The organism is uncultured Brachyspira sp., from assembly GCF_949287625.1.
Classification (GTDB): domain Bacteria; phylum Spirochaetota; class Brachyspiria; order Brachyspirales; family Brachyspiraceae; genus Brachyspira.
Window position 1 is genome coordinate 1 of the sequence record NZ_CASEGO010000007.1, and the last position, 49433, is coordinate 49433.

The 49433-nt window shown below is 28.2% G+C and carries 69 protein-coding genes and 1 pseudogene; 7 read left to right on the forward strand and 63 right to left on the reverse strand.

The window, feature by feature from the left end; genetic code table 11:
- The 30 genes and pseudogenes from Q1X91_RS02565 to Q1X91_RS02710 all read right to left on the reverse strand — a co-directional run.
- Positions 1 to 723 (reverse strand): annotated as a pseudogene (locus Q1X91_RS02565) (hypothetical protein); the annotation flags it as partial.
- A 21-nt stretch (positions 724 to 744) separates the two neighbouring features.
- Positions 745 to 1386, reverse strand: a complete 642-nt coding sequence (locus tag Q1X91_RS02570; protein WP_300753104.1) for a hypothetical protein — start codon at positions 1384 to 1386, stop codon at positions 745 to 747.
- Positions 1379 to 2488 (reverse strand): baseplate J/gp47 family protein, encoded by a 1110-nt coding sequence (locus tag Q1X91_RS02575; RefSeq protein ID WP_300753105.1) that lies wholly within the window; start codon positions 2486 to 2488, stop codon positions 1379 to 1381. Before Q1X91_RS02575 ends, Q1X91_RS02570 begins: the two co-directional genes overlap by 8 nt.
- On the reverse strand, positions 2485 to 2889 hold the full coding sequence (locus Q1X91_RS02580) for a hypothetical protein (RefSeq protein WP_300753107.1): 405 nt from the start codon (positions 2887 to 2889) through the stop codon (positions 2485 to 2487). The genes Q1X91_RS02575 and Q1X91_RS02580 overlap by 4 nt, the downstream gene beginning before the upstream one ends.
- Before the next feature lie 91 nt (positions 2890 to 2980).
- Positions 2981 to 3529, reverse strand: a complete 549-nt coding sequence (locus Q1X91_RS02585; protein WP_300753110.1) for a hypothetical protein — start codon at positions 3527 to 3529, stop codon at positions 2981 to 2983.
- A 20-nt stretch (positions 3530 to 3549) separates the two neighbouring features.
- Positions 3550 to 4572: a hypothetical protein gene (locus Q1X91_RS02590; protein ID WP_300753113.1), complete on the reverse strand. Its 1023-nt coding sequence runs from the start codon at positions 4570 to 4572 to the stop codon at positions 3550 to 3552.
- Between the two features lie 9 nt (positions 4573 to 4581).
- Entirely contained in the window at positions 4582 to 5388 is an 807-nt protein-coding gene (locus Q1X91_RS02595) for a hypothetical protein (RefSeq protein ID WP_300753115.1), read from the reverse strand.
- Positions 5389 to 5401: 13 nt separating this feature from the next.
- The gene (locus Q1X91_RS02600; protein ID WP_300753118.1) at positions 5402 to 6034 is read right to left on the reverse strand and encodes a hypothetical protein; all 633 of its coding nucleotides are present in this window, start codon (positions 6032 to 6034) and stop codon (positions 5402 to 5404) included.
- A gap of 11 nt (positions 6035 to 6045) precedes the next feature.
- Positions 6046 to 8085, reverse strand: a complete 2040-nt coding sequence (locus tag Q1X91_RS02605) for a tape measure protein (RefSeq protein ID WP_300753121.1) — start codon at positions 8083 to 8085, stop codon at positions 6046 to 6048.
- A 201-nt stretch (positions 8086 to 8286) separates the two neighbouring features.
- Positions 8287 to 8754: a hypothetical protein gene (locus Q1X91_RS02610; protein WP_300753124.1), complete on the reverse strand. Its 468-nt coding sequence runs from the start codon at positions 8752 to 8754 to the stop codon at positions 8287 to 8289.
- Positions 8755 to 8947: 193 nt separating this feature from the next.
- Entirely contained in the window at positions 8948 to 9400 is a 453-nt protein-coding gene (locus tag Q1X91_RS02615; protein WP_300753127.1) for a hypothetical protein, read from the reverse strand.
- Between the two features lie 17 nt (positions 9401 to 9417).
- Positions 9418 to 9813, reverse strand: a complete 396-nt coding sequence (locus tag Q1X91_RS02620) for a hypothetical protein (protein WP_300753130.1) — start codon at positions 9811 to 9813, stop codon at positions 9418 to 9420.
- A 16-nt stretch (positions 9814 to 9829) separates the two neighbouring features.
- Positions 9830 to 11299: a hypothetical protein gene (locus Q1X91_RS02625; protein ID WP_300753132.1), complete on the reverse strand. Its 1470-nt coding sequence runs from the start codon at positions 11297 to 11299 to the stop codon at positions 9830 to 9832.
- A 12-nt stretch (positions 11300 to 11311) separates the two neighbouring features.
- Positions 11312 to 11905: a hypothetical protein gene (locus Q1X91_RS02630; RefSeq protein WP_300753135.1), complete on the reverse strand. Its 594-nt coding sequence runs from the start codon at positions 11903 to 11905 to the stop codon at positions 11312 to 11314.
- Positions 11906 to 11908: 3 nt separating this feature from the next.
- Entirely contained in the window at positions 11909 to 12307 is a 399-nt protein-coding gene (locus tag Q1X91_RS02635; RefSeq protein WP_300753138.1) for a hypothetical protein, read from the reverse strand.
- An 11-nt stretch (positions 12308 to 12318) separates the two neighbouring features.
- Positions 12319 to 12681: a hypothetical protein gene (locus Q1X91_RS02640; protein WP_300753140.1), complete on the reverse strand. Its 363-nt coding sequence runs from the start codon at positions 12679 to 12681 to the stop codon at positions 12319 to 12321.
- 27 nt (positions 12682 to 12708) lie between these two features.
- Positions 12709 to 13800 (reverse strand): major capsid protein, encoded by a 1092-nt coding sequence (locus tag Q1X91_RS02645; protein ID WP_300753142.1) that lies wholly within the window; start codon positions 13798 to 13800, stop codon positions 12709 to 12711.
- 3 nt (positions 13801 to 13803) lie between these two features.
- On the reverse strand, positions 13804 to 14208 hold the full coding sequence (locus tag Q1X91_RS02650; protein WP_300753144.1) for a hypothetical protein: 405 nt from the start codon (positions 14206 to 14208) through the stop codon (positions 13804 to 13806).
- The gene (locus Q1X91_RS02655; RefSeq protein WP_300753147.1) at positions 14195 to 14605 is read right to left on the reverse strand and encodes a hypothetical protein; all 411 of its coding nucleotides are present in this window, start codon (positions 14603 to 14605) and stop codon (positions 14195 to 14197) included. Before Q1X91_RS02655 ends, Q1X91_RS02650 begins: the two co-directional genes overlap by 14 nt.
- A gap of 198 nt (positions 14606 to 14803) precedes the next feature.
- On the reverse strand, positions 14804 to 15541 hold the full coding sequence (locus tag Q1X91_RS02660) for a S49 family peptidase (protein ID WP_300753149.1): 738 nt from the start codon (positions 15539 to 15541) through the stop codon (positions 14804 to 14806).
- The gene (locus tag Q1X91_RS02665) at positions 15534 to 17147 is read right to left on the reverse strand and encodes a phage portal protein (protein WP_300753152.1); all 1614 of its coding nucleotides are present in this window, start codon (positions 17145 to 17147) and stop codon (positions 15534 to 15536) included. The genes Q1X91_RS02660 and Q1X91_RS02665 overlap by 8 nt, the downstream gene beginning before the upstream one ends.
- Positions 17147 to 17401 (reverse strand): hypothetical protein, encoded by a 255-nt coding sequence (locus Q1X91_RS02670; protein ID WP_300753155.1) that lies wholly within the window; start codon positions 17399 to 17401, stop codon positions 17147 to 17149. Before Q1X91_RS02670 ends, Q1X91_RS02665 begins: the two co-directional genes overlap by 1 nt.
- On the reverse strand, positions 17398 to 17664 hold the full coding sequence (locus Q1X91_RS02675; protein ID WP_300753157.1) for a hypothetical protein: 267 nt from the start codon (positions 17662 to 17664) through the stop codon (positions 17398 to 17400). The genes Q1X91_RS02670 and Q1X91_RS02675 overlap by 4 nt, the downstream gene beginning before the upstream one ends.
- Before the next feature lie 158 nt (positions 17665 to 17822).
- Complete coding sequence (locus Q1X91_RS02680) at positions 17823 to 20165, reverse strand: N-6 DNA methylase (RefSeq protein WP_300753159.1); 2343 nt, start codon at positions 20163 to 20165, stop codon at positions 17823 to 17825.
- A 78-nt stretch (positions 20166 to 20243) separates the two neighbouring features.
- The gene (locus Q1X91_RS02685; RefSeq protein WP_300753161.1) at positions 20244 to 20414 is read right to left on the reverse strand and encodes a hypothetical protein; all 171 of its coding nucleotides are present in this window, start codon (positions 20412 to 20414) and stop codon (positions 20244 to 20246) included.
- A 65-nt stretch (positions 20415 to 20479) separates the two neighbouring features.
- The gene (locus Q1X91_RS02690) at positions 20480 to 23077 is read right to left on the reverse strand and encodes an N-6 DNA methylase (RefSeq protein ID WP_300753163.1); all 2598 of its coding nucleotides are present in this window, start codon (positions 23075 to 23077) and stop codon (positions 20480 to 20482) included.
- Positions 23078 to 23180: 103 nt separating this feature from the next.
- Positions 23181 to 23324, reverse strand: a complete 144-nt coding sequence (locus tag Q1X91_RS02695) for an AAA family ATPase (protein WP_300753166.1) — start codon at positions 23322 to 23324, stop codon at positions 23181 to 23183.
- Positions 23325 to 23341: 17 nt separating this feature from the next.
- Positions 23342 to 25381 carry a terminase gpA endonuclease subunit gene (locus Q1X91_RS02700; protein ID WP_300753168.1) on the reverse strand — a complete coding sequence of 680 codons (2040 nt, stop codon included), beginning with the start codon at positions 25379 to 25381 and terminating at the stop codon, positions 23342 to 23344.
- A gap of 2 nt (positions 25382 to 25383) precedes the next feature.
- Positions 25384 to 26040, reverse strand: coding sequence for a hypothetical protein (locus Q1X91_RS02705; RefSeq protein ID WP_300753170.1), 657 nt, complete (start codon positions 26038 to 26040; stop codon positions 25384 to 25386).
- A gap of 418 nt (positions 26041 to 26458) precedes the next feature.
- Complete coding sequence (locus Q1X91_RS02710; RefSeq protein ID WP_300753172.1) at positions 26459 to 26797, reverse strand: hypothetical protein; 339 nt, start codon at positions 26795 to 26797, stop codon at positions 26459 to 26461.
- A gap of 259 nt (positions 26798 to 27056) precedes the next feature.
- On the opposite strand from Q1X91_RS02710, the gene Q1X91_RS02715 reads away from it, so the two are divergent.
- Complete coding sequence (locus tag Q1X91_RS02715; RefSeq protein WP_300753174.1) at positions 27057 to 27323, forward strand: hypothetical protein; 267 nt, start codon at positions 27057 to 27059, stop codon at positions 27321 to 27323.
- Positions 27324 to 27582: 259 nt separating this feature from the next.
- Here Q1X91_RS02715 and Q1X91_RS02720 read toward each other — a convergent pair whose 3' ends face one another.
- Entirely contained in the window at positions 27583 to 27885 is a 303-nt protein-coding gene (locus tag Q1X91_RS02720; RefSeq protein ID WP_300753176.1) for a hypothetical protein, read from the reverse strand.
- Between the two features lie 234 nt (positions 27886 to 28119).
- Between Q1X91_RS02720 and Q1X91_RS02725 the strand changes: the two genes are divergently transcribed.
- The 6 genes from Q1X91_RS02725 (at position 28120) to Q1X91_RS02750 (ending at position 33555) form a co-directional block, all read left to right on the forward strand.
- Positions 28120 to 28422, forward strand: a complete 303-nt coding sequence (locus Q1X91_RS02725) for a hypothetical protein (RefSeq protein WP_300753178.1) — start codon at positions 28120 to 28122, stop codon at positions 28420 to 28422.
- 471 nt (positions 28423 to 28893) lie between these two features.
- Positions 28894 to 29154 carry a hypothetical protein gene (locus Q1X91_RS02730; RefSeq protein WP_300753180.1) on the forward strand — a complete coding sequence of 87 codons (261 nt, stop codon included), beginning with the start codon at positions 28894 to 28896 and terminating at the stop codon, positions 29152 to 29154.
- Positions 29155 to 29195: 41 nt separating this feature from the next.
- Positions 29196 to 30782 (forward strand): DNA polymerase III subunit beta, encoded by a 1587-nt coding sequence (locus Q1X91_RS02735; protein WP_300753181.1) that lies wholly within the window; start codon positions 29196 to 29198, stop codon positions 30780 to 30782.
- A gap of 202 nt (positions 30783 to 30984) precedes the next feature.
- Complete coding sequence (locus Q1X91_RS02740) at positions 30985 to 32349, forward strand: FtsK/SpoIIIE domain-containing protein (protein ID WP_300753183.1); 1365 nt, start codon at positions 30985 to 30987, stop codon at positions 32347 to 32349.
- A 60-nt stretch (positions 32350 to 32409) separates the two neighbouring features.
- A complete protein-coding gene (locus Q1X91_RS02745) occupies positions 32410 to 32760 on the forward strand; it encodes a hypothetical protein (RefSeq protein ID WP_300753185.1) in 351 nt (116 codons plus the stop codon).
- Between the two features lie 144 nt (positions 32761 to 32904).
- Positions 32905 to 33555: an HK97 gp10 family phage protein gene (locus tag Q1X91_RS02750; RefSeq protein WP_300753187.1), complete on the forward strand. Its 651-nt coding sequence runs from the start codon at positions 32905 to 32907 to the stop codon at positions 33553 to 33555.
- On the opposite strand, the gene Q1X91_RS02755 is transcribed toward Q1X91_RS02750, so the two are convergent.
- From Q1X91_RS02755 to Q1X91_RS02910, 32 genes are all read right to left on the reverse strand, one after another.
- Positions 33552 to 33758: a hypothetical protein gene (locus tag Q1X91_RS02755; protein ID WP_300753189.1), complete on the reverse strand. Its 207-nt coding sequence runs from the start codon at positions 33756 to 33758 to the stop codon at positions 33552 to 33554. The genes Q1X91_RS02750 and Q1X91_RS02755 overlap by 4 nt on opposite strands.
- Positions 33759 to 33771: 13 nt before the next feature.
- A complete protein-coding gene (locus Q1X91_RS02760; RefSeq protein WP_300753191.1) occupies positions 33772 to 33996 on the reverse strand; it encodes a hypothetical protein in 225 nt (74 codons plus the stop codon).
- Positions 33997 to 34015: 19 nt separating this feature from the next.
- The gene (locus tag Q1X91_RS02765) at positions 34016 to 34645 is read right to left on the reverse strand and encodes a hypothetical protein (protein ID WP_300753193.1); all 630 of its coding nucleotides are present in this window, start codon (positions 34643 to 34645) and stop codon (positions 34016 to 34018) included.
- Complete coding sequence (locus Q1X91_RS02770) at positions 34635 to 34757, reverse strand: hypothetical protein (RefSeq protein ID WP_300753195.1); 123 nt, start codon at positions 34755 to 34757, stop codon at positions 34635 to 34637. The genes Q1X91_RS02765 and Q1X91_RS02770 overlap by 11 nt, the downstream gene beginning before the upstream one ends.
- 3 nt (positions 34758 to 34760) lie before the next feature.
- Entirely contained in the window at positions 34761 to 35669 is a 909-nt protein-coding gene (locus tag Q1X91_RS02775) for a DNA cytosine methyltransferase (protein ID WP_300753197.1), read from the reverse strand.
- Between the two features lie 12 nt (positions 35670 to 35681).
- Positions 35682 to 36047 (reverse strand): HNH endonuclease signature motif containing protein, encoded by a 366-nt coding sequence (locus Q1X91_RS02780; protein ID WP_300753199.1) that lies wholly within the window; start codon positions 36045 to 36047, stop codon positions 35682 to 35684.
- 11 nt (positions 36048 to 36058) lie between these two features.
- Entirely contained in the window at positions 36059 to 36532 is a 474-nt protein-coding gene (locus Q1X91_RS02785; protein WP_300753200.1) for a hypothetical protein, read from the reverse strand.
- A complete protein-coding gene (locus Q1X91_RS02790; protein ID WP_300753202.1) occupies positions 36529 to 36795 on the reverse strand; it encodes a hypothetical protein in 267 nt (88 codons plus the stop codon). Before Q1X91_RS02790 ends, Q1X91_RS02785 begins: the two co-directional genes overlap by 4 nt.
- Positions 36795 to 37322: a VRR-NUC domain-containing protein gene (locus tag Q1X91_RS02795; RefSeq protein WP_300753204.1), complete on the reverse strand. Its 528-nt coding sequence runs from the start codon at positions 37320 to 37322 to the stop codon at positions 36795 to 36797. Before Q1X91_RS02795 ends, Q1X91_RS02790 begins: the two co-directional genes overlap by 1 nt.
- 17 nt (positions 37323 to 37339) lie before the next feature.
- Entirely contained in the window at positions 37340 to 37762 is a 423-nt protein-coding gene (locus tag Q1X91_RS02800; RefSeq protein WP_300753206.1) for a hypothetical protein, read from the reverse strand.
- Positions 37759 to 37923, reverse strand: a complete 165-nt coding sequence (locus Q1X91_RS02805; protein ID WP_300753208.1) for a hypothetical protein — start codon at positions 37921 to 37923, stop codon at positions 37759 to 37761. The genes Q1X91_RS02800 and Q1X91_RS02805 overlap by 4 nt, the downstream gene beginning before the upstream one ends.
- Before the next feature lie 17 nt (positions 37924 to 37940).
- On the reverse strand, positions 37941 to 38459 hold the full coding sequence (locus tag Q1X91_RS02810; protein ID WP_300753210.1) for a hypothetical protein: 519 nt from the start codon (positions 38457 to 38459) through the stop codon (positions 37941 to 37943).
- On the reverse strand, positions 38452 to 38739 hold the full coding sequence (locus Q1X91_RS02815) for a nucleotide modification associated domain-containing protein (protein ID WP_300753212.1): 288 nt from the start codon (positions 38737 to 38739) through the stop codon (positions 38452 to 38454). The genes Q1X91_RS02810 and Q1X91_RS02815 overlap by 8 nt, the downstream gene beginning before the upstream one ends.
- Positions 38732 to 39097, reverse strand: coding sequence for a DUF4406 domain-containing protein (locus Q1X91_RS02820; RefSeq protein ID WP_300753214.1), 366 nt, complete (start codon positions 39095 to 39097; stop codon positions 38732 to 38734). The genes Q1X91_RS02815 and Q1X91_RS02820 overlap by 8 nt, the downstream gene beginning before the upstream one ends.
- Entirely contained in the window at positions 39097 to 39591 is a 495-nt protein-coding gene (locus Q1X91_RS02825; protein WP_300753216.1) for a hypothetical protein, read from the reverse strand. The genes Q1X91_RS02820 and Q1X91_RS02825 overlap by 1 nt, the downstream gene beginning before the upstream one ends.
- A gap of 19 nt (positions 39592 to 39610) precedes the next feature.
- Positions 39611 to 39847, reverse strand: a complete 237-nt coding sequence (locus tag Q1X91_RS02830; protein ID WP_300753218.1) for a hypothetical protein — start codon at positions 39845 to 39847, stop codon at positions 39611 to 39613.
- A gap of 20 nt (positions 39848 to 39867) precedes the next feature.
- A complete protein-coding gene (locus Q1X91_RS02835; protein WP_300753220.1) occupies positions 39868 to 40263 on the reverse strand; it encodes a hypothetical protein in 396 nt (131 codons plus the stop codon).
- A gap of 9 nt (positions 40264 to 40272) precedes the next feature.
- The gene (locus tag Q1X91_RS02840; protein ID WP_300753222.1) at positions 40273 to 40740 is read right to left on the reverse strand and encodes a hypothetical protein; all 468 of its coding nucleotides are present in this window, start codon (positions 40738 to 40740) and stop codon (positions 40273 to 40275) included.
- Positions 40741 to 40752: 12 nt separating this feature from the next.
- Positions 40753 to 41580, reverse strand: coding sequence for a site-specific DNA-methyltransferase (locus Q1X91_RS02845; protein WP_300753224.1), 828 nt, complete (start codon positions 41578 to 41580; stop codon positions 40753 to 40755).
- Positions 41577 to 42269, reverse strand: a complete 693-nt coding sequence (locus Q1X91_RS02850; protein WP_300753226.1) for a site-specific DNA-methyltransferase — start codon at positions 42267 to 42269, stop codon at positions 41577 to 41579. The genes Q1X91_RS02845 and Q1X91_RS02850 overlap by 4 nt, the downstream gene beginning before the upstream one ends.
- On the reverse strand, positions 42269 to 42499 hold the full coding sequence (locus tag Q1X91_RS02855) for a helix-turn-helix domain-containing protein (protein WP_300753228.1): 231 nt from the start codon (positions 42497 to 42499) through the stop codon (positions 42269 to 42271). Before Q1X91_RS02855 ends, Q1X91_RS02850 begins: the two co-directional genes overlap by 1 nt.
- Positions 42500 to 42549: 50 nt before the next feature.
- A complete protein-coding gene (locus Q1X91_RS02860; protein WP_300753230.1) occupies positions 42550 to 43194 on the reverse strand; it encodes a hypothetical protein in 645 nt (214 codons plus the stop codon).
- Positions 43195 to 43213: 19 nt separating this feature from the next.
- Positions 43214 to 44053, reverse strand: a complete 840-nt coding sequence (locus Q1X91_RS02865) for a helix-turn-helix domain-containing protein (protein WP_300753232.1) — start codon at positions 44051 to 44053, stop codon at positions 43214 to 43216.
- A 2-nt stretch (positions 44054 to 44055) separates the two neighbouring features.
- Positions 44056 to 44490: a hypothetical protein gene (locus tag Q1X91_RS02870; protein WP_300753237.1), complete on the reverse strand. Its 435-nt coding sequence runs from the start codon at positions 44488 to 44490 to the stop codon at positions 44056 to 44058.
- Between the two features lie 24 nt (positions 44491 to 44514).
- A complete protein-coding gene (locus Q1X91_RS02875; RefSeq protein WP_300753239.1) occupies positions 44515 to 44769 on the reverse strand; it encodes a hypothetical protein in 255 nt (84 codons plus the stop codon).
- Positions 44770 to 44859: 90 nt separating this feature from the next.
- Positions 44860 to 46125 (reverse strand): hypothetical protein, encoded by a 1266-nt coding sequence (locus tag Q1X91_RS02880; protein WP_300753241.1) that lies wholly within the window; start codon positions 46123 to 46125, stop codon positions 44860 to 44862.
- Entirely contained in the window at positions 46125 to 46289 is a 165-nt protein-coding gene (locus tag Q1X91_RS02885) for a hypothetical protein (RefSeq protein WP_300753243.1), read from the reverse strand. The genes Q1X91_RS02880 and Q1X91_RS02885 overlap by 1 nt, the downstream gene beginning before the upstream one ends.
- The gene (locus tag Q1X91_RS02890) at positions 46286 to 46462 is read right to left on the reverse strand and encodes a hypothetical protein (protein ID WP_300753245.1); all 177 of its coding nucleotides are present in this window, start codon (positions 46460 to 46462) and stop codon (positions 46286 to 46288) included. Before Q1X91_RS02890 ends, Q1X91_RS02885 begins: the two co-directional genes overlap by 4 nt.
- 123 nt (positions 46463 to 46585) lie before the next feature.
- Complete coding sequence (locus tag Q1X91_RS02895; protein ID WP_300753247.1) at positions 46586 to 47749, reverse strand: hypothetical protein; 1164 nt, start codon at positions 47747 to 47749, stop codon at positions 46586 to 46588.
- Between the two features lie 22 nt (positions 47750 to 47771).
- A complete protein-coding gene (locus Q1X91_RS02900; RefSeq protein WP_300753249.1) occupies positions 47772 to 47942 on the reverse strand; it encodes a hypothetical protein in 171 nt (56 codons plus the stop codon).
- The gene (locus Q1X91_RS02905) at positions 47935 to 48123 is read right to left on the reverse strand and encodes a hypothetical protein (RefSeq protein WP_300753251.1); all 189 of its coding nucleotides are present in this window, start codon (positions 48121 to 48123) and stop codon (positions 47935 to 47937) included. The genes Q1X91_RS02900 and Q1X91_RS02905 overlap by 8 nt, the downstream gene beginning before the upstream one ends.
- Positions 48116 to 48733 (reverse strand): siphovirus Gp157 family protein, encoded by a 618-nt coding sequence (locus Q1X91_RS02910; protein ID WP_300753253.1) that lies wholly within the window; start codon positions 48731 to 48733, stop codon positions 48116 to 48118. Before Q1X91_RS02910 ends, Q1X91_RS02905 begins: the two co-directional genes overlap by 8 nt.
- Positions 48734 to 49433: the final 700 nt, after the last annotated feature.

Genomic DNA, 49433 nt, shown 5'->3' on the forward strand with positions numbered 1-49433 from the left:
AAACGTACCTCCATAATAATTTTTTGATAACCAGCCTATAAATGGTGCTTTATCATTACTAAAATTATTATAAAGTCCGAACTCACCTGTATAATTACTGCCGCCTACATAACCTGATACCTGCAAATATTCTAAATCGCTTCTCCAATTCAATGCCCACGATTGTGTTCCTGAACCTGACTTTATAATTGTTTCTTTTATTATAAAAGATGATGTTTCTTCTATAGTCATATTAATATCCCTTATTTTACTTTCTATATTTGTTACAGCATTTTTTCTATCAGTTATTTCCTGAGTAATTTTGGAATTAGCTGTATTTATAAGACTTTGCAAATTACTGTCTGCATTTTTTCTGTCAGTTATTTCCTGAGTAATTTTTGAGTTAGCTGTATTTATTTGATTTTGTAAATTGCTGTCTGCTTCTTTTCTTTCTTTTATCTCTTCAATAATTTTACTGCTTTCTATACTTATTTTGTTATCAAAATAATTTTTTAATTCATTATCTGCATTAGTATATAAGTTTCTTATAGCAGTATAAATCTGTGTTAAATCTTTATCTGATGGTATTAATCTGCCTTCTTTAATCAAAGTATTAGTTTCATAAATAAGCTGATTGAAAAACTTAGCTTTTAATAAAGTACCTGCTATTCCGTTTCTTTCATCTTTATCTATACAAGTTCCGTCTGCTGCCGAACCAGATACTGTAGGATCATTTAATTTCATATAAATAAAACTCCTTTATACTTAATTATTATCTGCTTCTTCTTTTTTGATGTTTCCAGTTCTTCCTTTGCCGCATACCATAAGACCAACAATAGATGTCTTTTTATTATCAAAAACAGCAATCTCTTTTTGAGGATTATTACATATACTAACTCCGCATATAGCATTATTACATTCAGAATACTGCCCGTAATCCTCTTTAACATCTATAAAATAAACTATCACTATATAAGCAGGAAATATTTTTTCTACAAAGTCTATCAAATCGTCCTGCTCTATTTTAGTATAGAGCTCTCCATCAAGAGTTACTTTAGTTTTTATATCATTAAAGCTAATAATTATATCAGGGTACATTTTATCAAGTATATTCTCTAAATAATAAATACTGCTTCCGCCAACTGCATTAGCATAAATACATATTAGGTTTTTATTAGCTTTTTGATCTCCGGTATTTTTAAGTCCGTATTGTTTTAGCCATTCTTCTACTGTATCATCAGCAGTGTAAGGTATACTCTCATTAGAAATCTCATTAATATATTCTTTTAATTTTGACAATTCATTAGCTAATATATTTATAACTTTTTGTATATTAATACCAAACTGCCATAATCTTCCAATAGGCAGCAAAGACATAAATAGTTTGTAGAAAAAATCTTTATACATAAGTTACAGTTCCTAATTTGGCAAGCTCTCCGATTTTTAATACATAAGGTACAGATATGCTTGGCTCATCTACTATACTTATACTATCTATATCCAAAGTTTTAATATCATTAAGCAAAGCTGTAGATATTAAAGTTGCTTTATCTATTAAATTATCCACATCATTATCATTAGTGTACTGTTTAGGCTTTTTAGTTTTCAAAAAATTATCCCAAGCACTTTCAAGTCTAGTTTTTGAAGCCTCATTTAAAGGCGATAAGTTTCTCACTGTTACATCAATAATTAATTCTCTAGGTGCTTCTACTCTTACTAAACAAGGCGGACATCTTACATCATCAGAAACATAATCTAAAACCTCTTTTAATTTTTCTTCATCTGGTATTCTGCTTCCTGTACTTTCATCAGCAATAGGATATACAGTAACCACTCTGTCATCTTGAGTAGCTCTTAAAATCATAGCCCCTGATATTTCAGGTACTTCAGTTGTCCAAAGTATAAAGTCTGGTACAGCACCGCCCTGAGGTCTTGTTCTTTCAAATACTTGTATTCTGTTTCTTAATGTTTCTATAGCTTCTTCATCTTCTCCTTCTTTTATTATTTCCTCTACAAAAGCATTAGAATCAATATTAGATATAGGGCTTATAAAAGTAAGAGTTTCACCTACTGGAAGTATGGTATCATTTCCTATTATAGTAGAAATGATTTCTGCTTTTCCTTCGCCTGCTATATCCAATTTAGTTTTGCTTCTAGTAAGATATATATAATCATCATGTATAAGCTGTGAGTTCTCTGCTATTTCAGCAAAAGCATCGCCTGTAACTTTTACAGAAAGTACTGTGTTTTCTCCTTTTTTTCTATATATACCATATTGCTGACCTCTAAGCTCAAGGCTTTCTTCATCGGCTGTAGAAGTAAATATTTGTCTTTTTATGTATCTAGCAAATTCATAACAGCTTCTTAATACAGCAGCAAAAGCAGTAGCTAAAACATACCATACGCTTCTTTCAAGCATAATACTTTCAGCTTTATCTGAATAAATTTCAGTTTTAATAGCAGATAAGACATTATCTCTTATCTCTTTAATAGTAGGTATTTGCTTCATACTGCATATTTCCAATAAATATTTTTTTCTGTACCGTCAGGCTCTGTAATTTTTATATTTGTGTCATATCTTTTATTTTCTTTTTTACCATCACCAATTATCTGTACATTAACATTTACATCTTTTGCTTTATTTTCATTTACAAGATATTGAAGTGATGACTGTATTTCATCTTCTAATTTTTTTCTTCCTATTATAGATACTTCTTTTATTGCCTCTATATCGCTTCCTATTTTATCATCTTCATCGGCTAAACAATTTCCGAACCACTCTTTATTAGAAAATAAAGTTACCATTAATGACATATTAAGAGTAGGATCTAATTCTATTGAGGAATTTCCGCTTAATACTATATCCGAGCCGTCTTCGGTAATTTTAAGAACAATATCTCCAAAATCCATATAGTCATTATACAGTCTTCTTATTTTTTAATAAGTGAATCATTTTTGATTTATGAGAATTAATATTATAAAAATATTTTGTTATATTTGATTATCCATGTAAAACTTTGTCATTTTCTATATTATTAAAATTGCCTATAGTTTTACCTTGTAATGCCGCATTCAATGTCTGCTGAAATACTGAAGGACTGTTGTTTCCTGCTTCATTTACTGGAATAGAGCATACTTGTAATATTATCTGTAATATTTGATTATTTTTTTCTAACTCTTTTTTTAATTCTTCTATCTTTATAAGTCCGCCTTCAGCATCACCGTTTAATTTTATTTTTTCTCCTTCAAGCTCTATAGTTCCGTCTTTTAATAATTTTATTTTTGCTTTTATATTTCCGCTGTCATCGGAAGAATAAATACAAGCCTCTCCCTCTTTAAGTCCTTCATCAATTAAATCTTCAAAAGCTAATATTACTTTATAATTTGTATTAATATTTGTAATAAATGCTCTTTTATCTTTAATAGGAACAGAAGTAAAGCCCGAAGGCTGTAAAACCTGTGCCTCAATAACTTCTTTGCCTATAGTTTCAGTTTTTACAAAAGGTCTTTTTTTTATTCTATCTAATATTGACTTTATTGAAGCAAACATATTATTATCCTATTATTTCCTTAACCTACATTAAAAGTGTTATAAGGAGTAAGTTTAAACATAGAATAAAAACCTATTTCATTAGAATAATAGAGTTTTAATGTTTCTATTATAAACTTCGTACTCTCTTCTATTAATTTTTTTGATATTCTTAAAGAAACAATATCCCCTGTATCTATTAATGAATTATTTTTATCAAGCCAGCTTTTATAATGTATATATATCTGATTAGAAGCCATAATATCATAAGCTCTGTCTCTGCTTGCTATATTTCTAAGCTCATCAATAGTTTTTCCTATAGAGTATCTTGAATCTATAATATTAAGTCTGCTCATTTCACTGTCGCTTATAGTAAACTCAATATTTGTACTCTCTTCATTTTGTCCGTATCTTGTATATTTAGCTTTTCTTAAATCGCCTCTGTAATTTATTTTAGCATCATAAATATTATTATAATCATAATCTAAATTGAGTACCTCATTTGCCTCTGCGAGTTTTTCAATATTTTTTCCAAAAACTAAATTACCTTCAAAATCACAGCTTAAAAGAGGAACATATCCTTTTATAGAAGTTCTTGATATTTGATTTTGTATTTGACAGGCAAAACTTTCATTATGATTAAAATAAATAGTATTAAGTTTATCAGTATCTCCTAAAGGAAGTTTTACTTTTATATTATATTCGCCTGATATAGTATTTAAAATATTTCCTATAGCGGTATCTTTATAAATATAATTTTTAATATTAGTAAACTTATGACAAAATACCGAAGTTAAAGCTCTTCCTTGAAGAATATAAGTATTTTCATTAATGACAGTCTGCCAATTTTCTATAATACCTAAAAATACAGTATTATTGTTATATTCAAGCGATACACTTTGAAACTCAAAAGGCTTATAAATATCTTCATAGCTTTCTCCGTAAGGAAGCTCTATAATAATATTTGATGTAATTGCTTTTATATCAAAGTTTACTTCAATAGATTTGAAATACTCTATGGTTTTATTTGCTATGATTAATACTAATTTATTTTGTAATGCCATATTATTTTTTTAATCAATATAATAATTTATGCTTCTTCCTTTTCTAAGCATAAAAATCTCTTCGCCTTTTATATTATTATCGCTTATAAACATATCAAGTGTTTCTTCTTCTATATTTCCGTATACTTCAGAGCATACATCAATATAGTTTCTGTCTTTATTTAGTATCAATGTTCTTTTTGTAGGAAGTTCATTAATATTTTCTATTAAATAAGTCCTAGTCATATCAAACATTTTTACTAATTCTTTTTTAGCTTCTATATTAATAGTATACTCTTCGCCCTGAAGATATTTCTCTTCATAAGCTCCAGCTATTGTACCTTCTATTGTTTCAAAACTTTCTAATACTTTTTTCTCTGTTTCTAATAATAATTTTTCTGTATAAAGAGATTCGCTTTTATCTCTAAAATCTCCGCTTGTTACAGACACGCACATATACATAGCAGCGAAACTAATCATCATCTCTTTTAATGCTTTTTGAGAATATGTATATGCATTATTATTTATCATAGTTTCTATTAAAGAAGAATAGCCTTGTACTTTATTTACTATATTTACAGCTAATTCAGCAGGTCTTTTTAATACTCTGTTTATAGACATCATTGCTAAAAGAGGGTTTGTTACATAATCATTCAAAGTCTGACTAATTTCTGTCTGTATCTCAAGAAAAATATCATCAGCTACTCTTGCCGCATTCATAACACTTTCCAGTGCCGAAGTAAAAGCATTCATATCTTTTTTTAATATATTAGCCTGCATATTAGTATTAGCAGAACAAAGCCCTCCTCCTTTACCTCCGCAATAAGGACATGACATAAAAACACTCCTTTTATTTTTTTTCTTCAATAATAATAGCTTCAGGAGAAGCATTAACAATACTATATTCTTCTGCCCCTTTTTTACAAATAGCATCAAGCATAGGACGAAGTACATTAAAAAACTGACCTCCTATACTGCTTTTATTAACAGAACCAGATGGAGGTATTCCATACTTGTCTACAAGTATAAAAGTTACGCTTACCTTAGACATTCCAACATCTTTTATTAAAGAAGTATTATCTTTAACGCTAACTGTACATACTTTTAATTTATTAGGATATAATGGGTGCTGTAAATATGCAGGCTTATCATCTGAAGCCTTTTGAGATACAAGCCCCATAAAGTATGATGCTTGTTCATAGCAGTTAGAATAATCTGTTTTTATATCAGCATTATAATTTTCCATTTTCTTTTTTAATATTTCAAGTGCTTCAGAACCTTTAGCCTGATAATCAAAAAACACAACATCTAATGTTATTTGTGTTGTATCTTTTCCTTCATCTTGAGCATAAGTAACATTATTAACCGTACCGCTTTGTACTTTTCTTTTAAAAGTATTTGAAGTATTTTCTAATATTAAAGTCATTTCATTTTTGTCAGGAGCTATAAATTTACATTCTTTATAATCATTTAATATTGACATATTCACCGCCTTTAATAAGCACCATTAGGCAAAGGATTTATTTCTGTATAAAAAAATGTTTCAGTTTCAACTGTTGTATCAGGGTCTTTTGTTGTGATATTATTATTATTTTCTCCATTTACTCTGGCATTTTCTTTTATGTTCTCGCCTCTAGCTTTGGCATTATCATCAAGCATTTTCTGCATATTATCAGAAACGCCTCTAAGTCCGTTAAGAATAGCATCAGTTTTTTGAACTGCTGCCTCAAGCCAATTAATACCCATTTTACCTAAAAAATCATTTAATTTATTAAATACAAATGAAGCTCCAGCCAATATTAATATAAATATTCCTAAAATACTGTCGGCTGCCATCTTAAACATAGATAATAATAAGCTAAATAAATCTCCCTGAAAAAATGCCCTAAATACATTAGAAATGTTTTCTATCTTTTTTCCAAAAAACTCAAATATTCCGCCCATACTTTTTAATTTATCAGCTATTTTATATAAAAATCCAGTAAGGCCGTCTGCAATTTTTCTAAACCATTCAAATCTTTTATATAACTGCCCAAATATTAAAGAAAGCCCTATAACAGCAGCAATGACAATTCCTATAATAGCTACAGTACCTAAAGCCGTTCCAGCTAATCCAGCAATAGCTCCTTTAATAGCAGTAAAAGCACCTATTAAACCTCCTTTAATAAAAGTAAATAGCCCAGTAAAAAGTACCTTGAATTTAGTTATTATTACTGAAAATGGAGATGTCAACATCTTTATTATTTGCGGGAAAAAAGATATATTCTTTTTTAATGCTATCAAAGTTCCTATTCCGCTTTTTAGTATGGAAAACCAAAATAAAGTTAATGAAGCTAATTTTGTTAATACAAATAAAAACGGAGCAGCAAATACAAAAGCACCTGCCAAAAAACCTATTATATTTCTAAATGGTCTTAATACATTAAGTATTACAGTAAACACCTTAAAAGCTGCTTTCAAACCGTTTATAAAAGAAACTAATATATCTGCAAATACATAAAATAATGATGTGCCGTTTTTTAAGTTTTCCATTACCTGTTCAAGAAACTTCAAATCAGGCTTTAATGCGTCCAATACTTTTTTTAAAGCTGTCCATATATTGACAGTAGTATCAGTATTATAAATTATTTTTGCAGCAGTATTTGTTTCTTTATCATATTGATACTTTATCCGAGATGCATCAGGTACTAAATACCCTTCAATAATTTTTTTGGTATCTGTAAGCATAGGATTAATTACAGTCTTTAATGCTTCTTTAAAGAAAGGAGCAAATACTCCGCCGAATGCTCCGAAAACTCTGTCTAATTTCTCTAAAAACTGCTGAGTTTGTCCTTCCAAAGTATCATTAAGTTTATTCATAGCATCATAAAACTGTCCGCCTTGATCCGTAAGTAAATGTACAGCATCTATAAGATTATCTGCTTTTACATTTCCTGCCTCCATCTCTTTTGCTAACTGTTCTTTAGTTAGGTTCATAGATTTTGCTAAAGGTCCGTACATATCTATTCCGCCTTTAAAAATAAATCTGTCCAAATGCTCTCTTGTTACTCTGTCTTCAGCAATTATCCTCCCGTATCCCATAACCAAACTTTCAAGTACATCGTCTTTACCTTTAGCTAAATCTCCAAGTCTTTTTAATGTGTCCATAATATCATCTTTCTGAACACCATAGCTTAAAAGTATATTGGCTGAGTTTACCAAAGGCTCGGCTGTAAGAGGTGAGTTTTCTGCCATATTTCTTATTTTCTCTATAAGTTCATCAGCTGCTTCTATATCGCCTTTAAGTGCCGTAGTCATATTTACACTAGCTGTTTCAAGCCATTTGTACGCATCTACCATTTTATTAATGGCTGCCGTCATACCAACAGCTGCTATAGTACCCTTTACAAAAGCGTCCTGCATATACCTATCTGCATAATATAACTGCTGCTGAAGTTTACCCATACTAGAAGTCATACGGGTCATAGGTCTTGTAAATTTGTCTATAAAAGACAATACTACTGCTACATTAAATACATTGCTTGAAACTGCCATATTTGATTAAACCTCTTTTAATACACTATTTATTTTTTAGCCTTTTCCAATGCCTTCTTTTCTTCCTCTGCTACTATATTTGACATCTTAATATATCTTCTTAAATCGCTTAATGTAAGTTTATCAAGTTCATATAATTTAAGATGAAAAGTTTTAGCTATTAATGCTTTTGCTCTTTCTATATTATCCTTTATATTTATTTTATTCTTTACTGGGATTTTTTGTTTTATCCTTATCCAAAAAAGCAGCTAAAAGCATAGCAACAGGAAAAGCAGCTCTTAAATCCCCTGCTTTCATTTGTCTTATTAAAAGATGATCTGCTTGAGAAGAACAGGCTTTAAGTACATCTATACTAGTTTCAAATACATTTACTCCTTCTTCTTTTAAAGATTTCATTTTACTTAAATCATCAGCTTTAGGCTCAACAAGTTTTAATTCCTCTTTTATATTAGCTCCTATTTTACAAGGACTTTTTAATTTAAATGTAAGTACATAATCATTAGTCTCATCTTGTTCTATAATAAGCCTTTCTTTCCTAATAAGTTCTATAATATTTTCTATAATTTCAGAAGAAGCATTATTCTCTTCCTCATATTCATAATCGTATATATGCTCGTATAAAGGATTAAATATCTCCAAAGCATAATTTCTATCCATTTTATATTCCATAATTAACTCCTATTGTTGTTACGCCGAAAAAAATTGCTGTCAGGCTATAGCTAATAAATTAGCTATAGGCAATTTTTTTACGGCTATTGTTGTTATACTCGCCCACCCGTAGGGTACCTACTCGATCGGCTCGCTTATTTGTTTTTACGCCGAAAAAAGTTGCTGTCATTTATTAATTTTCTTATTGCTTTTATTATCTTTTTTTATTTAATGAAGATATTAGCTTTCCTATTTTACTTGTATCTTCAGTAGTTCCGCAGAAATATTCGCCGTATAATGATATAGATGTTGTTTTTTCTGTACCATTAATATTAAGTCCGCCTGATAAAGCTAAATCTCCGCTGTATATTCTTCCGCCTTGTAAAGTAAGTATTACAGGCAGAAATAATTTCTCAGTAAGCATTATCATTAAAAGTCTCTCTATAGTATCAGTTAATACTATTTCTATATCTTTTATACCAGCAGAAACTATATTAGATACTGAATATACTTTTTGCCCGTTGTTAATAGGATATACATAAGTTTTATTTTCCAATGTATATGCCCCCAAAGATGGTATAATTTCGCAGGAAGTACCTGTCTTTATTGGTATCTCATAATTACCAATAGAAAAACTAACTATATCTCCTGCGTAAACTATATTCATAAAACCCTCTTAAAAAATTACATCTTAGTAAAATAGTTTCCTTTCATAGAAAGCTCTATGCTTCTATCCTCTGTACTTATAGAGAAACCGCCTTCTACCATAAGCTCACCGCTGTAAGTATCACCGTTGGCAACAGTAAGAAGTACAGGAACACTCAAGCCATGATCTCTTATATTTATTAAATGACTTTCTAAATCACTTCTTAAAATTACTTTTAATTTTTCAAAACCAGCAGATACATTTTTCCCTCTAAGCACTGAAGTATCAGCAGTACATGCAGTTATTTCATTTTCTTTTATAGGAGAAGTTCCTATATTTGATAAAATACTGCATGTTGCCTCTTCAGGTACAGGATAAGATATATGATCTATAGTTAACTCTTTGACATCACCTGCTATAACTGTATAACCCATTTTTACCTCCTAATTATTATGAATTAACCTGTAAAGTCCAATCAACTTTAATATCAACCTGACCAAGCGGAGTAGAAAAATAAGCCATAAAGCCTATTTCTAATCTTCCAGCTACGCTTCCTATTTGTGCCGTGATATTCTCTATTGATGAAGTAGCATTATTTAAAAGCCCTCTGCCTTCCCAATCTCTTATTAAAGTAGTAAGGGTTGCTTTTGCTGTTTTAGGTTTTACAGCATTTACATCGCTTCTTACACTAGATTCATCACTTACCAAAACCGCTTTATAATAAGGGGCTTTTGAAAATACATCATTCATTTCATACTGAAGAACCTGAAGTTTTCCTATAGTCTGTAAGAAAGAATAAGCATTGCTTTCTGAACCGTCATCTGCTGTTTTATAAGTGGTGAAAGTATCTTTAAAAAGCACCTCTCCATAAGAATTATAAATACTGCATGAACCGCCTTTTTTTACTATATTGTCTATCTCTTCAAACTTTCTGTAAGGACTTTTTCCAGCTATAATACCGTCTATAGCTCCGCCGAAGGCAACAGATACACTTTCAGCAAGTGAGTTTTCTATACTTCTGCAGGCTAAAGCTCCTATCATATATTTAGGTGTTATGCTCTGCTCAGCCCAAAAAGCACAGTAATATTTATCATTTCTATTTTCTACCAAACTCACATAATCGCTTTCTTTTTCATTATATCCGCCTACTACATAAAAACCTCTTTTTTCTGTTGCTGAAAACAATTCCTCTGATCTATCCATAAGAAGATTTAAGTTTTCAGTATCAGTAAAGGCTGTTGCTATAGAAGTATAATAAGTAGAATCAAATTCGCTTAAAACTTTCTCTAATGATACATCTCCAAGTCCGCCTTCTAATGTTTCGCTGCTGAATGTCAAAGATATACCTTCAGGCATAGCATTAGTTTCTTCTTCATTAATACCCTGACTTAAAGTAATCTCATTAGCAGTTTTACCTTTCCATTTAGAAGTTAGTGTAACTTTATCTGTACCGTCTGCTGCTTTAACAGGAACATCTAAAACAGAAGATATTGCTGTTATCATATTAGTATGTATTTGACTGGCATCTTCTCCAGTCTTTACATTTACAGACACTCTAACGCCTCCTATATAAATATATATAGTTCCGTTTTTTGCGGCTGTTCCTGTTACTGTTATATCGGCAGCAGCTTCGCCTGCATCTTCAGCTTCGCTTATAGCAGAAGCATATACATCAAAATTAAGCGAAGTGTCAAATATACCTGTAAGCATTTGATGAAGCTGTGAACCTACTCCAAATCTCTCCGCCTGCTTTGCTTTGCTTATAAGAATAATTTTATCCTTTGCTCCCAAATAAGATGTATCCGCACTTCCCAAAACAAGCATTTTTCTAGGTATGCTTGATATTGAAGTATTTGGATCTTTATTTTCTGTTTCTATAGCTACTATACTTGCTTTTGAACTTTCTGTTAATGATCCCATATTTCCCCCTAATTAATTTATATTTATTTGACTTATTATCTCTTTTAATTCTGTATAATTCTGACTATCGCTAGGATAGAAAGGACACTCTACTGTATATTTAATTCTAGCAGCAGATACTGCAAACTCTAAATTACTATTTTCTATATTTAATTGCTCTATTCCTACAAAATAAAAATTAGAAGTTATATATATTTTTTTGCCGTCTGCCTCTGCTGTAGGCTCTGCAACATTTAAATCCGAAAGACAAGTCCTTACAAAATTAGTATAAATCTGTGAAGTTTTATAAGCTAATTCTCCCTGATTTTCTATATTAATTTTATGAGTATTTTTTACAGGTGCTGTTAATACATCTATACAAAAAGATAATTTATCCTGCTTATATGTTTTTGTATTTAATTTACCTTTTTCTATTTCTGTCATATACAAATTGATTACCGCAGGATATTTTTTTAAAAGTTCAGCAAAATAATTACTTCTTCCAGCATTTAATACGATAGGTCTCTCTTCTTCTTCTAAATAATTTTCAGAAAAAGTTTTTAATACACGAACATAATACTCTTCTATAATATTCCACATAGGAAGTTCTAAATTAGGGTTGGACATAAATTAATCTCCTTCATCTTCCATAACAAGCTCTATTAAAAATGTAGTAACAGACAAAGTATCAGTTTTTTTCTCTGATAATATTTTTCCTTTAATAGTCTCTCCATTAGCATTATTCCACTCTACATATACATCAGTTATATCCTTAGGCTTTAATGTGAAATCTGCAGTTTTTACTATTATTTTATGTTCAGGCAGATCTATACTTACATTTTCCAAAGGGTTATAATTAATATCTTTTCTTACTGCTATGCCTTTAATGATAAGATTCTCTTCATTATTAGTGCTTCTGTCTGTAAACTTAATGTCTGTATTATTATTAAATATATCAGTCAAGTCATTATTAGCCATCTCGCTTAAAGATAATGGTCTTTTCTTTTCTTCTTTATCATTAAAAGGCATAGTATAAGCTCCTACTCATTACTTTCTTTTGCTTCTTCTTTATTTTCTGAAACAGCTTCTTTTGTTTCTTCAGTTTTTTGAGAAGTTTTATCAGCTATTTCATTCATCATCTCCGAAGCATTAGAAGGAGGATTTACATACTCTTTCTTTGTCTCTTCTAAATCAGCACCGCATAAAACAATAGTTCCTTTCTCAAGCAGTTTTTCTAATACATTCTGCCTTTTATAATTTTCTATTATTTCATCTGGTATTACTTCGCCTACAGTTATTATTTTAGATAATGAATAGCCGTTAGGCTTATATGTAATACTTCCTTTGCCTACTTGATATTTTTCAGTATTATTTTCTGATTCTGTTTTAGTTTGTTTAGCCATACTTAATTCTCCTTAAATAAAATATTATTATGCTGCAGCTCTTATAGTTCCCAACCTGTCCATATATGGTAAAAGCGGTATAGAACAATGCCACATTATTAACTCTATATGAGTTTTTTTGCTTTCTATAGTAACTATATTATCTCCGTATCTCATATATCTATAAGCAGCATTACCATAAGGCTCTAATACTTCAGGAGTACCTATACCTAAAGTTAAAGGACAGCCATTAGCCATTATAAGTACATCTTTTGGAGAGAAAAACTCTTCGCTTCCGTTTCTGTTTCCGCTTTCATCAAATGTATCATATAACTGATTATACTGTTTTATTGATACTCTATGAGCTCTAGGTGTAATAAATGAACTCCAAGTATACACGCCTTCTTTATCTGCTTCATCTACTGTAAATAAAGGCTGTATTTCTCCTTTTGATAATACTTTTACTGTATCTCTTACTTTAGTATTATTCATAAAATATTCCCAAGCCTCGCTTCCCATATATACAGAAAAACTTGAAGTGCCGCCGTCTTTATGAAGAATAGTAAATAAATCATCTAAATCAGATATAGGGTTTGAATTATCTAAATCGCTCCATAAATTATTAGGTGTAACATCATGAGTTGCTATTTTAGGAAAACTGACTTGACTTTTTCCGTCTGCTGATGTTACCTCTCCGTCTGTTAATGCTTGTATAGCAGAAAGCTCATTTCTTCTTGCTATAGCTTCCTCCATTTCAGACATCAAATCAACTATTACCATTCCAGCCGCAAGAGCCTGATTATTGTACAAGTTTTCACTTGCCATTCTATCTCTGACCATTTTTTCTGTGATAATTCTCACTTCTTTTATACTAGGAATAGAATATGATGTTATCTGTTCAGAAGGAGACAATTTAGGTGCTGGTATATGCCCTCTAGGAGAATAATCGCCCATAGCACGAACCATTAATTTAGTAGGCAAGTCTATAGTGTTGCCGTTTCTATTTCTTATAATATTGCCTCTTTTAAATAGATTATAAAAGTAAGCTGAAAATTTCTGTACTGCTTTTATTTGATCATATTTTTTACCTAAAGCTGAAAAACCTTCAAATGTAGAACCTACAAATTTGTTATTTGGCATTATTTACTCCTTTATAATATTATCTCTGTTTTCAAAATGTATTAACTCAAACTTATTTCTAAGCCAGCCTTCTATTTGACAGCCGTTTACTGCACTTGTAAGTGTATCCCCGCTTTTATTTAATACTAAAGCCCCCGCATTAATTGCGCCTCTAGTTATTACAGATACTTTTTTATCCTTATCTGCAGTAACTTCATCTTCTAAAAGTATATATAAGTCATAATTAGCTTTTGCTGCTGTATCGCTTGAAAACACTTTTAATTTTCCTGTTGTTTCGTCCATTACTAAAACAGTACCTTGAGGATATACTGCACTGCTTGCCTCTGCTAAAGTATGAAAAACTGTAGAATATTCGCCTGCTATTATATTAGGCTTTCTTTGTGTTGTGAAAAATTTACTGTCTGCCATTTTTATCCTCCCTCATTATGTATTTTTTATTTTCTAAAGCATAATCAACTAAAGCATTGCCTAAAGCATTTTCTTTAGTATTAACAGCTGCTGGAGATGAAGGAGTTGTATTTCTTTCAGCAAGTTCATTTAACTCTGATTGACTTAAAGGCTTCTCTTCATCATCTTTACTATTTTCAGAATTATCAGCTTTATCATCTTCCAGCTTTTTTGCCTTCATATCTTCAACATCTTTTTTCAAAGCCTCATAATCTGACTTTAAAGCAGATATTTGATTATTAAAGTCTGTAAGTTTAGCTGATACTTCCTCACTGCTTTTCTGTATATCTTCTCTAATATTTTTCATATTAGCAGATATACTTTCTTGTATAGCCTGTAATATTTCTTCTTTATCCATTTTATACTCCTTATTATTGTTACGCCGAAAAAAATTGCTGTCAGGCTATAGCTAATAAATTAGCTATAGGCAATTTTTTTACGGCTAATTATTGTTACGCCGAAAAAAATTGCTGTCAGGCTATAGCTAATAAATTAGCTATAGGCAATTTTTTTACGGCTAGTTATTATTACGCCGAAAAAAATTACTGTTTATTCCTTATATAAACATTGCTTTTTCTACAGCTTTATTAATATCATCAATAGTTATTGCCTCATTAAAATAACTTTCTATATCACAGTTCAAATTAATTTCATCTATAAGCCCTAATTCTTTAGCTTTACCAGATAAAAAATAAGAACCGTCCATAGCTTCTTTTTTTACACTCCTATTTGAAAGTATATCTCTTTTAAACATTGAATATATTTCATCAAGTCTGTTTTGAGTGTATTCTTTTGCTCTATCATCTCTTAAATCCTGATACTTGTTAGGGCTTTCTCTGTTTGTAATATATACTTCCGAATCTGAATAATATCTGCCTGATATAACACCTATGCTTCCAAAATATGCAGTTTCAGAAGTAGCTACAATTTTATCGCAGGCACTTGCTAGCCAATAGGCAAGCGAACAGCAGGAACTATCAACAAAAGCAATTTTTTTTATTTCCATCTCTTTAATAGCATTAAATAATTCTGCTGCTCTGTAAACTGCTCCGCCAGGCGAATCTATTATAAAAGCAGCTCCTTTTATATTTTTATCACTTTTAATACTGTTTACTATCTCAAATAATAAGTTTACTGAAGCAGAAGAAAACCAGCTAGGATAAGGATCAATAGCTCCGTATATTCTTATTAAAGCTATATTATTTTTTATCTCAAAACTCTTTCCTATACTGTAAATATTCTGATTATTCATATATTGAGATAAAAGTCTTTCTTCTATAGCTAAATCACTCATTATTTAATTCCTCTTCATTATTATTTTCATTATTATTATTTTCTCCAAGTTTTACATTCAAACTTCTGCTATGCTCTTCTTCATCTGCTATACCTTGAACATTATCTCTAAAATTAGTACCATAGAGTGTACGGCTTGCATATTCTCTAGTAACAAATCCGTTTTCTACAGACATTTTCATAGCTTCTACTTCTTTTGTAGGGTCTAGTGTAGGTATTGCTCTTCCTGTTACTGTATGCTGAAGCCAAGCTAATCTCTTTTCACTGCTTTCTAAAAAGCCTTTTAATTTCAAATCTCTGCTGTAAACAAGCTCTGTTATTACACTTTCATAAAAAGGACTTACAACATTCAAAGCAAAATCTGTCCTTTCCTGTACTACAGTCTCCCACATCTGATTTATAGCCGCCCTTGCTGCCGAATAATTACTATTAAAACTTCCCTTTAATACTTCCGCAGGTATCCCCATAGAAGAGCAGGCTGGAATTAATATACTATCAATAAAAGCAGGTATATTTAAATTAGGGCGGTTTGAATTAGCCTGTACTAATTTCTCTCCTGCCTTTAAATGATTTAATACTACATTAGTCATATTCATTACAGTTGAATCAGTGCTTGGTACTTCTTTAGTTGACTCTATAAAGTTTTTTCTAGCAGGCAAATCTTTTAATTCGCTTTTATCCTCCGTACCTAATTCTCTTTCTATAATTCCGAATATCTGCGAATTAAGAAGCTGAGCATCTAATTCCGCAACATTTGACTGATATATTTTTTCAAGTTCATGAAATATATGACTGCCTCTAGGTATTCCTCTTAAATCTAATGGTCTGTTTCTATTTGCTAAATGTATTATTTGTATCTGACCCATACTTGTATATCTGGGATAATAAACAGCTTTATTTTTTAATTTTTTATTATAAATACTTGAAGTATCTTCATAATTATTCTCTGTTATGTAATATCCTATCTCTCTGCCGTATTTATCTAACTTTATTCCTTCTGCACTGTCTTTTACATAGCTTATGCATTCTGTAGGTATAATTCTTAATTTCACTGGACTTAATACAAAATCATTCGCAGTTCTTTTATGTTCATAAATAAACTGAACAAATACATCGCCGTCTACTACATAGCTTCTATATAGTTCTCTGAAAAACTGACCTGTATTATAATTACCCAAAAAATCTGCTTCTTTGCTTCTTAAAATAGATTTTATTCTATGCTCTATTTTTGACTGATATTTTCTTTTTGTATCTGCATCATCTATACCCAATATTTCCCAATTAGGAAGTACATTGATATTTAATCCCGTACCAACTACATAAGTCATAAGCCAATAAATCATAGCTTTATAATGTACAGAATCAAATTCAGACTGTCTGCTTCTTCCTACTAAAACGACCCTGTCAAAGAACTCATCAACTACAGGCTGTACTCCGTATTCTATTTTAGCTCCGACACTTCTATATCCTATGCCGTAGCCTGTAGTATTTAAATAACTATTTATATTTTCTTTTTCTTCTATTTTAATTTCTTTAATATTATTTCCTGCTTTAATACTGAAAGCACAATTTAAAGCCTCAGATATATCTTTTACAAACTTAAACATTACCAGCTAATACCCTTTAAATTATGAGAACCAAAAACTCTATAGCCTTTATCTTTTACAATTTCATCAATTTTCTCTTCCTGCCATTTCATAAAAAATATTCTCATCAAAAAATATTCATTATATAAGAGCGTGTTCTTTCCCTTTTTAGCATTTAATTTTATATATCTATTTAAAAGCAGAATATACAAAGCAAATACAAGTCTATACCATAAAGTTATATTTATTTTTCCAGCTTCATCTGCTTTAATCATCTATGTCCCATCCTATTTCCTAAATTGCTTCTAATAGAATAAGCCTGAACAGCATCATAATCAGGGTTTATTTTTTTAAGTTCGTCCATATACTGCTTTCTTAACTTTATTAAATCATCTAAATCTTTATAAGTTACAGACTGATTGACTTGACCATCTCCGAATGTATATCCTTTTTTATTGCCTGTTGCTTCTATTTGCTCATCAAGTTTTTTGATTTTTTTTATTAATTCTTCTTCAGTATAAATGCTTTTTAAAGGCATAATAACCTCATATCATTTTTATAAGCTAATTATACAATTTTGTTATTTTTTAATAAGTGAATCATTTTCGATTTATGAGAGTTTTTTTAAATTTATAATATTGATTAAATATATAGAAAATATTTATTATGGTATATTAATAAAAAATTAATTATATTTTAAATAGAAGAACTATAAGGTAAAGATTTTATATAATTTTCCATATATTCCCAATCAGGTTCATATTTATTATTTTCATTTAATATAGAAGGTAATTTTATATGTGATTTTTTTAACCTTTTTTGACTTGCTTTTCTTCCATAGCCATATCTATATTGCTCTTTATTTAAAATAGTTACTAAAAACATAGCAATATATGGATTTAACAAAAATTTAGGTATTAATTTTTCTACATGATCACTTGCTAAAAATGGAAATTCTTGATAAGCAGCATATCCAAGAACTGCCGAGTCTATTGTTATAACATTTCCTTCTTCTGTGTAAAAATCATAAAATCCTGAAACCCCGTTATTGCTAGCTTGTGTTGTAACATAAGGATATATTCCGTTATTTAAATTAGGAATATCATCAGGAGGAGTAGTTTTAGAGCCTTTTATTTTAAATAATTCAGTTAAATTAAAATAATTCCAATTGTTAATATTCAACTTTATAGAATTATTACTTACAGATATAGAACTAATATCATCTTTTTTATTAGAAGCCAATTTATAAATGCAATAATCTTTTATAGTCTTTTTAAAATCATTATCATTTATATTTGTATATGATGTTTCTAAATATTCCTCGGCACACCATTCATCTTTATAGGATAATTTTTTTGTAATAGATAAACCAGAAATAGATTTATTATTTATAAATAAATCTATCCAATTATTTTTTATACTATCCCACTTTTTGTTATAATCATACCTTCCTTTATCTTTCTTTTTACTAAATCCATCATCTTTAAAATAACCTAAAAATGTTGTTTTTATAGATGAATGCGGTACTTTAGCTTCTATTACTATAATACAAGTATTAGTATTTACTTTTGAATTAAAAAATAACTCATTAGGCATTGATAAAACAGCTTTTAATGTATGATTTTTTAAAATTATTTCTTTTAATTTCAATCTTTTACCTTTTTGAGCTAAAACACAGCTCATAGGAACAATAGCGATACATATACCATGAGGAATTAAACAATCTAAAGCATTTAAAATGAACTCCAATTCTTCTTTATCTTGTTTTTTATTTGACTTGTATGGAGGATTAAGAAAAGCTATATTAGGTTTTATTTCTTTTATTTTTTCTATAATATCTTCATCAAAACAACTTCCTAAAAAAATATTACTTTTACCATCTCCATGTAAAAACATATTAGAAACAGCTAGTGGATATATTTCAGGTTGATATTCTGTACCATATAATTGATTTTCTTTTATATTTTTTTCTTTTTTCAAATCTCCATGAGATTTTTCTATCATTTTTTTCATTGCTGAGACTAAAAATCCAGATGTACCTGTACAATTATCATATATAATATCATCAGGTTTTATGTCAGCAAGATCACAAAAAAAATCAGTTATATGAGGAGGTGTAAGAACTATTCCTAAACCTTTGTCAGAATTAGAATATCTTAAAAATTCAATATAAAATTGACCTAATATATCATAATATTTATATGTTCTAGCATAACTATTAATATTTTCATCAATATCATATATAAGATCTTTTAAAACATTTTCTTCTTCTTTAATTAAACTAGTATGATTCTTTATAAAGCTATAATTATCTATAAATCTGTCTATTTTGTTATTCTGCAGATTTTCATTATTTAATTGCTCTTTTATAGTCTCTAATAAGAAATTAGCTAGAATTTGTGATGAAGAAATATTACTGTAATCTCTATAAAAATTAGGATTTTTTAAAGAGATTAATATACCACTTACTAACAAACTCCTTTTATCCTCTTTAATTTTTAAGCTATGTAATTTCTCATTTAATATTTTAGAATAATTTAATAGATTTTCGTATTTTTCTTTCCTTTTTATTTGATCTTGTGTTATACCTGATATAATATCTTCTATTGATAAAAGAGTATTCCCAAAAATACGCTCAGATTCTTGCATCAATTTTCTTTGTATAAAATATGATACTTTTAATTCTCTTTTATCCATTCCACTAACCGCTATAGACAATACATTATATTCTTTTGATAAATAAGAAGAATAAAGTAAAACACCATCAACCGCATACTCTGAGTATCTATTTCTATCTTCACTTTCATGTCTTAATACATCTGCTTTACATTCTACTAAAATAAGTAAATCATGTATTTCTTTAATTCTTATAATAAATTCTGGTTTTCCCTTCCCATACCCTTTTTTTGAAGCATTTTGTAGCAATTTATTTATTTTAGGAACACTAGATATTTGTTCTTCTAACACTATGTTATTATAAAACGGATCTCCCTTAAAATGTTCTCTTACAATATCTTCTGTAATTCTTTCATTTACCATAATAAGTACCTATAGAAATATATAGTATTATATCATATACATTATATCTTTTTTTTTATTCTTTTGCAAATTTTATTTTTATTTATTATTAAAATAATGATTTTTATTAAAATTTACAGATAGAATATCATCATATTTCTTTTTTTCTAGGCATTCATCTAATAACAATAAAAACTCTTTATTATGAGTAGTAATAAAAAATTGTATTTTATCAGAATATGAAACTATAATTTCTATTAACTGTTTCATATCTTCAACAAATAAATAATTTTCTATAATACAAGAAAAACAAATGTATGGATATATTATAAAAATTATTTTAAACCTATATCGACACTTATATTATTTATAATGTTAAGTTCAGATATAATATTTTTTTTAATTTCTTCTATTTTCAAATATTTTTCTGCTATTTCTTCTTGCTTAATCATATCGTAATTTCCATTATTATCAATTGGTATTTTTATTTTTATTTTTTCTATAAGTTCTTTTCCTAATCTTTTATTAGAACCTTCGCCTACTTTATGTAATGGCAATATATTGTTTAATATTGCGTATAAATACTTTATTGATATTTTATTTTTAAATTCATCTTTTAAAAATAAAGCTCCACAATGTGTTGTCATAGAAAACTTGCCATTTCTAATAAAAACTGTACCAACATATGTACCATCTGTAGTCCAAGTTAAACATTCGCAATCATAATCATAAGTGTTTATATAATCAATTATGCCTTCATCTGTTGTTTTAGAGGAATATACAGGAAATACACCTTTATTTTTATTCATATATTTTTTTGTATATTTTGAATTACCTTTTTCTACAAAAAAGAGACCTGTTTCACCTCCTATATATTTTTCAGTCATTTCACAGGTTTCTGTTAGAGAATACATATCTATTAACTGCTGATGTTCTTTTACATTATCTACTATCATATTTATCGTATTTGAAAAATCAAATATAGAAATAGGTTTATTTTTTTCTATTATTCCTAATTCAGCTTTTTCAGTTTCTGTCCAATCTTTTTCAATAATCCATTGTGTTTCAATATTATCTATAAATCTACTAATATCCTGTATTTTGCATCTATTATCTAAATTGATTTCTGAAAAATATTCTTTATTTCCCTTAAATAAATTAAATAATTTTACAGCTTTTTTTAAATCATCTTGTTCTATATCAAATCTGTTTATATCTCTACTTTCTCCTATTTCGCTACACAAATAAGTAAATACAGGTGATATTTGTGTATCAGATAAATTATTTTTTTTAGTTATAGCTAATATATATGTTTTTTTAGGAGTCGTAAAAAAAGTCTTTATAGGTAATGATATAATGGCATCTATATAGCAGTTATCTAAAATAAATTTTCTAAGATTTTTATCATACTTTCTATTAAAAATACCATCAGGCAATATGACAAATGCTTTACCAGATGGCTTTAATGCTCTAACAATCCATTCCATAAAAAGCCCTTCAACACCTAAAGAATTTATTTTAAAATAATTTTTGAGATTTATATCTTTTAATATTTCTTCTTTAAGATTACTGCTTCCGCTTGTAACATATGGAGGATTTGTCAAAATTAAATCATACATATTTTCAATAGGTTCTGATAAAGTTCCTAATATAGAATTAGTTTTTAGTGTAAATGTTTCATTAAATAAATTTGCAAATTCTTTTGTATATTCAGGGTTTTCTTTTATAATATCACAAAAATAAATAAGCATATTTGCTTTAGCTAAAATAATAGTTTTTTGCTCATCTTTATCAAATCCCTTATCAAACCCAACTATTTTAATTTTACACTCTATTTTATTATCTTTTATAAAAAAGAATTTCCTAATATTTTCTTTTATAAACTCCAAAGGAAATTTGCCAACTCCGCAGGCAGGATCACATATAACTATTCCTTCTCTTAATTCACTATAGGCCATTTCATTTATAGCTCTTACTACTTTAATTGGAGTAAAATATTGCCCCCAATTTTTTTTACTAATACTTTCTTTTAGAAAACTTTCAAAAAGTTTACTTTTAAAATCATAATCTATATATTCTAACTTTCCGTAATTATTAAATTTTTCTAATACTTTTCTAAAAACAGTACCATATCCATCTATTGCTTTTTGTTCTTTACTAACAAATATTGTACCATTAATAATAGTTGTTTTATCTATACCAGCAGGAAATAATTCTTTTATTTTTGGTCTTATAATATCTGCATAATGCTGTAAAACATAATTTTCTTCATTTTTGCTATATTTTTTTAAAAGTTCATAAAAATTAAAATCGCCTTTTAATATATTCAAATCACTCAAATATTTAAAAATAAACAATTCTACAAAAGTATATAAACAGTTTTCAGGTGTAGCACCGCTAACACTCCAAACATCCTGCCATATTTGTTTAGATAAATCTGTTGGATCAATTAATTTTTTAGGTAATATTCTATCATTATTACTATTTATAGAATGGATAATGTTATTTATCACATCAAATAATTTAGTATCTTTATAATCAAATAAATATTTAAAATCTTTACCATTTTCATCTTTAATAGTATTTCCTGTTAATACATTTATCCACAATGTTTCTTTTGTATCTGTTGCTATCATTAATTTGGTATTTAATTGTTTTGCCACATTAATTTCTTGATTAATGGCTTTATTTTTTTTATATTCAGTATTAAAATTTCTAGGAGATTTATATTCTATAATTGCTATAATATCTTTTTCTTTAGTAATTAAAGCATCAATTTTTTTTTGATCAATATCTTTACCATAATCAATATTTCTAATTATATTAGCACTTTTTAAGGTTTTTACAGTAGTAGAACCTATATTATAAAAATTCCATGTTCCTATTTTATCAGGATTTTTAATTAAATCTCTTTGTAGAAGCTCTTCTGACATTATTAACCTTTATATAAAAATATAATACTAAGATAGTATAATATAATAATATAGTATAAATTTCAATATTTTTAAATATAAATATACTCAAATTATTTTCTATTTATTTTTCAGTAAAATAAATTGATTCAAGCAAAGTAGTTTTACAAGCCCCTGATTTTCCTACAATGACATTTATATTCTTAAAACTGTCTACTTCTAAATGTTTTATTCTTTTATAATTAGTTATTTCAATGCTTTTTATCATTGTAATCTCCTTTTATTTTATTCAAATTTATTCATTTTCTCCAATGCTATGCCGTCATCGGATTTTAAATAGTTCCAAACTGCTTTATAATTAATATTACCGTTTTTATCTTTAGGCGAAATATTATCTATATAGAAAAATGCTGCTGCTGTACTGTATGCGAATATGTCCAATGCCTCGTTTCTTCTCTGTCCAGCCCTTAAACGCCATTCATATTTATTTGATGAGCTTCTTGTGTGTTTAGCTGCTTTCTCCTCTGCTGTAAGCATTCTAAAAAAGTTCATATCAATATCATTAGGAAAATATGCCCACCTTATAGGAAGCTCCTCTTTATTGTCTGCATTTTCTGATTTTTCTATTGAAAGAGCATTATATACTTCATCTTTTGCCATTGAAGAGTTTAATATTAAAGCAGGCGGATTATGACTTTTATTATCATCTTGAAACCTGTAAAACTTACCTGTATCTTCTCCCTTAATAGCAAATACAACATTTCCGTACTTTTTACTTTTTTGATACATTCCCTCACAAAAATCTGTTACTACTGCTGGAATAAAGCCTTTATCTATAAATACTATAGAAGCATAAAAGCCTAAATGCGATGATTTAATAATTCTCTCTAATAAAAGCCAGCATCTGCTTTGAAGGTTTGAAGTATCACCGTCTAATCTATGATAGCCTAACATATAACTTCTATATCCTTCAGTCCATAAAAATACTCCGCACTCTATATAGCGTTTTTGTATATCTACTGCTATATTACAAAATAATGGTTTATGCTCTAATTCTTCAATATTGAGTGTAGACTGCTTTATTTTACCGTATTCATCAATAGTCTCTTTTAAATAATTTCCTCTGTTTTTATTATAAATATAGTCATAAGGCGGTACATCTTCTATAGCCTTATAAGTCTGACCTAAAACTGTATTATAAAAAACTTTAATAAAACTGTTATCTCCGTTTTTCTCTGCTTCCGCTGCTTTCAAATAATCTCTTATTATACTCTCCCAGCTTCTGAAACCTATAGGAGCATAAAGCGATGACAAATGATAGCTTCTTCTTTTAGGGTCTAATGATTTCGATGTTGCTATCCATTTCGCATGTCCTCCGTCCTCTGCTGTTTTTAGAAAATCTTTTTTATCAACTTCTTTCCAATGGCTTCCGCAGTATTTACATTCATAATGAACTGATGAAGGTATCAAAATGCCTTCATCATCTAATTCATATTTCAAATTTTCAAAATCTAATATTTGAAGCTCTCCGCAGTCCTTACAAGGTACATGATAAAATCTTCTGTCGCCTTCTAAAAATCTTTGCTCTATAAAGGATTCTCCAGTAGCCATTTTCGGAGTAGATTCTATAAGTATTTTTCTGATATTTGAATATGCATCCGTTCTTCTTTCTGCCAAAGTTATAGCATTACCCTGTCCGCCTACATCTATTTTAGCCTCATCTGCTTCCGTTATTATCAATACTTTTATAGAGAAAGATTTTAATTTTGATATTGTCTGAAGTCCGCCTAACTGAATAAATCCGCCGTCAAAAGTTTTATAGCTTTTTGTGTTTCCTGTTTCCCTGCTTTTTTTATTTTTTACAGCCGACTTAAATAAATGTCCTAATCCTGATTCTTCTATTGAAGGACTTACTCTTAAAGTAAATATCTGCTCGGCAACTTCCGAAGTAGAAGCCAAAAACAAAATAGGTGCTGGAGAATTGCCTAATAAATACATTATTAAGTTTTCATCAAGTCCTACTGTAGCTCCAATTTGTGCTCCTTTCATAAAGTCAACATACTGAATAGGGCTGTCTTCATCAAAGTTTCTTATTATCTCTCTTAAATAAGGCGTAACCTTAAAAGAATAATAGCCCGGTATCGCTGAAACTCTTTCATTTAATATTCTAGTTCTTTCTATATATTCTACTATTTCATATTTTGGCTTTACTTCTAAACTTCTTCTTACAATACCTTTAAGGAAATTTAAATCATCTTCCTTCCAATCATTCAATATTTTTTTTGAGACTAGATCCTCTAAATTAATTTCCTTTAATCTTTCCATATTTACACATTCCTTAATTGATTAATAGCATTTTCTGTCTGTTCAGAGAGATATTTTTCTAATTTCATAAACTCACTGCTTAAAGCCTCTCTCAAAATAATAGTTATTTCTTCGGTAGGTACTTCTAACTCAAGTCTGTTTCTAATAATTTCAGCAAACTTTGAAGACACGCTTTTAGGTATGGTATCTATCTGCCCCTTAAAAGCAATTAAAACAGATGGGAATATAACCTCTATAGCTTTTCTTTCTATAAGTTTTCCTCTAAGAAGCATTATCTCTATATGTTTTTTTGTAGCATCAGCAACTAAAACATTTGCTTTAGCTATATTAATATCCATATCCTCTATACTTAGAGAATTATGTTCATTATTGTCTATAATGCCTATTTTCTCATTATCAGTTATATATAGTTTTTGTATTTCTGCTTTTTTGGATTTATTAGTTTTTTTATTTTTATCAGTTTTACCGTAAACATTTCTTGATAAAGCCCAATTATCAGCTGAAGATTTTGCTATTAGTTTTCTTCCTTTCTCATCGGTTATAAACTTTATTCTGCTGTCCTGCTTTTTAATGCATTGTGTGATGTTGGCTTTGGAACAGCCGACTAATTGTGAAAAATCTTTTAATGTTAAATATTCTTCGCCGTTTATGATAGGCATAAAAAACCTTTTTAATATTCTTAAGAATTGGTAAGCATTAAACCATATGATTATTATAAAGAAAGTTAACTAAAAAAGAAGTGAATCAGTTAACTTTTAGTTAACTTTTAGCCAATTTAGTTAACTAAAAAGCCTTAATTTTGATGTTTCACGATACAAAAACAGTATATAATTATCATAATATATTTTGTTTTTAATTGATTTATAATAAAATAATACAATATTAGCTATAAATCAGACTAAAAAGTGTACTATTAAGGCATTATTTTTAGTGTATTTTTTAAGAGAAAGAGGGCTTGCTAAAAAAATAAATGCCTTATGGTGTAAAATTAGTTAACTAGTTAATCAGTTAACTTTCAAAAAAACTTTGTGAGAAAATTTTTTTGGCGGGCACAAAAGCCCACATAAGCCGAAAAAATCAGTTTACAGTACCTTTTTTTATATCATCGGCAGAATTTTTATTTATTAAGCTAGCTAAATTATTAATAGTTTGATTTAATGTATTAATAGAATTATTTAAATCACTTATCGAAATATTATTATTATTTTGATTATCTACTATTATATTATTATTTTCAGTATTTACATCAGCTTGTTTATTCTCATCAGTATATTTTTTTATATAATCACGTACTATATAAGAAACTACTTGATTATTATTTTTTAAATTCAAATTAACAATTATTTCACTTAATTTTTTAAACTCTTCATTTGACAAACTAATTGAAGTATGCAAGCGATTTTCTTTATTATTCATATAATAACCCCTTTTTTTTATTTTATACATTCAATTTAACTCATTTTTGTAAAAAAATCAATAATAAGGACGCATTTTATATAAAAATGAATGCGTTTTTGCTAAATTATATAAAATATATGTAAAAAACGTAGAATAATAGCCAAAAAATAGAAAAAAAATAACTTTTTTCGTCCTATTGGACGCAATAAGTATTGACAAATGCGTCCAAATGCGGTATAATATATATATAAACAATGAGAGAGCAAGGGGGCTTGAAATGACAATATTAAAAAAAGAACAATTAAACAAATTAATCAGTAAAGATTACACAGTAAACAACATGACAACAATAACATTTAATAAAAACAGTATAATCTTTAAGAATAGCATAATAAAAGAAGAGATAAAAATAAACACAGTAGAAACATTTAAAAACAAAACAATAAAACTATTTAGTGAATATTTAATTAAAGAACTTGAAAAAATCGGAAAATTAAGAATTGAAGCAGACGACAAGACATATATAAACGGCATTATATACTAATTTGCTATATAAAATACTATTCTCACACAATAGTATTATATAAATCTAGAGTGATGGGAGGCACTAAGATGTACAAAATAGTGTTTCTAGTTATTACTGTAATTGTAGACATTATTACAATCATAGTAATAATCAATAATAGTAAATAATTTGCTATGTTTGGGGCTTGTATATTCTCTCGGTATATAAGCCCTTAGAAACCTAATATTTATTATAACAGCTTATAAAAAAAAGTCAAGTAAAAAAATGTTCTTTGGAATTAATTATTTTTATCAGGTAAACGTTCAATTAAAATATTTATTGATTGATTTAAATTATTTATAGAGTTTTTTAAATCATCGATTGAATTATTTTGATTATCAGAATGAGAAAATGCAGAGATTTCGGAAGCTGGCGGAGTATCGGAAGTATATTTTTTTAGATAATCTCTAATGGCACGTGCAACTAATTGATTTTTATTACTAAATTCTGTTGCAGCGATTTTTTCAATTAATTGCATTTCCGCATCTGTCAAATTTATAGAAGTCTGTAAACGATTATAAATATATTTTTTCTCATTCATTAAATACACCTTATATTTTTTGATTTATATAAAAAGTATACTTTATTTACTGTCAAAAATCAAGTATTTTTTGTCAAAAACATCAAAATATAAAAATATTTGTAAAAAATGTATTAAAATTGCCTTATTTTTTAATTTTTTGTGATTTTTGACAATATTTGACAGTAAAATGCTTGACTTGCTGTCAAAAATAGTGTATAATTATAATATAAACAAAAAACAAAGGGGCTTAAAATGGAAACATTAACATTCAAACAAGAGGAATTAAAAGACTTATTAAAATTAAACAATAATAACAGACTTGAAAATCAAATAACAATAACATTCAAGAATAATAATGTTGTATTTGATTCAAGATTTGAAAAAGCACAGGCAAAAAGAAAATGTCAGTCAGATAAAACAATCGTTGTATTTGCTAAAAGATTTTTAGAGTTTGTAAAAAATAACAAAGTAATAAACTTAAAACTAGAAAACAATAACAGGCTGTTATTAACTAGTATTCATAACAGCACTGTTATCCCTTGCATCTTAGAATGAGAGAGAAGCAAGGCTGGACTTAATTTAACACTAATTTGATTATAACAGTTTACAAGAAAAAATCAAATTAAAAAACTAAAAAATAAGGGAAGGGTAATATGAAAAAATTAATAAACAAATTAAACAATATAAGAATTTTTATAATATTATTACAATTTGACACAAGAATAAAAGCAAAAAAAATAATAGAAATATTAAAAAGCTAATATATTAATTTGCTATATAAACAGTCTACAGAACTGTATTATATAAATTTAGAGTGACGGGAGGCACTAAGATGGATAAAACCACGCTTTTAATTATTACTATGATAATAGACTTAATAACAATCGTAGTAATAATCAATAATAGTAAATAATAAACATTTGCTATTATTGGGGGCTTGTATACTAGCAATATGCAAGTCCTTAAAAGCTGGCTTTATTATAACAGCTTATATATAAAAGTCAACAGCATAATAAAGGGGATTTCATGGATATACAAACATTTTTAACACTTAATAAAGACAATAAAAAAATATCTCAGGAAGGTAAAAAAGAACTTTTTTATTACTTCCAAAGGACTATAAAAAATAGCTTTATTGACTTAGATATTAATTATAAAGATTTAAGCAGCTATCAGGAAAAAAACAAAAACACTTTTATGCGTGAAAAACATTTAAATGAATATAACATCGGCTTAGCAAGTAATTTAATAGCTTGCTATGATGATAAAGTATTAATAATAAAATAAAACTAAAAAAACTAAAAAATAAAAACTAAGGAGCTTTAACTATGGAAACAATCAATAATTACATCACAATCAATACTCAAAACTTAAAAGTAATAAAAAATACTTTTATGGAAATAATACAAAGCAAAGTAATATATAATATTGAAAGCAATGTATTATTACAGCTTGAAGGCAGTATATTAAATATAGCTGCTACCGATGGAAATATTTTTATAGAAAAAAGAATAAAAGTAATAAATCATAATCATGATAATTTCAGGATATGTGTATATGCTAAAATGTTTTTTAATATAATAAAAGAACATGATGCAGATTTTATAAATATGTCAGTACAGGAAAATCAAAAAATATATTTATTTTATAAAGGTACTTATATCAGAAAAAGAGAAGATAAATATAATAGAGAAAGAAAAATAAATACCCAGCATTTGATTATAGGAATGAATGCAGAAGAATACCCAGATAATAAAATAGATAGAAACTTTACTAATTATATAACAGTTGGTAAAAAAGAATTATTTACTATATTCAAAAAAAGTATAAATACTATAGCCAAAGAACCATTTAAACCAGCTTTAAAAGGCGTATATTTTGACTTTATAAGCACTAATAAATTAAATATAGTAACTACTAACGGCAGACAAATGGCAGTATATAAAATGAATTATCAAGGCTATAAAAAATTAAATAATGCTATTATACCAGCCGAAGCCGTAACAGCATTATTTAAAAATGTTTCTAATATAGATAAAGATATTGATAATAAAGAAACTGTAAATATATCTATAAATAAAGAATGTATACAGATAATAGATAATGATTATATATATACAAGTTCTTTAATAGTTGAAAAATATCCGCCTTATAAAAAAGTTATTCCAAGTAAAGAAAATGAAAAATATAAAAATAATAGAAAAATATGCAGTATAATATTTAATAATGAACAGATGATAGAAATAAAAAAAGCAGTAACAAGCCTTAAAAAACTAAGCAAAGCAAAATCAAAACGCTTGATAATGAAGTTTAATAATAATAATCTTGTTTTAACAATAGCAGATTATAAAGATAAAAATACAGATGATAAATATAATGGCATTCATAATATATCAAATATAGTTATAGATAATATAGAAAGCAATATTAATTATACTATAAATGTAAATTATGAATATATATTAAATATTTTATCTATGATGATAAATAAAGATAAAAATAATAAATGTACACTTGAAATATACAGCGATGAGAAAAGCCCATTAAAGATATTATATAACAATACAGTATATGTATTAATGAGAATGGGAAATACCGAAGAACATAATAATATAATAGAAGAGCATATTAAACAGTTTGTAGAAAATACAGAAGAAAATAAAAATACAAGACAGCAGAGAAGATTTATTGAAAGAAAAAAATCTAAAAAACATACTATAAGATTTATAGATTTTATTAATAGTATAAAAATCATTGATTATAAAGTTATTGAATTAATCAAATATATTGACAGCTTGAATATAACCGATGATGAGAAAATATCATTATTTAATATAAAATATAATAAGTATAAAAAGCCTTATACATGGCATATTACGGATACTACAAAAATAGATATATTGAAAACAGCATAAAGATTATATAAATTAAGCCCTTTTTTCCTAAGCTAGTTATATATTAACTAGCTTAAGGAACTAAAAAATATTTAATATAGTTTTAAATAATATTTTTTGGCTAATATAGCAACAATAAAAAAGCGAGCCAAAGCCCTTGACTTAATTTATTAAGTCAAGCCTCAAGGCGTAGGCGAGCATAGCAATAATAGGAGTTTTTATTATGATAATAGGTACTATAATGTGTTTTAATGCTTTATTACAATGCTTAATAGTTTTAATAGAATATTCTTTTAAGGCAATAGCTTTTATATTTGGTTTAATATATAAGTTTGTGAAATACATTCAAAATAATAAAAAATCAAATATTGAAAAAACAAATTATGATAATCTGATATATACTTATAGAACAGCACCAAAAGATGAAAATAAAAATAAAGAATATACAAATAAAGAAGATATAACAGAGGATAAGAAGGAGAATACCAAAAAAGAATATAATTATCCTAATATTGATTTATTAAATGAAAATAAAGAAACTATATTTAATGATTATATAGATATTGAAGAGATAGAAACTATATTAAAAGAATTAAAAATTAATATAGTATCAAAGGAAATGAAAGAATCAAGAATATCTATTAATTATATTTTTAAATATGACAACAGCATAATAAAAAGCTATACGCTAAGCACGCTTGAAAACAGCTTAAAATGTGCATTTGGTGATAATATAAGATTAAATAAATACTACGCACAGAAGGCATTAGCAATAGAATATATAAAAACAGATGAAAGCAGATATTTCGGAATAAAAGAAGTTATAAATGATGATAATAATTTTGAACTTCCTTTATATTTAGGCATAAACACGGATAATGAAAAAACAGCTATTGATTTAGCCAAAGCACCGCATATGCTTATAGCTGGAGAAACTGGAAGCGGTAAAAGCGTATGTCTAGCCTCTATTATAACAAGCCTTATATATAAGAAGACAGCAGATGAATTAGAATTAATGCTTATAGATAAGAAAAATGAATTGAGTATATTTAATGAACTTCCGCATTTAATATATAATTCATTAAATAATGATGATGATATAATATCAGCATTAAGAAGCCTTGAAGGCGAATTAAGAGACAGAAATAACAAGATAACAAAGAAAGGAGCAAGAAACATACAGGAATATAATAAAAAATCAAAAAACAAACTTCCTTATATAGTTCTTATTATAGATGAGCTTCAAGACTTATTTAATAGAGATATAAAGAAGGAAGCCGAAAAGATATTAAATACTATAGCATCATTAGGCAGAAGTGCGGGTATTCATATAATAGCAGCAACTCAAAGACCTAGTGCTAAAGTAATAACAGGCGAATTAAAAGCAAACTTGCCAACAAAAATAGCTTTATCAGTTGCTAATAACACAGACAGCAGGGTAATAATAGATCATAAAGGAGCAGAGGATTTAATAGGCAATGGAGATGCTTTACTAAAAAGAAAAGAGAGTGTAAAATTAGAGCATATACAAGTGCCTAATATTACGACCGAAGAGATAGAGCGAATAATAGATTATATAAACAAGTAAGCCGAAGCATATCGATAATTTATTATCGATATAATAAACATAACAATATAGGAGGATAATATGCAAATATTTAAAACTTTATTAAAACCTTTATTATTCATACTTATAAATATTACAGAATTATTTAAATGGATTTCTATGAAAAAAGACGGAGATAAAAACACACTTTTTAAAAGATTTGTATTAAAACTTGTGTTTATAACAGATAAATTATATGCTTTTGTAGAGGGAGAATATTCAATAGAAAGTGTATCATTCGGCTACTTAGATGAGGAAAATAATAAATGGTATGTATATAAAGGCGATCCGGAAAAATTTGAAGATGAAGAATATATGGAAGAATATAAGAAATATGCAAGAGAACATTATTCAGGATTTGATAAAAGGGAAGATATGGAAAATCTATTATAAATTGCAATTAAGTTCCTAATTTTTTAGTTTTTTAGTTTTAGGCGGTGATTATGAAAAGTAATTGCCGCCGTTTTTTATTGATTCACTTTTTATTTTTATAGTCAAATATTATTATCTTTATAAGCATAAATTAAGGATAATACTATGGCTGAAACTATAACATTCAAAGAACTTCAAGAAAAATTAAAAAAGTTAGAGAAATTCGCAGAGAAAAAAACAGCAAAAATACTCAATCAGGCAGCATTTGAAGTACAAAAAGAAGCAAGAGCAGAAACTCAAAAAACATTTACTTTAAGAAATCAATATGCTCTAAGAGTAATACAGGTAAAAAAAGCAACTAAAAAAGATAAAAAAAGCATAATAGGAAGCACTGCTGAGTATCAAGAATATCATGAACTAGGAAAGCCATTAAGCCGTAACATTTGGGGTAAGTCATTAACTATAAACCCTATAGCTACATTAAGCGGAAGAAAAAATAAATATACTAATATTATACCAAATAAATATAGATTTAATAAAATGGGTAATATTAGACAAATAGGAGAGAAAATAAAAGAAGGCAAATTAAAAAAAAGAGATAAAAGATTTTTCATATTAAAGCCCAAAGGAAAAGATCCTGCTATATATGAAAGAGTAGGTACAAAAAGACATGATATAAAGCCTATAAGAATATTAAGCCGTAAGAAAAAAATAAGAAAAAGACCAATATTTAAAAACTCCGCTAAAAAAGTAATAAAAAGTAATTATATATTTAAAAACATATCATATAAAATGAAAAAAACTTTAGAGATTTAGTCTTTATTTAGAAGATAATAAGGACATATCACTGCCTCATCAAGATTTGAGACAGTGTCATGATTACATTCTCCATTATCAAAATATATACATTTTTTATAATTAGCCTCACAGTCAATATTTTTATTATCAGAATGTACAGCCTTAATGATGTCTGCCCCAGATACCACAATAGTTTTTTTAGTATTTCTTTTTTTTATCATATATAAGTCCTTATTATATATTTTTAAATATATTCTGCCCCTTATATTCTTCAGTATGCTCTTTTAATACAATAACCTGTCTTTTTTCTATAGGTATTTTTTTAGTAATAAAGTTTCTAGTGGGAGTGATCCCTGTTCCTAACAGCCTAAGCAGGTCGAAAGTGTTATAATATTTATCAGGCTCTATTTTATTAATATTATTTAATATAATTTCTTTTATATTATCCCTTCTTTCCATACGATACCCCTTATAGTTGTTATACTAATAAATGCTCAAAATTATCTTTTTCTTTTACCTGAAGTTTAACAAAGCTCACTTCATTAAAGACTTCTTTTTCTTTGATAAATACAAACCAAGCAACGTCAAACCACGGCTTATTTAATGATTTTATATTTTCAAAAGAAGTAAACTCAACTCTCTTATCAAAAATTAAAGTTTTTATACTAAAGCCTAAATTATTTAACTTATTAAAAAACTTATGCCTTTTTACTCCATGTAAAGCCATAGTAGGAAGTAAAAAAGCAAATCCATTTATGATATTTTTCTCTATAAGATAAATACTTTTTTCTATAAAATCATCTTTAATAGAATAAGGCGGATTAGTAACAACGAATACATTTGTTTTTATAGGCATATTAAGAATATAGTTGCTTTCTTTAATAGAGGAAGTATAAACATTAAAATTATATTCTCTTAATACTTTAGCAATATTAGAATTATTATTAGTATCGCAAGGCTCTAAAATATTATTAATACCATATTTTTTTAATAATTCAGCAATAGGGTACACTGCCTCAGGCGGCGTAAAATACTCATCATTTTTAACTATAGAAGCCGAAGTTTTGAGCTTTCTTATAGAACTATTTTTTTTATTATTATTTTCCATATATTATTGCTATATTATTTTCTTTCGCTAATGACAATATATCTTCAGGAATATCAATATTTCTTATTTTATTAATTTTTTGTTTTATAAGTTTAATAATCTCTTTTTTCATTATTTAATCCTTATATATTTTTTCTAATATTTTCTCTAAAACTTGTATAACTATACTGTTTCCAGACTGCCTGTATAACTGAGTATCGCTTAAATGACTCACCTTGCTGAAATCTTCCTTACTCCAGCCCATTAAAAGCCAGCATTCTAAAGGAGTTAATCTTCTAATACCTTTATCTGTTTTTATAAAATTAGATTCTGAATAATCATTCCTAGTTTTTATTGTATAAGCTATAAAAAAATCTTCTAAATTAAAAGGTTTAAATTTACCTTCAAAAGCTGTTCCTTTTCTCTCTATTGCCTCAAGCTGCTTATCACTTAAATAATATTTTTTATCAGCATTATCTTCTAAAATATTTTTAGCATAAAAAGAGAGTTCTTCCTTTTTAATATTTAAATGAGGATATTTATTGAGCATAGATACTATAAAAACTCTGTCTCTGTTCTGCGGTATGCCGTATTCTTTGGCATTCATTCTTAATATTTTGGTTTTATATCCTATTTTTCCAAGCAGTTTTATTATTGTGTTTAATTCTTTATCAAATTTTTTACTAATAAGATTAGATACATTTTCTATAATGCTTACAGCAGGTTTCTTATGCTTTAATATTTCATAGCCTTGAAAAAATAAAACACTTTTCTCTCCATTAAATCCTTTCTTTGTTCCTATTATAGATAAATCCTGACAAGGAAAACCCCAAGTAAATAAATCAAAATCAGGAAGAGTATTAATATCAATTTTAGTTATATCTCCGTAATTAAGACTTTTATCAGCATTATGAAGTATGCTGTAGCTTTCAGAAGCATATTTATCTATTTCAGAGAAGCCTATTAATTCAAAATCTATATTCAAATTCTCTAATGCCTTCTCAAAAGCACCTATACCGCTGAACGCACTGAATAATTTAATCATATAAAAAGCTCCTTACTTTTTGCTTTCAAAATAAAACACTACATTTTTATTCATATCAGCTTCTTCTATTCTTTCATATCTTAAGGCTAATCTATAAGCAGAATTACATTTAAGCCATTTAACAGTATTTTGTATAGAGTTTCTAAAACCTTCAATATCTCTGTTTCTCTTATAATGGTTACAGCTAAAACAGCATATTATAAGATTTCCTCTGTCATTAGTTCCGCCAACTGCCAAAGGCACTTTATGATCTATAGTAGCCTTTTTATACTCTAATTCTATTCCGCAGTAAGCACATCTTCCATTCATCTCTTCAAATAATTCTTTTTTATGTTTTAGATAACTATTATCTCTTTTATTAAATCTATTATGTTTCATTTTTAATCTCCTTACACAAGCGGTAATTTAGGACTTTCACAAACTATTATTATATTGAATACTTCGCCGATTTTAGACTGATAATATTCTTTTTTATCACCATAACGCCCATATGCATTTCTTATAGTACAGAAAGGAATATTTTTATTTCCTAAGAAAATAAGCTGAATATATTTGCCTTTCTTTAATTCATAATAAGAACCGTCCAAAGCCTTTGTGTCATATTCTAGTAAATCTTTATTTGTATTCTCATCAATATTTATATCCTCAACAGCTATTAATTTAGCCTGATTTTGTCCCCAAAGTTTAGGATATTTTTTAGAAAATTTTATTACGTTTTTTGTCATCTCAAAACGGCACTCCTTACAGTAATATTTATTTCTATACATAGCAGTATTGTTTTTATTCAAAGCCTTACCGCATTTCTTACAGCATAAAAATACAAAAGCATTATTACCATTAAATAATTTTTTCAAATCACTCATACTGCCTCCTTATCTCTAAGTTCAGTTATTTTTTTAAACATACTTTCAACATCATCAAAATAATAATCCTCTTCATTATTAAATAATCTTATCTGACACTTAACTAATTCTATAAGATATAGTTTCTCTCCTATATGAAAAATAACATAAAAATTGTCATGCTCTGCTTTATATCCATATTCTAATAATTTAACTTTTATTTTATTAAGCATTGATGAATATACATTGTTATAATGCTTAAAAAATCTTATTAATCTTCTCATTATGCTATCATCCTTCTAAATCTTCTAATATCAGGAAGCCTGAAATAATTAATTTTTCTTGTATGTCTTTTAATATTTTTTGTGCCGTATAAAATAGGCTTATCTTCCAAATATTTTTCTATTTTGTAAACAGCTTCATAATATCCATATGCAACACTCACAGCATAGCCCTGTTTTGCTTTATCTTTTAGCCATTCTTTTTGTACATCAGATAATCTTCCCTTTACTGTTTTTAATTCTAAAAGCAGTATTTCATGTTTTTTAGTTTTAGCATAAATTATTAAATCACTATGACCTGCTTTTATACCCTGACTTTTCATAAACTTAGCAAGTCCGCTGCTAGCCTTAATTCCGCTCATAGAAGGGTGATAGTCAATATGCTTTTCATTAAGATAAGCTATAATCATATTTTGTATTTGACTTTCTCTAAAAGAGTCTTTATCTCTTTTTTCTGCTTCAATAAAAGCTCTTATTTTTTTATATCTTTTTATTTTATCTCTTTCATCAATTTTTCTGTAAATTATCATTGTAAACTCCATAAACATTAATTATAAATATCTACTTCTTCACCTTCATAAGGAACTTTTACAAGATACTCACTGTCTTTTCCTTGTTTACCTGAAACAAATTTTCCTATGAAATGTTTGTTTAATATTCTGTAAAAATCCTGTCTTTTTATTTTTAGTTCACCGCATAAACCATTAATTATATTTTCTTTTTCTTCATCTTTTATTTCTGCTTCTATATAGCAATCATATCGTTTTCTATCTAACATATCATTAAACATTTCACATAAATCAAGTCCCATATCTATTTCTTCATATTCACATATATAATATTTATATTTGTTATTTTTATAATTTTCAGGATATTCTTTCATTTCATATTTTAATTCATCAACATAAGTAAAGAGATCCCCATAATAAATTAGTTCTGTATTATTATTTAATTCGCTTAATTTTTTCATTTTATTTCTCCTTTAAAGTCATATCTTGTATTAAGAATATGACTGCTATTTGCTATATCTAAAGCACATTCATCACATACAGAAACTAATGTTATTAAACTTCCTATTTGGTAAGCCGCTTCTTTTAAGGCAGTATTTTGATTACAAACTTCGCATTTCATATTCAGCCTCCTAAAAATTAAATAAACTTATATAATTCTTTATTATCAAAATAGAACTTAATTAATTCATCTACTTTATTAACTAATTCTTCTTTTGTAGGTTTTCTTAATTTATCAGTCTTACCCCAAGAAGCATTATCTAAAGTTTTATAATGAACACTCAACTCATAAGAATTGTTATTAAATTTTACCCATATATAAGTCTTATAATTTTTATTTATTCTTATTATGAAGTCATAAGAACAATAACTAGAAATTTCAAATTTATATTTATATAAAGATTTTTCTCTTATTAATTCATTAGCATCAAATGTTTCTTCAGGATAAAATACATCATTTAATTTTTCATTTAATTCTTCAAAACTATCAAGTAAACCTAAATCATATAATTCATCTTTTAATTTTTCTCTTCTATCATTAAAATCCATAGAATCAAAATCTTCATCTTCAAATAATTTATTGAATTTATCATTATCTAAGTTATCAAGTTCTTCAGCCAATAAAGCGATTAAATCTATTTTTAAATTTTTAGTCATTGTTATCTCCTTTATAATTATTCTCCAAATATATAGCAAACAATACTCCGTAGCCTGCTATATCCAAAATAGTATCTTTTAAATCTTCATCTACCTGATGATCTGCTTTATCTTTTAGATTTTTAAATCTATTTATTTTATCTTCTATTCTCACCAAAGCTATATTAAGTCCGTATTCATCAAGCGTTTTATCAAAACTGCTTCCATAGTCGGCGTCTTTTTTTATTAAAGTCTCCGCTAAAAGTTCGCATTTTCTTTTTATTAACTCTTCTTTATTCATGTTTAATACCTCTTAATTCCATTTCAGTTTCAAAAAAACTTAATTTTTGTATAGGTATATCAAGCCCTGCACAAATCATTTTTTCAAGCATAGCACCTCTTGAGTTTTCCGAACCGTTTTCAATATCTATGAGAATATCACAGTCTACAAGCATTTTGATGTCTTTTTTTAAATAGTCTTCCCAACTCCCGCTTTCATTTAAATTGTCAGTATCGATAGGGTTTATTATTTCTGTATCTTGACTGTCATAATAAATACTATAATATTTTTGTACTATTTCTTTGGCTTCTTCAAACTCTTGTTCGTAGTTTTTTCTATTAGTAATAGCACCGCTTAAATATATTTTTAGTTTTCCCATTATTCAGCCTCCGCTTTCTTAAAACTTTCCAAATCTATTATTAAACCTTTGCTAAATACTTCTCTGTCTTCTAACACATTAAAAGTATCATAGTCTATTTTCATACCTTCAGGTAAATCTAATTTGAAATCCCATTCTTTTTTATTAAAAGAAACTTTTATAGCTATAAAATTATTGTCAGCAAATTCTTGTAGTGAATTTAATTTTTCTATGTCATCAGGATAGTAAATATTATCTAAATCTAAACGGCTAAATACAAGCTTAAATCTTTCATAGTCAGTAGTATTAATATATAGTTTTACTGGCATAGGACAATATTTTTTTCTTTCTATAACACCATCAAATAAAATAAAATCTTCACTATCGGCAGAGACGATAATTAAGTTATTGTTTTTAGCGAGAGGAGATAATGCCCTTACTTTCTCATTAAAAGCGTCTCTATCAATATTATTTAATTCGTTTTTTATTTTGTTTATTATTTCTCTTTTATTCATTTATTATCTCCTTTATTTTTTATTTAATTTTTTCAATTTCTCTAATTCTCTTTATTTCATATCCCGTAAACTTTCCGAAGCGTTGTTTAAACTCATCGCAGGATAAAGTATCAACACTCTTACCTTCTCTTTTTAATTTTTTAACTTCGTCTTCCAGCTTTACATCCCCTAAAGCCTCGATAAAGATATTTTGAGCTTCTCTTCCAAACTCTTTTTCAAAAGTTTTTAGATGTCTGTTTTTTACTTTAGTTATCATTGTCTACCCTCCAAACTTTTTTAATTTAATTGATAAAAAGTATATTCAGTATCAAATATTACTTTTTTCTCTTTTAGTTTTTTCTTTTTAGCATATCGAGTAAAAAAACCTCCTTCTTCCATATCGTAAGCGTATAAATCTTTATATTTACTTGCATATTTTTCTATAAATAAATCCAACGCTTTAGTTGATATTCCCTGATTATTTGAAATTGGATTTGAAATAAATAATTCATTAAACTTCATTTTCTTATTATTTAATGTTTGAAGTTTTTTGTTTTTTATTATTTGTATAAGACAAGATTTATATTGATACTCATCTATTGTAAGACCTCTATTAATAATATTCTCAAGATTTATATAATGTCCTAAATAAATTAATTCTTCAGGAGATTTTGAAATATCGTATTTACTCATAACATTTCCTTAAAAATGTGCGTTTATTTTTCTTTGAAAATCTGTTTGTACTAGTTTTATTATTTCAGTACGCTCAAAATCGCCTAACAAATAAAGTCTGAAAAATATGCAGTATATTCCGTATACATATTCGTATAAATCATGTTTTTGATTTGTTGCTTTTAGTCGATGCCAATAATCAAATATAATTTCGTTTGCTATGCCCACTAGCTTTATACTGATTAATTTAATGTCTTCAGTTTTACAATATTCAGTATTCGCTTTTCTGCTTCCCCATACCGTATTTAATAAAGGCATATTAATTAAATCTTGTGCTTCTCTTTCAGTACAATTAAAATATTTTTGTACTGACTTTACATTCGCTTTGCTGTTAGCAAGAATATGACAAACTTCCGTACCTTCCTCATCTGGATTGAATACGCATTTTCTATAATTGTTTGCTAATATAGCATCTCTAAACTCTTGATTTAATGTCATTTTTTAATCTCCTTAATTTATTTTTATTGCTTTTTTATTTGTATACTTCCGCCAGCGTTCTATAATTATACTGCAGTAATGGGGTTCTATTTCCATGCCGTAACAAATACGGTTTGCGTGTTCGCAGGCTATTAATGTACTGCCAGAGCCTAAAAAACAATCATATACAATCATATCTTCAAGTGTACTGTTTAATATAGCATTTTTTATTAATTCAATAGGTTTCATAGTTGGGTGTAAATCATTTTTTAAAGGTTTAGGAATATCCCATACTGTAGTTTTTATTTTACCATTGCCGTAAAATTTATGTCTATTATACCAACCATATAAAATAGGTTCATGTTTATAATTATAATCGCTTCTTCCTAATACATGATTATTTTTATTCCATATTATAATTTGTTTTAATAATAAATTAGATTTAATTACAGTATCAATCATTAAATATATATCTATTGATTGTGGGCTACAAAAATAAAAACAACTATAATCATTTAATATATATTTAATATTAGTAAAAGCATTATACCAAAGTTCTTTTATTTTATCTATTTCCAAATTATCGTTTTTTATATCTGTTTGTATACTATTACCTTTGTCTATAGAATTAAGAAATTGATTTTTACTTGAATAATTTACATTATAAGGCGGATCTGTGAATACCATATCCGCTTTATTGCCGTTCATAAGCAAGTCAACATTTTCTTTTACCGTACAGTCCCCGCATAAAAGTCTATGTCTGCCTAACTGCCAAATATCACCCTCTTGTACCTCAATTTTTGGTTTCAAGGTATCTATGCTGTCAAGTTCGTCTATATCAAATAATAATGCTTCACTCATAAAGCCAATACTCCTTGACTTGATACAGTTTTTATTCTTTTTACAGCTAAATCGAATATTTCTTTATCTTTTTCCACTCCGATAAAGTTTCTATTCATATCTACACAAGCCTCGCCTAAAGATGCCGAACCCATAAAAATATCAAGCACAGTATCATTCTCATAACTTCCGTATTCTATTAATTTTCTCAAAAGGATAACGGGCTTCTCGGTCGGGTGTCCCCATTCTCTTTTAGAAAGGTACTTAAATATTCTGCTTTTATACTGTCCGCCAAAATGAGAGCCGCTTTCTCTAATGTGAACGATAAACTCAACGTTATGTAAATAAGTCTCTCCAAATGGTCTGCCCCCTTTCTCCCATACAAGAACATTTACTTGATACTTTTTATTTTTCTTTCCCCAGCCGATTATTTCAGATAAAAGCAAATCATTACAAAAACAAAATATATTTATTTTTTCCTGTTTCTTTTTTATCAAATTAAAAACTATATCAACATCAAAGCCCATAGAGATATTTTTAATGAAGTCTATATTTTTTTGACTTTCATCAAATCCTGCATTACCTTTACTATAATCATTATAAAAATAAGGCGGATCGGTAATCACAACATCAGCCTTGCCGTCGAAGTTTTTAAGGAAATCAATACAGTCGCCATGAATTAATTTGCAGTTATTTATCTCAATACTCATTAAAATAATCTCCCTTGTAAATCGCCATTTATAGCCACGGTGTAATTAGTAACTCCGCTTATTTTGTCTTTTCTTTTGCCCGTTTCTATCAGTATTCCGAACTTAAGCATATTGTTTACTCTAGCAGATACTGTAGACTTTTCCATTTTTAAGTGTTCTGCTATTTCTCCTCTTGTTGCTTCTTTAAGTTCAATTAAGGCATTGTATACTCTTGCCTCCTGCTTATTCATAAATTTTGAAACATGTTCGTGATAACAATTAGTCGATGTCTGTCTAGCCATTAGAATGCTCCTAGTTTAAGTAATTCTTGTACTCTTTTGTTCGCTTCAAGGTTCGCTTTTATTTCCGCTTCCCAATCTGCCTCACCGATACTGTTTTTTTCTAAAATACTTGTTATATCAGTTCCATTCAGATTTGTTTTTATATCGTTTATAACGTCATCTTCAGTTTTATCCTCAAAAGTTCGAGGGTCATATAAAGCAGGATATAAAAAGTTATAATACTTACCGCTTCTTGCATTGATTTTTAATAATTCTTTCAAGTCATCTATCCAATCAAAATAAAAACTGGTAAACTTATAGCATTCATTTTTTTTCAAATCTTTTTGGATTGTGTCGTTTACGATTGTGAAAGCATAATACATTTTGTATTTACGTTTTGTGTCAGCTAAATACAACTGTAGTCTTTCAGTGAAAGGGGCATAAAAGTCAAGCCCTTCCTGCAGTCCTTTGGCACATTTTTTCACATCGTGATTATACCAGCCGTCGTAATTTTTAAGCATGACAGCTATTTTTAAGCAGTCAAAATAATTAATAAAATCTCTTTTTGTCTGAAGCACAAATCGATTAAGCTCGTTAGCCCATTTGTGCTTTTGTCCGCCGTAATCTATCTTTTGTTTTTGTTGATTGTTATTTTCTCCAGCCATGAACTACCCCCATAGTTTTTTAGCCTTTATAAAAATCCATGCGTATATCCGACGCTTCCCCTTCGTTTTCTCGCTTCGATTTTAATTTACCGTACTCCGTTAGATAAATATTCAAAAAACTAACAAAGTCTTTTTTTCTGAACCGTACATCGCTTTTATAAGCATCATCAACAGCAAAAACTATAGCCCACCCGCAATTATTAAGCCGTCTTTCAAAGTTCCGTTCTAGGTTCTCAAGCTCATAATATTTTAAGACTTGTCTCAATCCGCTTACAGCCTGCCCTGACATTTTGATAACCCAATTTAAAACACATGCCTTGAAAGTCTCTAAATCCCAATCTCCATAGCTGGCTATCGAGTTTATATTTTCAAAATCAAGTTTTAAGTGTGGGGAGGGCTGATGGGACTGTAATTTGTTTTGCATTCCCACCTCACTTGTATTGTTATTTGTAATATTATATGTATTATTCTGTGTGCAATTTTTTTCACCCGTCCCCTGAAAATTTTTTCGCCCGTCGGGTGCAATTTTTTTCACCCGCGTATCAAAATTGTAATCTTCATAATCGTATTGTTCTTCAAGCTCTACTTGTTTATGCTGTATGTAGATATGTCTTACTTGATTTTTTTTAGTGAGGACTATTTTTATATATCCTGCTTCCTGAAGCTCTTTCAAATAGTTTTGTATAGTTCTAACAGATACAGCATAACGCTCTGAAAAATATTCGTTTTTAGCCCAGCAAAAACCTTTTTCATTACATAACGCAGTTATATCTGCATACAAAAGTTTTGAGTTTGGATTAATATTTTTATCTTGTAAAATGTAGCTAGGGATAACAGCGTAATAACTTCTATTATTCATATTCAAGCCTTTCTCCTTTTTACTTCTCTCATATTCCCGTCTTCATCTACTATAGTTATACTGTCTACTGCATCATTCTCATTAAGAGTTTTGCCGACTGCCTTATCTAAAGCATCAAAAAGTGTAGGCTCTTCATCTAATAGTTCGTACTCTTTTATAAATTTTTTATTTGAAACTGCTTTAACTTTGTATATGACTACAAGTTCGCCTCTGTCATCTGTTATGCCCTCACATAACAGCCAATAGTCTGTAGGCACGTTTACTGCTTTAATATTATTTTTGTCATATTCTCCAGTTTTGATAAAAAGCGTTTCTTGTCCGTCAATTTCTCCGTAATAAGCTCCTTGAAGTTCTAAAACTTTGTCTATTCTTGTGCTATAAAGTTCATCATAGTGATATGCGTATAAAACGCTTTGTCTTTTTTTTACTCTTGTCATTAGACTGCCCTCCGTTTATTTTTTTTATAAATGTTTTAAGACTGTATAAGCTCTTGTTTTGCCTTGCCCAAAGTTTTGTATTCTTATGTATCCCGCATCTTCAAGCTCCTCTAAAGCATCACATGTATTTTTTCTATTTTTATGTATCATCTTTACAAGGTCGCTTATCGTAACAAACGTCTTTTTATATCCGTATAATTTATGCATATCTTGATACACTCTTTTAGCTTCATTGCTTAATTCTGTATCTTCTAATACTGCTTTTAAATTTTTATCCATTTTTTCATTCCTTTTTTATTTATCAGCAGGAGTTTTACCTCCCGCCGACAAAATAATATTTTTTATAAAGAGTAAGTGTATATAAATGTATCAGATCTCTAAAATAAATCCGTCTTTCTCATCATCTATTTGATGCGGTGTTTTATTTCTCTTTTCCTGTTCTTTAATCATATTGTCCCAATCATCATCATTAGCAGATGAAAAAGGATCGTCATCTTCCGATACTGTAACAGCTTGAGTTTGACTGTTTGTTTGATTATTTCTTCTTTCTAAAAGAATTTGTTCTATATATGCCGAATATTCCTCTGCATAGCCTATGAGTTTTCCGCTCTTATAATCTCTGTAATATTTTTCTAGTTTTTCAGTAGACATTTCTGTCCATTTACAGCCTTTCGATATTCCTGTCGGACATATTTCTAGCTTTAATGACTTGTCTATTTGAGTTTCATTTTTAGGGTTATCTAATACACCTTCAGCTATTTTCTTTTTTGTGTATTTCGCATTTAATCTGTATAATCTTTCATCTTCATTAAATGCTTTAGCAAGAGTATATTTTTGATATACTTCTCTCGCCAATATTTTTTTCTTATTCCCTTTTAAGTCTTCTATAGTAAAATAATGAATTACATTATCATTTTCTTTAATATATTCATCTTCTAATATTTTACCGAATATCTGTCTATCTTTATACTCAAATGTTATTTCATCTCCAGCACATGCATTACCTTTCACATCATTTACATATTCTTTTATATAATCTGCATTTTCTATTTTATGTTCGTAAACATCTTTATAAGCATTGTATGTGCTGTCATCTGCTTGAGTATCTATTACATTGTGATTAAATCCTTTATCGAAGTCTTGTACTTCATCTACTAAATAAAGCCCGTCAAGACAAGCAGGGTATAAAGCTCTTATGCCCTCTGCTATACATCTTGCCGCAAGCATCTGTCTTGGATATTTTCTCCAATTATCTTTACCCGATAATCCTACCTGCTTTGCTGTTTCCATTGTCCATGACACCTCAAGTTCTCCAGCTTGAGGGTGTGAGAATAATATTTTACATTCGTTGTCGTCTCTTTTTAGATACTTAATCTTACCGCCTGCATTTTGAAATCTAACTAAAACGGCTTGAGATTTTAAGGCTGGTCTGCCTTGTATGATTGAATATTCCATACTGGCTTGTACGGGATTTTTACCCTCCGCCTGAGCTATCATAAAAAGAGTAAAAACTTCTGCAGGGTTTTTAGTACCTAAAAAATTACTGCTTGCAACCAGCTTTGACATTTTATCTAATTCATCAAAACTGTATTGACTTACTTTATTGTTTACATTTGTACTTAATTGATTATTCATTATCTTTCCTCACTTTCTAAAATGTCATAGTCGGGCTGACTGTCTTTTGTTTTCTTTTTATTTCTAAAAATGATTATTTTTATTTTCCTGCCGTCTATCTCAATATTACCTTTCATAAACTTTTTTTCTTTATTAAGCCATAAAGCTACGATTTTATTACTCATTTTTTTATCTCCTCAATTATTTTTTCTGCACAGCTATAATGCACTTCATAAGTGCCGTAACAGCCGTTTATTTTTAGATACATAACTCTAAAATTGTTATGTATCTCTTCCCCGCAAACTGCACATGTGAGTTTATTTTTTTTCTTAAACATATTTTTTATAAAGTTAATCATACTACCCCCCTAGTATCATTATTCTATTTTATCTGTGTCTATTCCAGTAATCTCTTCAAACATTTCTTTATTGAACTCTTCCAAGCTCATCAAATATTTGATAGCTTGGATAGGCATACCTGCCTAAGCCTCTTTTTTTTGTATTTCTTCTGCTGCTTGGATTGGGGTCAATTCCCACTTACCTCCAAATTTTAAATAAAGATCTCTTAAATTATTGAAAGTAGGTTGCCAGCCGTTTAGATAAGAATAAAGTTCATCTTTTACATCATAAAAACGATGTTTTGGAACTTCTATGCCAAATAAAGAGTAAGTTTCTTTTTTATTAGCTAAAAATAAGGCGTCTGATACGCCAAAGCTATTTAATATACCGAAGGAGTTATTAATTCCATCAGAGCAGCTAACTCCATTAGAGTGGCTAACTCCATCAGAGTGGCTAATCCCACTAGAGAGGCTAACTCCATCAGAGTGGCTAATCCCATCAGAACGGCTAATTCCATTAGAGTTATTAATCCCATCAGAACGGCTAATTCCATTAGAGTTATTAATCCCATCAGAGAGGCTAACTCCATCAGAGTGGCTAATCCCACTAGAGAGGCTAACTCCATCAGAGTGGCTAATCCCATCAGAACGGCTAATTCCATTAGAGTTATTAATTCCATTAGAGCAGCTAACTCCATCAGAGTGGCTAACTCCATCAGAGTGGCTAATCCCACTAGAGAGGCTAACTCCATCAGAGTGGCTAATCCCATTAGAACGGCTAACTCCATTAGAGTTATTAATTCCATCAGAGTGGCTAACTCTATTAGAGTTATTAATTCCATAAGAGCAGCTAACTCCATTAGAGTGGCTAATCCCATCAGAACGGCTAATTCCATTAGAGTTATTAATCCCATCAGAGAGGCTAACTCCATCAGAGTGGCTAATCCCACTAGAGCAGCTAACTCCATCAGAAGTGTATATTTTTAATATTCCGATAATTTCGTCAAAGCTAATTTCTTCTAATATTTTTAGTTTATTTGTACATGATTTTTCTTTATCTTCATCATCTACAACATCGCCTAATATTTCCACTCTATGTACTTTTACCCACTGCACAAGCGGATAAAACTTGAATACATTTATTAATTCTTTACAAAAATGAAGCCCATTCTCGCAAAGTGATAATTTGCCTTCTATTTCATAAACTTTTCCTTCTTCGTATCTAAATTTTTCATCACGAGCATCAGGCTGACAATATAAGCCGTCAGCATCTTTATTAAATGCTTTATATCCTATTATTTTTTCCATTTTCTTACCCCCTTAAAAAATATTATCTGCTTCTATATATGTCATCGCTGTACATATCATATGCACAGTCTGCACATAATTGTCTGCCTTTGTAACTAGATACTTCCCAATCTGAACCGCATACAGAACATCTTTCTGTACACTCTTCTTCTTCATAATACTCAATGTTTCTTTCTTTAAACTCTTTATTCATTTTCTGTTTCCTCATTTATACTACTCAATTTGTAATATATAGTGTTTTCTATAAGTTCTTGTAATAAATTCTCCTCTTTATGCGTAATGCCATATCCTCTGCATTCTTTTAAATATTTTTTATCTTTCAATACTTCAGTTAAAACTTCTTGTACTTTAGAAAAATACTCAACTTTATTCATTTTCTACCTCCTCATTTTTTACCTTTCCGCCGAGTATTACTAAATTATGAACCAACTCCGCACCTTCTACTTTTTTACCGTTTTCCAATGCCTCTTTTATTTTTTTTCTATCAATTTCTAATATTACTATTTCTTTTTGATACTCATCTTTTATCAAATTCTTATCTGTAATATTTACTGTTGCTGTGCTGTTTACTCTTACATTGAAAGCACCTAATCTTTGACTTGAATAATCATTGAATAGATTTATGATTTTGCCTGTTTCAATTATGTTTGATTTTAAGAAATTAATTGATTTCTCTATATTTTTTATTCTCTTGTCTGCTTCTCTTTTTATTTCTCTGTTCATCTCAATTTCATTATTTAATCTCTGTACTGTGTATGCCAGCTTTGACAAGTATTCTTTTACTTCTGCCTCATTTTCTTTTAGATTTGCAGACAATTCTTTTATTTTCTCTGCTAACAGTGCTTTATACTCGTTGTACTCTTCTAACTTTTCAACATCATCTTGTACAGATATGAAATAATTGAGTTTCTCAAGCATATCTTCAAGTTCTTTTATCTTATGCTTGCTGCTTATAGTATTTTCTATTACCTCTTTATTTCCCATTTTTTACTCCTTTAAAATTATTTATATATTTTTTGCTTTCCCTATAGGGTGCTTTACCTTGCTTAGAAAATAAAAAAGACAGACTACTAACTGTTTTTGTTAATAATCTGTCTATGAAAAATATAGGTTTATGGATTATAAAATATTTATATGTATTGATTTTTCTATATGATTTTAGTACACTTTTTGCAAAAAGTTTGATTTTAGTACATTTTTCGGCGGGAAAAAGTTGAATAAAAAATTGACAAACTTAAAAATTTTCAGTATATACCTAAACAACTATAGTTTATCAAAAAATAAATTTTTTAAATTTTGAAATTTTTTAAATTTTGATATTTGCGGGGCTTTGCCCACCACGCTGTGTGCTACGCAACACCCCAGTTCTTTTGTTGGCACAAAGAACCATACGCTGTACGCCTCGCTCTGCGTGCCGTAGGCAGGCGAAAAGACTTCATTTTTACCCAAATTTCAGATATTATCATACATTTAATACATATCTTTAAAATATAAAGTTCTAGCAATTGCATTTTTTGCAACTTTTTTGTGCGGCAAAAAAGTTGATAATTCTGTATAATGTGCACCAATTGACAAAATAAAATTGTTTCAGTATATACCTAAACAATTATAATTTGTCAAAAAATTATTTTTTTTAATTTTAAATATTTGCAGGGCTTTGCCCCGCACCCCACTTCTTTTGTTG

Excerpts from the sequence above, each read along its gene's own strand:
- Q1X91_RS02770 (WP_300753195.1), bottom strand. The coding sequence starts at position 34,757 with ATGAAAAAAGAGATTATTAAACTTATAAAACAAAAAATTAATAAAATA.
- Q1X91_RS02745 (WP_300753185.1), top strand. The coding sequence starts at position 32,410 with ATGCAAATATTTAAAACTTTATTAAAACCTTTATTATTCATACTTATA.
- Q1X91_RS02660 (WP_300753149.1), bottom strand. The coding sequence starts at position 15,541 with ATGAGTGATTTAGCTATAGAAGAAAGACTTTTATCTCAATATATGAAT.
- Q1X91_RS02680 (WP_300753159.1), bottom strand. The coding sequence starts at position 20,165 with ATGGTAAATGAAAGAATTACAGAAGATATTGTAAGAGAACATTTTAAG.
- Q1X91_RS02905 (WP_300753251.1), bottom strand. The coding sequence starts at position 48,123 with ATGAATAAAGTTGAGTATTTTTCTAAAGTACAAGAAGTTTTAACTGAA.
- Q1X91_RS02800 (WP_300753206.1), bottom strand. The coding sequence starts at position 37,762 with ATGAAAAAATTAAGCGAATTAAATAATAATACAGAACTAATTTATTAT.
- Q1X91_RS02785 (WP_300753200.1), bottom strand. The coding sequence starts at position 36,532 with ATGAGTGATTTGAAAAAATTATTTAATGGTAATAATGCTTTTGTATTT.
- Q1X91_RS02650 (WP_300753144.1), bottom strand. The coding sequence starts at position 14,208 with ATGGCAGACAGTAAATTTTTCACAACACAAAGAAAGCCTAATATAATA.
- Q1X91_RS02805 (WP_300753208.1), bottom strand. The coding sequence starts at position 37,923 with ATGAAATGCGAAGTTTGTAATCAAAATACTGCCTTAAAAGAAGCGGCT.
- Q1X91_RS02885 (WP_300753243.1), bottom strand. The coding sequence starts at position 46,289 with ATGAGTAATAAAATCGTAGCTTTATGGCTTAATAAAGAAAAAAAGTTT.
- Q1X91_RS02605 (WP_300753121.1), bottom strand. The coding sequence starts at position 8,085 with ATGGCAGTTTCAAGCAATGTATTTAATGTAGCAGTAGTATTGTCTTTT.
- Q1X91_RS02675 (WP_300753157.1), bottom strand. The coding sequence starts at position 17,664 with ATGCCTTTAAAAAGCATTTATACTGAAGAAGAATTAATAAAAAAAATC.
- Q1X91_RS02790 (WP_300753202.1), bottom strand. The coding sequence starts at position 36,795 with ATGAGAAGATTAATAAGATTTTTTAAGCATTATAACAATGTATATTCA.
- Q1X91_RS02695 (WP_300753166.1), bottom strand. The coding sequence starts at position 23,324 with ATGATAAAAAGCATTGAAATAACTAATTATAAAAGAATAAAACATTTA.
- Q1X91_RS02890 (WP_300753245.1), bottom strand. The coding sequence starts at position 46,462 with ATGATTAACTTTATAAAAAATATGTTTAAGAAAAAAAATAAACTCACA.
- Q1X91_RS02840 (WP_300753222.1), bottom strand. The coding sequence starts at position 40,740 with ATGACATTAAATCAAGAGTTTAGAGATGCTATATTAGCAAACAATTAT.
- Q1X91_RS02810 (WP_300753210.1), bottom strand. The coding sequence starts at position 38,459 with ATGACTAAAAATTTAAAAATAGATTTAATCGCTTTATTGGCTGAAGAA.
- Q1X91_RS02875 (WP_300753239.1), bottom strand. The coding sequence starts at position 44,769 with ATGGATAAAAATTTAAAAGCAGTATTAGAAGATACAGAATTAAGCAAT.
- Q1X91_RS02780 (WP_300753199.1), bottom strand. The coding sequence starts at position 36,047 with ATGAAACATAATAGATTTAATAAAAGAGATAATAGTTATCTAAAACAT.
- Q1X91_RS02710 (WP_300753172.1), bottom strand. The coding sequence starts at position 26,797 with ATGAATAATAAAGAAAATCGCTTGCATACTTCAATTAGTTTGTCAAAT.
- Q1X91_RS02715 (WP_300753174.1), top strand. The coding sequence starts at position 27,057 with ATGACAATATTAAAAAAAGAACAATTAAACAAATTAATCAGTAAAGAT.
- Q1X91_RS02750 (WP_300753187.1), top strand. The coding sequence starts at position 32,905 with ATGGCTGAAACTATAACATTCAAAGAACTTCAAGAAAAATTAAAAAAG.
- Q1X91_RS02630 (WP_300753135.1), bottom strand. The coding sequence starts at position 11,905 with ATGTCCAACCCTAATTTAGAACTTCCTATGTGGAATATTATAGAAGAG.
- Q1X91_RS02595 (WP_300753115.1), bottom strand. The coding sequence starts at position 5,388 with ATGTCATGTCCTTATTGCGGAGGTAAAGGAGGAGGGCTTTGTTCTGCT.
- Q1X91_RS02615 (WP_300753127.1), bottom strand. The coding sequence starts at position 9,400 with ATGAATATAGTTTACGCAGGAGATATAGTTAGTTTTTCTATTGGTAAT.
- Q1X91_RS02700 (WP_300753168.1), bottom strand. The coding sequence starts at position 25,381 with ATGGAAAGATTAAAGGAAATTAATTTAGAGGATCTAGTCTCAAAAAAA.
- Q1X91_RS02665 (WP_300753152.1), bottom strand. The coding sequence starts at position 17,147 with ATGTTTAAGTTTGTAAAAGATATATCTGAGGCTTTAAATTGTGCTTTC.
- Q1X91_RS02590 (WP_300753113.1), bottom strand. The coding sequence starts at position 4,572 with ATGGCATTACAAAATAAATTAGTATTAATCATAGCAAATAAAACCATA.
- Q1X91_RS02740 (WP_300753183.1), top strand. The coding sequence starts at position 30,985 with ATGATAATAGGTACTATAATGTGTTTTAATGCTTTATTACAATGCTTA.
- Q1X91_RS02585 (WP_300753110.1), bottom strand. The coding sequence starts at position 3,529 with ATGTTTGCTTCAATAAAGTCAATATTAGATAGAATAAAAAAAAGACCT.
- Q1X91_RS02900 (WP_300753249.1), bottom strand. The coding sequence starts at position 47,942 with ATGAATAAAGAGTTTAAAGAAAGAAACATTGAGTATTATGAAGAAGAA.
- Q1X91_RS02725 (WP_300753178.1), top strand. The coding sequence starts at position 28,120 with ATGGAAACATTAACATTCAAACAAGAGGAATTAAAAGACTTATTAAAA.
- Q1X91_RS02610 (WP_300753124.1), bottom strand. The coding sequence starts at position 8,754 with ATGGAATATAAAATGGATAGAAATTATGCTTTGGAGATATTTAATCCT.
- Q1X91_RS02860 (WP_300753230.1), bottom strand. The coding sequence starts at position 43,194 with ATGGCTGGAGAAAATAACAATCAACAAAAACAAAAGATAGATTACGGC.
- Q1X91_RS02625 (WP_300753132.1), bottom strand. The coding sequence starts at position 11,299 with ATGGGATCATTAACAGAAAGTTCAAAAGCAAGTATAGTAGCTATAGAA.
- Q1X91_RS02575 (WP_300753105.1), bottom strand. The coding sequence starts at position 2,488 with ATGAAGCAAATACCTACTATTAAAGAGATAAGAGATAATGTCTTATCT.
- Q1X91_RS02635 (WP_300753138.1), bottom strand. The coding sequence starts at position 12,307 with ATGCCTTTTAATGATAAAGAAGAAAAGAAAAGACCATTATCTTTAAGC.
- Q1X91_RS02670 (WP_300753155.1), bottom strand. The coding sequence starts at position 17,401 with ATGATTAAAGCAGATGAAGCTGGAAAAATAAATATAACTTTATGGTAT.
- Q1X91_RS02600 (WP_300753118.1), bottom strand. The coding sequence starts at position 6,034 with ATGTCAATATTAAATGATTATAAAGAATGTAAATTTATAGCTCCTGAC.
- Q1X91_RS02830 (WP_300753218.1), bottom strand. The coding sequence starts at position 39,847 with ATGATAACTAAAGTAAAAAACAGACATCTAAAAACTTTTGAAAAAGAG.
- Q1X91_RS02735 (WP_300753181.1), top strand. The coding sequence starts at position 29,196 with ATGGAAACAATCAATAATTACATCACAATCAATACTCAAAACTTAAAA.
- Q1X91_RS02910 (WP_300753253.1), bottom strand. The coding sequence starts at position 48,733 with ATGGGAAATAAAGAGGTAATAGAAAATACTATAAGCAGCAAGCATAAG.
- Q1X91_RS02690 (WP_300753163.1), bottom strand. The coding sequence starts at position 23,077 with ATGTCAGAAGAGCTTCTACAAAGAGATTTAATTAAAAATCCTGATAAA.
- Q1X91_RS02820 (WP_300753214.1), bottom strand. The coding sequence starts at position 39,097 with ATGGGAAAACTAAAAATATATTTAAGCGGTGCTATTACTAATAGAAAA.
- Q1X91_RS02815 (WP_300753212.1), bottom strand. The coding sequence starts at position 38,739 with ATGAATAAAGAAGAGTTAATAAAAAGAAAATGCGAACTTTTAGCGGAG.
- Q1X91_RS02850 (WP_300753226.1), bottom strand. The coding sequence starts at position 42,269 with ATGAGTATTGAGATAAATAACTGCAAATTAATTCATGGCGACTGTATT.
- Q1X91_RS02640 (WP_300753140.1), bottom strand. The coding sequence starts at position 12,681 with ATGGCTAAACAAACTAAAACAGAATCAGAAAATAATACTGAAAAATAT.
- Q1X91_RS02685 (WP_300753161.1), bottom strand. The coding sequence starts at position 20,414 with ATGAAACAGTTAATAGAAATTATAGTTTCATATTCTGATAAAATACAA.
- Q1X91_RS02620 (WP_300753130.1), bottom strand. The coding sequence starts at position 9,813 with ATGGGTTATACAGTTATAGCAGGTGATGTCAAAGAGTTAACTATAGAT.
- Q1X91_RS02705 (WP_300753170.1), bottom strand. The coding sequence starts at position 26,040 with ATGCCTATCATAAACGGCGAAGAATATTTAACATTAAAAGATTTTTCA.
- Q1X91_RS02765 (WP_300753193.1), bottom strand. The coding sequence starts at position 34,645 with ATGGAAAATAATAATAAAAAAAATAGTTCTATAAGAAAGCTCAAAACT.
- Q1X91_RS02760 (WP_300753191.1), bottom strand. The coding sequence starts at position 33,996 with ATGGAAAGAAGGGATAATATAAAAGAAATTATATTAAATAATATTAAT.
- Q1X91_RS02655 (WP_300753147.1), bottom strand. The coding sequence starts at position 14,605 with ATGGATAAAGAAGAAATATTACAGGCTATACAAGAAAGTATATCTGCT.
- Q1X91_RS02755 (WP_300753189.1), bottom strand. The coding sequence starts at position 33,758 with ATGATAAAAAAAAGAAATACTAAAAAAACTATTGTGGTATCTGGGGCA.
- Q1X91_RS02865 (WP_300753232.1), bottom strand. The coding sequence starts at position 44,053 with ATGAATAATAGAAGTTATTACGCTGTTATCCCTAGCTACATTTTACAA.
- Q1X91_RS02825 (WP_300753216.1), bottom strand. The coding sequence starts at position 39,591 with ATGAATAAAAGAGAAATAATAAACAAAATAAAAAACGAATTAAATAAT.
- Q1X91_RS02570 (WP_300753104.1), bottom strand. The coding sequence starts at position 1,386 with ATGTATAAAGATTTTTTCTACAAACTATTTATGTCTTTGCTGCCTATT.
- Q1X91_RS02645 (WP_300753142.1), bottom strand. The coding sequence starts at position 13,800 with ATGCCAAATAACAAATTTGTAGGTTCTACATTTGAAGGTTTTTCAGCT.
- Q1X91_RS02855 (WP_300753228.1), bottom strand. The coding sequence starts at position 42,499 with ATGAATAAGCAGGAGGCAAGAGTATACAATGCCTTAATTGAACTTAAA.
- Q1X91_RS02895 (WP_300753247.1), bottom strand. The coding sequence starts at position 47,749 with ATGGAAAAAATAATAGGATATAAAGCATTTAATAAAGATGCTGACGGC.
- Q1X91_RS02580 (WP_300753107.1), bottom strand. The coding sequence starts at position 2,889 with ATGGATTTTGGAGATATTGTTCTTAAAATTACCGAAGACGGCTCGGAT.
- Q1X91_RS02730 (WP_300753180.1), top strand. The coding sequence starts at position 28,894 with ATGGATATACAAACATTTTTAACACTTAATAAAGACAATAAAAAAATA.
- Q1X91_RS02835 (WP_300753220.1), bottom strand. The coding sequence starts at position 40,263 with ATGAGTAAATACGATATTTCAAAATCTCCTGAAGAATTAATTTATTTA.
- Q1X91_RS02795 (WP_300753204.1), bottom strand. The coding sequence starts at position 37,322 with ATGATAATTTACAGAAAAATTGATGAAAGAGATAAAATAAAAAGATAT.
- Q1X91_RS02720 (WP_300753176.1), bottom strand. The coding sequence starts at position 27,885 with ATGAATGAGAAAAAATATATTTATAATCGTTTACAGACTTCTATAAAT.
- Q1X91_RS02775 (WP_300753197.1), bottom strand. The coding sequence starts at position 35,669 with ATGATTAAATTATTCAGTGCGTTCAGCGGTATAGGTGCTTTTGAGAAG.
- Q1X91_RS02870 (WP_300753237.1), bottom strand. The coding sequence starts at position 44,490 with ATGACAAGAGTAAAAAAAAGACAAAGCGTTTTATACGCATATCACTAT.
- Q1X91_RS02845 (WP_300753224.1), bottom strand. The coding sequence starts at position 41,580 with ATGAGTGAAGCATTATTATTTGATATAGACGAACTTGACAGCATAGAT.
- Q1X91_RS02880 (WP_300753241.1), bottom strand. The coding sequence starts at position 46,125 with ATGAATAATCAATTAAGTACAAATGTAAACAATAAAGTAAGTCAATAC.